The organism is Streptomyces sp. NPDC107575, assembly GCF_055657265.1.
In genome coordinates this window covers 339,317-394,872 of sequence record NZ_JBVKBG010000006.1, presented here as the reverse complement: position 1 = coordinate 394,872, position 55,556 = coordinate 339,317, and the positions used below count along the sequence as shown (strand labels likewise).

At 70.6% G+C, this 55,556-nt stretch carries 53 protein-coding genes and 3 tRNA genes (2 of these 56 running past the window's edge); 34 read left to right on the top strand and 22 right to left on the bottom strand.

The window, feature by feature from the left end; genetic code table 11:
* The 4 genes from gyrB to ACZ7L4_RS31255 all read left to right on the top strand — a co-directional run.
* On the top strand, positions 1-991 hold the final stretch of the coding sequence (gene gyrB / locus ACZ7L4_RS31270) for a DNA topoisomerase (ATP-hydrolyzing) subunit B (protein ID WP_472107872.1). Its footprint begins 1,058 nt before the window's first position; 991 of the gene's 2,049 nt are visible here — the last part of the coding sequence; its start codon lies off the left edge, out of view; the stop codon is at positions 989-991.
* A gap of 41 nt (positions 992-1,032) precedes the next feature.
* On the top strand, positions 1,033-3,657 hold the full coding sequence (gyrA, locus tag ACZ7L4_RS31265; protein ID WP_472107870.1) for a DNA gyrase subunit A: 2,625 nt from the start codon (positions 1,033-1,035) through the stop codon (positions 3,655-3,657).
* An 18-nt stretch (positions 3,658-3,675) separates the two neighbouring features.
* On the top strand, positions 3,676-4,365 hold the full coding sequence (locus tag ACZ7L4_RS31260; RefSeq protein WP_450816723.1) for a DUF3566 domain-containing protein: 690 nt from the start codon (positions 3,676-3,678) through the stop codon (positions 4,363-4,365).
* A gap of 131 nt (positions 4,366-4,496) precedes the next feature.
* Positions 4,497-4,570, top strand: a tRNA-Ile gene (locus tag ACZ7L4_RS31255).
* Positions 4,571-4,914: 344 nt separating this feature from the next.
* Here the strand turns inward: ACZ7L4_RS31255 and ACZ7L4_RS31250 are convergent.
* Entirely contained in the window at positions 4,915-5,253 is a 339-nt protein-coding gene (locus tag ACZ7L4_RS31250; protein WP_450816725.1) for a DUF6344 domain-containing protein, read from the bottom strand.
* 262 nt (positions 5,254-5,515) lie between these two features.
* Between ACZ7L4_RS31250 and ACZ7L4_RS31245 the strand changes: the two genes are divergently transcribed.
* Positions 5,516-5,644, top strand: coding sequence for a DLW-39 family protein (locus tag ACZ7L4_RS31245; protein ID WP_003999697.1), 129 nt, complete (start codon positions 5,516-5,518; stop codon positions 5,642-5,644).
* Positions 5,645-5,792: 148 nt separating this feature from the next.
* Complete coding sequence (locus tag ACZ7L4_RS31240) at positions 5,793-7,277, top strand: hypothetical protein (RefSeq protein WP_472107868.1); 1,485 nt, start codon at positions 5,793-5,795, stop codon at positions 7,275-7,277.
* A gap of 55 nt (positions 7,278-7,332) precedes the next feature.
* Here the strand turns inward: ACZ7L4_RS31240 and ACZ7L4_RS31235 are convergent, their stop codons facing one another.
* Both ACZ7L4_RS31235 and ACZ7L4_RS31230 read right to left on the bottom strand, forming a co-directional pair.
* Complete coding sequence (locus tag ACZ7L4_RS31235; RefSeq protein ID WP_472107866.1) at positions 7,333-8,964, bottom strand: serine/threonine-protein kinase; 1,632 nt, start codon at positions 8,962-8,964, stop codon at positions 7,333-7,335.
* Between the two features lie 54 nt (positions 8,965-9,018).
* Positions 9,019-9,567, bottom strand: a complete 549-nt coding sequence (locus ACZ7L4_RS31230; protein WP_399228908.1) for a helix-turn-helix domain-containing protein — start codon at positions 9,565-9,567, stop codon at positions 9,019-9,021.
* Positions 9,568-9,750: 183 nt separating this feature from the next.
* On the opposite strand from ACZ7L4_RS31230, the gene ACZ7L4_RS31225 reads away from it, so the two are divergent.
* A tRNA-Ala gene (locus tag ACZ7L4_RS31225) sits at positions 9,751-9,823 on the top strand.
* A 63-nt stretch (positions 9,824-9,886) separates the two neighbouring features.
* Here the strand turns inward: ACZ7L4_RS31225 and ACZ7L4_RS31220 are convergent.
* Positions 9,887-10,585, bottom strand: coding sequence for a DUF5324 family protein (locus tag ACZ7L4_RS31220; RefSeq protein WP_472108158.1), 699 nt, complete (start codon positions 10,583-10,585; stop codon positions 9,887-9,889).
* Between the two features lie 281 nt (positions 10,586-10,866).
* On the opposite strand from ACZ7L4_RS31220, the gene ACZ7L4_RS31215 reads away from it, so the two are divergent.
* Together ACZ7L4_RS31215 and ACZ7L4_RS31210 are read left to right on the top strand one after the other, a co-directional pair.
* Positions 10,867-11,394, top strand: a complete 528-nt coding sequence (locus tag ACZ7L4_RS31215; RefSeq protein ID WP_450816731.1) for a peptidylprolyl isomerase — start codon at positions 10,867-10,869, stop codon at positions 11,392-11,394.
* Between the two features lie 139 nt (positions 11,395-11,533).
* Positions 11,534-12,433 carry a rhomboid family intramembrane serine protease gene (locus tag ACZ7L4_RS31210; protein WP_472107864.1) on the top strand — a complete coding sequence of 300 codons (900 nt, stop codon included), beginning with the start codon at positions 11,534-11,536 and terminating at the stop codon, positions 12,431-12,433.
* Positions 12,434-12,731: 298 nt separating this feature from the next.
* Here the strand turns inward: ACZ7L4_RS31210 and crgA are convergent, their stop codons facing one another.
* On the bottom strand, positions 12,732-12,989 hold the full coding sequence (gene crgA / locus ACZ7L4_RS31205; protein WP_385759110.1) for a cell division protein CrgA: 258 nt from the start codon (positions 12,987-12,989) through the stop codon (positions 12,732-12,734).
* Positions 12,990-13,142: 153 nt separating this feature from the next.
* On the opposite strand from crgA, the gene ACZ7L4_RS31200 reads away from it, so the two are divergent.
* The 6 genes from ACZ7L4_RS31200 (at position 13,143) to ACZ7L4_RS31175 (ending at position 17,553) form a co-directional block, all read left to right on the top strand.
* Positions 13,143-13,910 carry a DUF881 domain-containing protein gene (locus ACZ7L4_RS31200; RefSeq protein ID WP_472107863.1) on the top strand — a complete coding sequence of 256 codons (768 nt, stop codon included), beginning with the start codon at positions 13,143-13,145 and terminating at the stop codon, positions 13,908-13,910.
* 30 nt (positions 13,911-13,940) lie between these two features.
* On the top strand, positions 13,941-14,636 hold the full coding sequence (locus tag ACZ7L4_RS31195) for a class E sortase (RefSeq protein WP_472107862.1): 696 nt from the start codon (positions 13,941-13,943) through the stop codon (positions 14,634-14,636).
* Between the two features lie 41 nt (positions 14,637-14,677).
* Positions 14,678-14,839 carry a hypothetical protein gene (locus ACZ7L4_RS31190; RefSeq protein ID WP_385759119.1) on the top strand — a complete coding sequence of 54 codons (162 nt, stop codon included), beginning with the start codon at positions 14,678-14,680 and terminating at the stop codon, positions 14,837-14,839.
* On the top strand, positions 14,836-15,483 hold the full coding sequence (locus ACZ7L4_RS31185; protein WP_472107860.1) for an aminodeoxychorismate/anthranilate synthase component II: 648 nt from the start codon (positions 14,836-14,838) through the stop codon (positions 15,481-15,483). The genes ACZ7L4_RS31190 and ACZ7L4_RS31185 overlap by 4 nt, the downstream gene beginning before the upstream one ends.
* Positions 15,480-16,748, top strand: a complete 1,269-nt coding sequence (locus tag ACZ7L4_RS31180; RefSeq protein ID WP_472107858.1) for a class E sortase — start codon at positions 15,480-15,482, stop codon at positions 16,746-16,748. Before ACZ7L4_RS31185 ends, ACZ7L4_RS31180 begins: the two co-directional genes overlap by 4 nt.
* A gap of 61 nt (positions 16,749-16,809) precedes the next feature.
* Entirely contained in the window at positions 16,810-17,553 is a 744-nt protein-coding gene (locus ACZ7L4_RS31175; protein WP_472107856.1) for a class E sortase, read from the top strand.
* Positions 17,554-17,590: 37 nt separating this feature from the next.
* Here the strand turns inward: ACZ7L4_RS31175 and ACZ7L4_RS31170 are convergent, their stop codons facing one another.
* The 7 genes from ACZ7L4_RS31170 to ACZ7L4_RS31140 form a co-directional block, all read right to left on the bottom strand.
* Positions 17,591-18,640: a restriction endonuclease gene (locus tag ACZ7L4_RS31170; RefSeq protein WP_472107854.1), complete on the bottom strand. Its 1,050-nt coding sequence runs from the start codon at positions 18,638-18,640 to the stop codon at positions 17,591-17,593.
* 198 nt (positions 18,641-18,838) lie between these two features.
* Positions 18,839-20,836, bottom strand: a complete 1,998-nt coding sequence (pknB, locus tag ACZ7L4_RS31165; protein ID WP_472107852.1) for a Stk1 family PASTA domain-containing Ser/Thr kinase — start codon at positions 20,834-20,836, stop codon at positions 18,839-18,841.
* A 199-nt stretch (positions 20,837-21,035) separates the two neighbouring features.
* Entirely contained in the window at positions 21,036-22,502 is a 1,467-nt protein-coding gene (locus ACZ7L4_RS31160) for a peptidoglycan D,D-transpeptidase FtsI family protein (RefSeq protein WP_472107850.1), read from the bottom strand.
* Positions 22,499-23,926: an FtsW/RodA/SpoVE family cell cycle protein gene (locus ACZ7L4_RS31155; RefSeq protein ID WP_472107848.1), complete on the bottom strand. Its 1,428-nt coding sequence runs from the start codon at positions 23,924-23,926 to the stop codon at positions 22,499-22,501. The genes ACZ7L4_RS31160 and ACZ7L4_RS31155 overlap by 4 nt, the downstream gene beginning before the upstream one ends.
* Before the next feature lie 25 nt (positions 23,927-23,951).
* Positions 23,952-25,472, bottom strand: a complete 1,521-nt coding sequence (locus ACZ7L4_RS31150; RefSeq protein WP_472107846.1) for a Stp1/IreP family PP2C-type Ser/Thr phosphatase — start codon at positions 25,470-25,472, stop codon at positions 23,952-23,954.
* 158 nt (positions 25,473-25,630) lie between these two features.
* On the bottom strand, positions 25,631-26,152 hold the full coding sequence (locus ACZ7L4_RS31145; protein ID WP_326022348.1) for an FHA domain-containing protein FhaB/FipA: 522 nt from the start codon (positions 26,150-26,152) through the stop codon (positions 25,631-25,633).
* Between the two features lie 10 nt (positions 26,153-26,162).
* Positions 26,163-27,020, bottom strand: a complete 858-nt coding sequence (locus ACZ7L4_RS31140; protein ID WP_472107844.1) for an FhaA domain-containing protein — start codon at positions 27,018-27,020, stop codon at positions 26,163-26,165.
* Positions 27,021-27,364: 344 nt separating this feature from the next.
* Here ACZ7L4_RS31140 and ACZ7L4_RS31135 point away from each other — a divergent pair.
* Positions 27,365-27,448 (top strand) — tRNA-Leu (locus ACZ7L4_RS31135).
* 174 nt (positions 27,449-27,622) lie between these two features.
* On the opposite strand, the gene ACZ7L4_RS31130 is transcribed toward ACZ7L4_RS31135, so the two are convergent.
* Positions 27,623-28,276, bottom strand: a complete 654-nt coding sequence (locus tag ACZ7L4_RS31130; protein WP_472107842.1) for an FMN-dependent NADH-azoreductase — start codon at positions 28,274-28,276, stop codon at positions 27,623-27,625.
* A gap of 149 nt (positions 28,277-28,425) precedes the next feature.
* Here ACZ7L4_RS31130 and ACZ7L4_RS31125 point away from each other — a divergent pair, with 149 nt between their 5' ends.
* The 4 genes from ACZ7L4_RS31125 (at position 28,426) to ACZ7L4_RS31110 (ending at position 31,839) form a co-directional block, all read left to right on the top strand.
* Positions 28,426-28,815 carry a winged helix-turn-helix transcriptional regulator gene (locus ACZ7L4_RS31125; RefSeq protein WP_472108156.1) on the top strand — a complete coding sequence of 130 codons (390 nt, stop codon included), beginning with the start codon at positions 28,426-28,428 and terminating at the stop codon, positions 28,813-28,815.
* Positions 28,816-29,015: 200 nt separating this feature from the next.
* Positions 29,016-30,473, top strand: a complete 1,458-nt coding sequence (locus ACZ7L4_RS31120) for a DUF2252 domain-containing protein (RefSeq protein ID WP_472107840.1) — start codon at positions 29,016-29,018, stop codon at positions 30,471-30,473.
* Positions 30,474-30,530: 57 nt separating this feature from the next.
* A complete protein-coding gene (locus tag ACZ7L4_RS31115; RefSeq protein WP_472107838.1) occupies positions 30,531-31,433 on the top strand; it encodes a hypothetical protein in 903 nt (300 codons plus the stop codon).
* Positions 31,434-31,509: 76 nt separating this feature from the next.
* The gene (locus tag ACZ7L4_RS31110; protein ID WP_399229109.1) at positions 31,510-31,839 is read left to right on the top strand and encodes a rhodanese-like domain-containing protein; all 330 of its coding nucleotides are present in this window, start codon (positions 31,510-31,512) and stop codon (positions 31,837-31,839) included.
* A gap of 88 nt (positions 31,840-31,927) precedes the next feature.
* On the opposite strand, the gene ACZ7L4_RS31105 is transcribed toward ACZ7L4_RS31110, so the two are convergent.
* From ACZ7L4_RS31105 to paaA, 6 genes are all read right to left on the bottom strand, one after another.
* The gene (locus ACZ7L4_RS31105; protein ID WP_472107836.1) at positions 31,928-33,088 is read right to left on the bottom strand and encodes an acyl-CoA dehydrogenase family protein; all 1,161 of its coding nucleotides are present in this window, start codon (positions 33,086-33,088) and stop codon (positions 31,928-31,930) included.
* Positions 33,089-33,230: 142 nt separating this feature from the next.
* Positions 33,231-34,331: a 1,2-phenylacetyl-CoA epoxidase subunit PaaE gene (paaE, locus tag ACZ7L4_RS31100; protein ID WP_472107835.1), complete on the bottom strand. Its 1,101-nt coding sequence runs from the start codon at positions 34,329-34,331 to the stop codon at positions 33,231-33,233.
* The gene (gene paaD, locus ACZ7L4_RS31095; RefSeq protein ID WP_472107834.1) at positions 34,331-34,927 is read right to left on the bottom strand and encodes a 1,2-phenylacetyl-CoA epoxidase subunit PaaD; all 597 of its coding nucleotides are present in this window, start codon (positions 34,925-34,927) and stop codon (positions 34,331-34,333) included. The genes paaE and paaD overlap by 1 nt, the downstream gene beginning before the upstream one ends.
* Positions 34,921-35,673, bottom strand: a complete 753-nt coding sequence (gene paaC / locus ACZ7L4_RS31090; protein WP_472107832.1) for a 1,2-phenylacetyl-CoA epoxidase subunit PaaC — start codon at positions 35,671-35,673, stop codon at positions 34,921-34,923. The genes paaD and paaC overlap by 7 nt, the downstream gene beginning before the upstream one ends.
* Positions 35,670-35,990, bottom strand: a complete 321-nt coding sequence (gene paaB, locus ACZ7L4_RS31085) for a 1,2-phenylacetyl-CoA epoxidase subunit PaaB (RefSeq protein WP_472107831.1) — start codon at positions 35,988-35,990, stop codon at positions 35,670-35,672. The genes paaC and paaB overlap by 4 nt, the downstream gene beginning before the upstream one ends.
* Positions 35,987-36,997, bottom strand: a complete 1,011-nt coding sequence (paaA, locus tag ACZ7L4_RS31080) for a 1,2-phenylacetyl-CoA epoxidase subunit PaaA (RefSeq protein WP_472107829.1) — start codon at positions 36,995-36,997, stop codon at positions 35,987-35,989. Before paaA ends, paaB begins: the two co-directional genes overlap by 4 nt.
* Positions 36,998-37,284: 287 nt before the next feature.
* Here paaA and ACZ7L4_RS31075 point away from each other — a divergent pair, with 287 nt between their 5' ends.
* Genes ACZ7L4_RS31075 through ACZ7L4_RS31065 form a run of 3 tightly spaced genes read left to right on the top strand, consistent with a single transcriptional unit; the run spans position 37,285 to position 40,194 of the window.
* The gene (locus ACZ7L4_RS31075; RefSeq protein WP_472107827.1) at positions 37,285-38,145 is read left to right on the top strand and encodes a DUF5819 family protein; all 861 of its coding nucleotides are present in this window, start codon (positions 37,285-37,287) and stop codon (positions 38,143-38,145) included.
* Between the two features lie 32 nt (positions 38,146-38,177).
* The gene (locus ACZ7L4_RS31070) at positions 38,178-39,356 is read left to right on the top strand and encodes an HTTM domain-containing protein (RefSeq protein ID WP_472107826.1); all 1,179 of its coding nucleotides are present in this window, start codon (positions 38,178-38,180) and stop codon (positions 39,354-39,356) included.
* A gap of 46 nt (positions 39,357-39,402) precedes the next feature.
* On the top strand, positions 39,403-40,194 hold the full coding sequence (locus ACZ7L4_RS31065; RefSeq protein WP_472108154.1) for a TrmH family RNA methyltransferase: 792 nt from the start codon (positions 39,403-39,405) through the stop codon (positions 40,192-40,194).
* A gap of 4 nt (positions 40,195-40,198) precedes the next feature.
* Here the strand turns inward: ACZ7L4_RS31065 and paaN are convergent, their stop codons facing one another.
* Entirely contained in the window at positions 40,199-41,911 is a 1,713-nt protein-coding gene (gene paaN, locus ACZ7L4_RS31060) for a phenylacetic acid degradation protein PaaN (RefSeq protein WP_472107824.1), read from the bottom strand.
* A gap of 240 nt (positions 41,912-42,151) precedes the next feature.
* On the opposite strand from paaN, the gene ACZ7L4_RS31055 reads away from it, so the two are divergent.
* Positions 42,152-43,660, top strand: a complete 1,509-nt coding sequence (locus ACZ7L4_RS31055; RefSeq protein WP_472107823.1) for a 3-hydroxyacyl-CoA dehydrogenase — start codon at positions 42,152-42,154, stop codon at positions 43,658-43,660.
* The gene (locus ACZ7L4_RS31050) at positions 43,657-44,265 is read left to right on the top strand and encodes a TetR/AcrR family transcriptional regulator (RefSeq protein ID WP_472107821.1); all 609 of its coding nucleotides are present in this window, start codon (positions 43,657-43,659) and stop codon (positions 44,263-44,265) included. Before ACZ7L4_RS31055 ends, ACZ7L4_RS31050 begins: the two co-directional genes overlap by 4 nt.
* A 16-nt stretch (positions 44,266-44,281) precedes the next feature.
* On the opposite strand, the gene ACZ7L4_RS31045 is transcribed toward ACZ7L4_RS31050, so the two are convergent.
* A complete protein-coding gene (locus tag ACZ7L4_RS31045) occupies positions 44,282-44,782 on the bottom strand; it encodes an Lrp/AsnC family transcriptional regulator (RefSeq protein WP_472107819.1) in 501 nt (166 codons plus the stop codon).
* A 174-nt stretch (positions 44,783-44,956) separates the two neighbouring features.
* Here ACZ7L4_RS31045 and pdhA point away from each other — a divergent pair, with 174 nt between their 5' ends.
* The 7 genes from pdhA to ACZ7L4_RS31010 all read left to right on the top strand — a co-directional run bounded on the left by pdhA (position 44,957) and on the right by ACZ7L4_RS31010 (position 53,239).
* Positions 44,957-46,099, top strand: a complete 1,143-nt coding sequence (pdhA, locus tag ACZ7L4_RS31040) for a pyruvate dehydrogenase (acetyl-transferring) E1 component subunit alpha (RefSeq protein ID WP_472107817.1) — start codon at positions 44,957-44,959, stop codon at positions 46,097-46,099.
* Entirely contained in the window at positions 46,096-47,106 is a 1,011-nt protein-coding gene (locus tag ACZ7L4_RS31035) for an alpha-ketoacid dehydrogenase subunit beta (RefSeq protein ID WP_472107815.1), read from the top strand. Before pdhA ends, ACZ7L4_RS31035 begins: the two co-directional genes overlap by 4 nt.
* 14 nt (positions 47,107-47,120) lie before the next feature.
* Complete coding sequence (locus tag ACZ7L4_RS31030) at positions 47,121-48,524, top strand: dihydrolipoamide acetyltransferase family protein (protein ID WP_472107814.1); 1,404 nt, start codon at positions 47,121-47,123, stop codon at positions 48,522-48,524.
* A gap of 81 nt (positions 48,525-48,605) precedes the next feature.
* Positions 48,606-49,517, top strand: a complete 912-nt coding sequence (locus tag ACZ7L4_RS31025; RefSeq protein WP_472107812.1) for a DUF6457 domain-containing protein — start codon at positions 48,606-48,608, stop codon at positions 49,515-49,517.
* Entirely contained in the window at positions 49,514-51,100 is a 1,587-nt protein-coding gene (locus ACZ7L4_RS31020) for a molybdopterin molybdotransferase MoeA (RefSeq protein ID WP_472107810.1), read from the top strand. Before ACZ7L4_RS31025 ends, ACZ7L4_RS31020 begins: the two co-directional genes overlap by 4 nt.
* Positions 51,097-52,194 carry a potassium channel family protein gene (locus ACZ7L4_RS31015; protein WP_450816783.1) on the top strand — a complete coding sequence of 366 codons (1,098 nt, stop codon included), beginning with the start codon at positions 51,097-51,099 and terminating at the stop codon, positions 52,192-52,194. The genes ACZ7L4_RS31020 and ACZ7L4_RS31015 overlap by 4 nt, the downstream gene beginning before the upstream one ends.
* A gap of 64 nt (positions 52,195-52,258) precedes the next feature.
* Positions 52,259-53,239, top strand: coding sequence for an NAD(P)H-quinone oxidoreductase (locus ACZ7L4_RS31010; RefSeq protein ID WP_472107808.1), 981 nt, complete (start codon positions 52,259-52,261; stop codon positions 53,237-53,239).
* Between the two features lie 10 nt (positions 53,240-53,249).
* Here the strand turns inward: ACZ7L4_RS31010 and ACZ7L4_RS31005 are convergent, their stop codons facing one another.
* Positions 53,250-53,639 (bottom strand): hypothetical protein, encoded by a 390-nt coding sequence (locus tag ACZ7L4_RS31005; protein ID WP_472107806.1) that lies wholly within the window; start codon positions 53,637-53,639, stop codon positions 53,250-53,252.
* A gap of 161 nt (positions 53,640-53,800) precedes the next feature.
* Here ACZ7L4_RS31005 and ACZ7L4_RS31000 point away from each other — a divergent pair, with 161 nt between their 5' ends.
* Positions 53,801-54,346, top strand: a complete 546-nt coding sequence (locus ACZ7L4_RS31000) for a bacterial proteasome activator family protein (RefSeq protein ID WP_326024017.1) — start codon at positions 53,801-53,803, stop codon at positions 54,344-54,346.
* Between the two features lie 320 nt (positions 54,347-54,666).
* A protein-coding gene (locus tag ACZ7L4_RS30995) for a protein kinase domain-containing protein (protein ID WP_472107804.1) crosses the window boundary here: on the top strand, positions 54,667-55,556 show its 5' portion. The gene runs 697 nt beyond the window's last position; 890 of the gene's 1,587 nt are visible here — the first part of the coding sequence; the start codon lies at positions 54,667-54,669; the stop codon falls past the right edge of the window.

The window sequence follows — 55,556 nt, the reverse complement described above, 5'->3', positions numbered from 1 at the left end:
CACGGGTGACGACATCCGCGAGGGTCTGACCGCGATCATCTCGATCAAGCTGAGCGAGCCGCAGTTCGAGGGCCAGACCAAGACCAAGCTGGGCAACACCGAGGCGAAGACCTTCGTCCAGAAGGTCGTCTACGAGCACCTCCAGGACTGGCTCGACCGCAACCCCGTCGAGGCCACGGACATCATCCGCAAGGCCATCCAGGCGGCCACCGCGCGCGTGGCGGCCCGTAAGGCCCGCGACCTGACCCGTCGCAAGGGCCTCCTGGAGACCGCGTCCCTGCCGGGCAAGCTCTCCGACTGCCAGTCGAACGACCCCACCAAGTGCGAGATCTTCATCGTCGAGGGTGACTCCGCCGGTGGCTCGGCCAAGTCCGGCCGTGACCCGATGTACCAGGCCATCCTGCCGATCCGAGGCAAGATCCTGAACGTCGAGAAGGCGCGCATCGACAAGATCCTGCACAACCAGGAGATCCAGGCGCTGATCTCGGCCTTCGGCACCGGAGTCCACGAGGACTTCGACATCGAGAAGCTCCGCTATCACAAGATCATCCTGATGGCGGACGCCGACGTCGACGGCCAGCACATCAACACCCTGCTGCTGACCTTCCTGTTCCGCTTCATGCGTCCGCTGGTCGAGGCCGGTCACGTCTTCCTGTCGCGCCCGCCGCTCTACAAGATCAAGTGGGGCCGTGACGACTTCGAGTACGCGTACTCGGACCGCGAGCGCGACGCCCTGATCGAGATGGGCAGGCAGGCCGGCAAGCGCATCAAGGACGACTCGGTCCAGCGCTTCAAGGGCCTCGGTGAGATGAACGCCGAGGAGCTGCGCGTCACGACCATGGACCAGGAGCACCGCGTGCTCGGCCAGGTCACCCTCGACGACGCCGCCCAGGCCGACGACCTGTTCTCGGTCCTCATGGGCGAGGACGTCGAGGCCCGGCGCTCGTTCATCCAGCGCAACGCCAAGGACGTCCGCTTCCTCGACATCTGAGTCGGTCTCAGCTGACCGCACAGAAAGGATCTTGACCAGCAATGGCCGACGAGAACACCCCCACGCCGCCCGAAGAGAACGAGGACGGCAGCGCCATCGCGATGCGGATCGAGCCCGTCGGGCTCGAGACGGAGATGCAGCGCTCCTACCTGGACTACGCGATGTCCGTCATCGTGTCCCGCGCGCTGCCCGACGTACGCGACGGCCTCAAGCCCGTCCACCGCCGCGTCCTGTACGCCATGTACGACGGCGGCTACCGGCCCGAGAAGGGCTTCTACAAGTGCGCCCGCGTCGTCGGCGACGTCATGGGCAACTACCACCCGCACGGCGACTCCTCGATCTACGACGCCCTGGTGCGACTCGCCCAGCCGTGGTCGATGCGCATGCCGCTGGTGGACTCCAACGGAAACTTCGGCTCCCCGGGCAACGACCCCGCGGCCGCCATGCGCTACACCGAGTGCAAGATGGCGCCGCTGTCCATGGAGATGGTCCGTGACATCGACGAGGAGACCGTCGACTTCACGGACAACTACGACGGCCGCTCCCAGGAGCCGACCGTCCTGCCGGCCCGCTTCCCGAACCTGCTGATCAACGGCTCGGCCGGCATCGCGGTCGGCATGGCGACCAACATCCCGCCGCACAACCTGCGCGAGGTCGCCGCCGGTGCCCAGTGGTGCCTGGAGAACCCGGAGGCCTCGCACGAGGAGCTCCTGGACGCCCTCATCGAGCGCATCAAGGGCCCGGACTTCCCGACCGGCGCCCTCGTGGTGGGCCGCAAGGGCATCGAGGAGGCGTACCGCACCGGTCGCGGCTCCATCACGATGCGCGCGGTCGTCGCGGTCGAGGAGATCCAGAACCGCCAGTGCCTGGTCGTCACCGAACTGCCCTACCAGGTCAACCCGGACAACCTCGCCCAGAAGATCGCCGACCTCGTGAAGGACGGCAAGGTCGGCGGCATCGCAGACGTCCGCGACGAGACGTCGTCCCGTACAGGCCAGCGCCTGGTCATCGTCCTGAAGCGGGACGCGGTCGCCAAGGTCGTCCTGAACAACCTGTACAAGCACACCGACCTGCAGACGAACTTCGGCGCCAACATGCTGGCGCTGGTCGACGGCGTGCCGCGCACGCTGTCCCTCGACGCGTTCATCCGGCACTGGGTGGCGCACCAGATCGAGGTCATCGTCCGCCGGACGAAGTTCCGTCTCCGCAAGGCCGAGGAGCGCGCCCACATCCTGCGCGGCCTCCTGAAGGCCCTGGACGCCATCGACGAGGTCATCGCGCTCATCCGGCGCAGTGAGACCGTCGACGTCGCGCGCGGGGGCCTCATGGAGCTCCTGGCGATCGACGAGATCCAGGCGAACGCCATCCTCGAGATGCAGCTGCGCCGACTGGCCGCCCTGGAGCGCCAGAAGATCGTCCAGGAGCACGACGAGCTCCAGCAGAAGATCAACGAGTACAACGCGATCCTGGCCTCGCCGCAGCGCCAGCGCGAGATCGTCAGCTCGGAGCTGCAGCAGATCGTCGACAAGTTCGGCGACGACCGCCGCACCAAGCTGGTGCCCTTCGAGGGCGACATGTCCATCGAGGACCTGATCGCCGAAGAGGACATCGTCGTCACCATCACGCGCGGTGGCTACGTCAAGCGCACCAAGACCGACGACTACCGCTCCCAGAAGCGCGGCGGCAAGGGCGTGCGCGGCACGAAGCTCAAGGAAGACGACATCGTCGACCACTTCTTCGTGTCGACGACGCACCACTGGCTGCTCTTCTTCACCAACAAGGGACGCGTCTACCGCGCGAAGGCGTACGAACTCCCGGACGCCGGGCGGGACGCGCGCGGTCAGCACGTCGCGAACCTGCTCGCCTTCCAGCCGGACGAGTCGATCGCCGAGATCCTCGCGATCCGCGACTACGAAGCGGTGCCCTACCTGGTGCTCGCCACCAAGGCGGGTCTCGTCAAGAAGACGCCTCTGAAGGACTACGACTCGCCGCGCTCCGGTGGCGTCATCGCCATCAACCTCCGCGAGGCCGCGGACGGTTCGGACGACGAGCTGATCGGCGCCGAGCTGGTCTCCGCCGAGGACGATCTGCTGCTCATCAGTAAGAAGGCGCAGTCCATCCGGTTCACCGCCACGGACGACGCACTGCGTCCCATGGGGCGTGCCACGTCCGGCGTCAAGGGCATGAGCTTCCGCGAGGGAGACGAACTGCTCTCGATGAATGTCGTGCGTGCCGGTACGTTCGTCTTCACCGCCACCGACGGTGGGTACGCGAAGCGGACCAACGTCGACGAGTACCGCGTCCAGGGTCGCGGTGGCCTCGGTATCAAGGCCGCCAGGATCGTGGAGGACCGCGGCGAGCTCGTCGGCGCCCTGGTGACCGAGGAGACCGACGAGATCCTCGCCATCACGCTGTCCGGCGGTGTGATTCGTACGCGAGTCAACGAGGTCAGGGAGACGGGCCGTGACACCATGGGCGTCCAACTGATCAACCTGGGCAAGCGCGATGCCGTCGTCGGCATCGCACGTAACGCCGAGGCCGGCCGTGAGGCGGAGGAAGTCGACGGCGACGTCCCGCAGGACGCGGACGGCGCCGAGACCGACGATTCCACCGCGGGTGAGACGGCCGTCGGAACGGACGAGGGCGGACAGTCCTCGGCCGAGTAGCGCGAGGAGTGAGTCATCGTGAGCGGAGCCACGGGCGCAGGCTCTACCGGGACATCCACCGGTACGGAAACCGAGAGCGGCCGTGGCTCCGCTCACGACGTCGATGACGTCAAAGGCTCAACCGACTCGACCGACTCGAACGAGTCTCATGGATCCCAGGGGGGAACTGTGACGGACACCCGAGGTCCGCAGACCCAGCAGTACGCGACCGGTGGCAGCGGTGCCCTGCCGGGCGAGCGGCCGCAGCAGCCGGCCCAGCCGTACCACCCGCCGCAGGCGTACCAGAACTCACCGGACGGGGCCCGCAGGCCGCGCACCGGGGCGCGCACCACCCCGCGTACGCGCAAGGCCCGTCTGCGCGTTGCCAAGGCGGACCCGTGGTCGGTGATGAAGGTCAGCTTCCTGCTGTCCATCGCGCTCGGCATCTGCACGATCATCGCGGCCGCCGTGCTGTGGATGGTCATGGACGCCATGGGGGTCTTCTCCACGGTCGGCGGCACGATCTCCGAGGCCACGGGCTCGAACGAGTCCAACGGCTTCGACCTGCAGTCGTTCCTGTCGCTGCCGCGCGTCCTGATGTTCACGACGGTCATCGCCGTCATCGACGTCGTGCTGGCGACGGCCCTGGCGACGCTCGGCGCGTTCATCTACAACCTCTCCGCGGGCTTCGTCGGCGGCGTCGAGCTCACGCTCGCCGAGGACGAGTGACCGTTCCCCCGGCTTTCTGAGGCCTGAAAGACCCGCTGGTGGGCGGGCCAGGACTATCGATTTTGGGACTGGCCCCCCAGTGCGCTAATCTTCAGGAGTCAGCGCGCGGGACACACACCGCAGAGCGCGGCGGGGCTATAGCTCAGTTGGTTAGAGCGCATCCCTGATAAGGATGAGGCCACAGGTTCAAATCCTGTTAGCCCCACATCACGAGGACCCTCAAGCGGAAACGCTTGGGGGTCTTCTGCTGTACGCGGGCGGGGCGTGGGCGGACATGCCGATGGGCCCGCGCAGCCGTAGGGGATGGCTGGGGCCTCGTTCGACAGTCCTGCTGTTCTGTTGTGTCTGGTGCGCGGTTCTGCCGTCTCCGGGCGTGGTTGTCCGCCCGGCTGTGCCGTCTTTGCTGCGGGATCTTCTGTACTGCGGGTTCTTCTGTACCGCTGTGCTGTCTGTACTGCTGTTCCGTCTGTACTGCTGTTCCGTCTGTGCCGCTGGTTCTTCTGCGTCCACGTCTTCTACGTCGCGGCTACGTCTGCTGCGTGGTGCGGGCTACAGCTGCGTGGTGAGGGTCTCGGCCGCGAGGTGGCTGTCGGCGTTGCGCTGCTCGGTGTCGGCCGGCGGGCGGTGGCGGACGCTCGGGGAGGAACCGTGGGCCTCGGCGCGGATGCGCTGCTTCATCGTCGGTGGCAGCGACCGCTTGAGCGACCAGTACGGGCGGGCCGCCGCGGGTGCGGGGGCGCTGACCGTCGCGCTCTCGCTCTGGGTCTTCTCCGTCTGCTGAGCCGGAGTGGCCGCGGTGGCCGGGGAGGTGAGTCCGAGCGCCGAGAACAGCGCGATGAATGCGGAGATGATGACGGTCCACACCGTCATGACCTTCTGCTTGGTCATGGCCCCTCATTTCAGGTTGGGCGATTTGCGTACTTTCCTCATGATGTGGATGGGGGCTCGCGAGTGGTGGACCGACGCTCGCGGGGCGTCGATATTCAGATGAACACCACTCGGATGGGCGCAAGGGGCCGTTTCTGCCGCAGTTTCTACTGCTGTCCTCAGGGGCCGAGTTGAGGTGGATCCAGGTCACCGATCGGTATCGATCGGTGTGTATAGTCGGGCGCCAGAAGTCCCCTACGTCAAGGAAAGACGAGGTCGCGCGGTGAAGAAGCTTCTCCTGGTCGCACTGGCCGCCATCGGCGGGCTCCTCGTGTACCGCCAGATCCAGGCGGATCGCGCCGAGCAGGATCTGTGGACGGAGGCGACTGACTCCGTGCCCACGGGTTCGTGAGTACTGACAACAGTCACTTCACAGGGCCCCGGTCGCAGCAGCGGCCGGGGCCCTGTGCTGTCCGGGGTGCCTTTACCCGTGCGATTGCGTGGCGGGAATCCGTCGCACGCCGGACACCGCGCGGAGTGGAACGGCAGGATGGCCGTCCATGGGGAGACTCCTGAGGCGGCTGAGGAAGGGGCGGCGCGGCCGGGGCCCGGCGCGGGGCGCTGCCGGGGCGGGCCTGTGCGCGGCCCTGGTGCTGGCGCTGCCGGGGGCGGCGTGGGCGGCGGGCAACGGAAATCCGTACGAATTCGCCGAGGGTGCCCAGAGCGTCCACGGGGCGCGCAGTGGTGCGACGGCGGCGCAGCTCAAGACCGGCGCGACCTACCGGAGTTCACTCGCGGCCGGGGACGGCGCCACCGCCTACTACCGCGTCGAGCTGGACGGGGCCGCCACCGCGTACGCCTCGGTCGTGGCCGTGCCGCCGCTGGGTTCGGGGGTGAAGGCGGCGGCCGCGGACGGCATCGCGGTGTCGCTGCGGGACAGCCAGGGGAATCAGTGCGATGCCGAACGCGCGACGTTCCGCTCGGCTTCCTCTCCGCGGCCGATCGCGGCGACGGTCGAGCGTCCCGTACGTCCCGGAGGACTGCGGTGCCAGTCGGCCGGGACGTACTACGTAGTCGTGGAGCGGACGGCGGCGGCCGGGTCGAGCGAACGGGACTGGGGGCTCGAACTGCGGGTGGCCACCGAGCCGGGCCTTGTGTCCGCCGCCCCGGGAGCGGGGGCGCGGTCCTGGCCTTCGGAGCCGGCGGAGCTGCCGTCGGGGGCGGGCGCGCGGCGCAGCGGGGGCACCGGGTTCAACGACGCGAGGGCGCTGACGTCCGGCGCCTGGAAGGACCGGATCGGGCCGGGGCAGAGCCACTTCTACCGGGTGCCGGTGGACTGGGGGCAACAGCTCGCCTTCGGCGTCGAGTTGGACGGTTCGACGGGCGTCGGAGGCCGGGGGACGGTCCCAGGGGCGCTCGACATGGAGCTGTACAACCCCGCGCGGGCGCCGGTGGCGACGAAGGGCGCGGAGTACTCGGGTGGCACGGTCTCGGCCGCCCTCGACCCGCTGCCGCCCGTCGCGTACGGGAACCGGCTGCTGTCGCGCGGCGACGAGGCGGCGACGGGGCTCGCCGGCTGGTACTGGCTCAAGGTCACGCTCAGCCCGGCGATGGCGGAGAAGGCCGGGTCCGGGGGCCTGGGGATGACGCTGCGGGTGGCCGTCGACGGGGAGGCGAAGCAGGCGCCCGACTATGTGCGGGATCCGGGGGAGTTCCAGGTGACGTCCGAGGACCTGGCGGCCGCCGAGCGGGGGGAAGGCGGGGCGGAATGGGACTTCGGGGCCGGTGAAGGGGGTGGCTCCAAGGCTGCTCCGGGGACGGGGTCAGGGCCGGATTCCGGGGCCGGAGCGGGTTCTGGAGCTGGTGCCGCGGCTGGGCGTGAGGAGGCTTCCGGAGGTGCGGCGGCTTCGTCCGCGGCGCCGCTGGGGGACGGCCTGATGACGGTGGTGGGTGTGGCCGGCATCGGGACCGGGAGCGCGTTGGTGCTGTGGCTGGGGGCGTGGCGGGTGCTCGCCGTGCGGAAGGTGCGGCGGGCACAGGGGTAGAGCGGGGGCTCGGCGGCGGTGGCCAGAGGCGAGCCACGGGCTGGCCAGGGCCGGATCAGGGGCGGGTCAACGCCCAGATGCCCACCGCGAAGCAGGCCAGAGCCAGGAGCAGCACCGGGATCGTCACCCTCGCGGGTGGTCCTGGCCGGGGCCGGGGAACTTCTGCGTCGTCGGATGCGTACAGAGAGTGACGGACCTGGGGAGGGTCGAGGGGCGAGGGGGCGGACGGGTGCGGGGCGAGAAGCGGTGGTTCGGGGGCCGGTTCCGGAGTGTGTTCCGGTGCGGGGGCAGGTACGGGTGCGGGGTCGGGCGTTGGCGTCGGTTCCGGGGGGAGAGGGGGCGGCGTGGGGCCGATCGGCGGCGGGGTGAGGCCGGTCGGGGGCGCCGGGGGCATCTCGGGCACTGGAGGCACCTGGGGCGCTGGGGGCGCGGGTGGAGCCGGAGGTGCCGAGGGCGCGGGGGACACGGTCCCTTCGGGGAACGCCAAGGAACCAAAGGAATCGGGGGACGCCGCTCCCTCGGGGAACGCCGATGGCTCGGGGAACGCCGAGGGCTCGGGCGGTTCCGAAGGGCGTGGCGGCAGCGGGGTGTTGGTGGGTGGTGGCGGAACCTGCGGGAGCTGCGGCGCCGCTGTGTGCGCCCCGAGCCCATGGCCCGCCGGGACCGATCCCTGATGGTCCGCCGAGACCGCACCTTGACCGCTCTGGCCCGCGCCGTGGGCCGGGGAGGCGGCGCCTCGCCCCGCCGTCGACTGCTCGTGCACCGGCGTCCCCGCACCGTTCACCGGCCGGGCCCGGCGCCCTCGTACCGCGGGGCCGCCGGGGCCGAAGCCCGGGGGGAGCGGGCCGAGTTGGTCGAAGACCTCGATCAGCTCGTCGTCGGGACCCGGATCCGGGAGGAGTTCGGCCGCGGCGAGGAGGGCCTTGCGGGCACCGGTCGCGGTGCGGAACCGCGTATCGGGGTCCGGCTGCAGCAGCCCGGCGAGGACGCCCCACAGCGGCCCCGGCACGCCCTGCGGCGCCCTCGGGGTGCCGTGTTCCTCGAAGTGTTCGATCAGGGCCTTGGAGTCGGGCATGGCGCCCTCCAGGAGATGGAGCGCGACGAGCCCCGTGGCGAACAGGTCCGCGGGGAAGTCGGGTTCCGCGCCCATCTCCTGCTCCGGCGCGAAGTACCCCGGAGTGCCCACCACGTAGTCCGCCTCCGTCAGGCGCGGCTCGCCCTTGCGCATCGCGATGCCGAAGTCGGACACGCGCAGATGCGGCAGCCCGGTCCCGGTGGCCTCGAGCAGGAGGTTGGCGGGCTTGATGTCGCGGTGCACCACGCCCTCGGCATGCACGGCGGTGAGCCCGGAGAGGAGCTGATCGAGGAGGACGCAGACGAACTGGGGCGGCAGCGGCCCGTAGTCCGCGACGAGATGGACGAGCGAGCCGCCGGCGACCAGGTCCATGGTGAACAGGACCTTGTCGTCGTCCGCGGCCCAGCTGGCCGGGGCCAGGACGTGCGGGTGGTCGATGCGCAGCGCCTGCTCCCGCACGAAGCGCAGCAGGGTGTGGGCGTCGGACTGCTGCAGAACCTTCGCCGCCACATAGCGGCGGCGCCGGTGGTCCCAGGCGCGCCAGACCGCGCCCACTCCCCCGCGGCCGATCGGATCGGCCAGTTCGTACCGGCCGGCGAAGACCTCACCCATGGTCGCGCGTCGCTCCCCTCCCGGCGCCGGACACGGTGCCGCGCCAGACCGGGGTCAGCTCTGGTGCGACTGGTAGTGGGCGACCGCGTCGGAGGTGCGCCCCGCGCCGTACACCCGGAGGAACTCTGCCAGCTCGGGGTGGCTGGGGGCGAGCGAGTCCGCCGCCTCGATGATGTCGCTCGCGGCCGAGACGGAACGCAGCAGCGACTGGATCTCACGCACGACGCGCTTCACCGTCGGCGCGCCCGAACTGTTCGACGCCTGCCCGGTGTTGCTGAGCACCGACCCGCCCTGCGACTTCTTGATCTCGTCCATCCGCTCGGTGGCCTCGGCCGCGCTGACGCTGCCGTCGGCGACCTGACCCGCGAGCGACTGGAGCAGCTGCACGCGCTGCACCACGGCAGGGTTGCCGATCTTCGCGCGCTGACCGCTCATGAGCTGCGACAGCATGGGGGCGGAAAGCCCGAGCACTCCCGCGAGGCGGGCCTGGTTGAGCCCGAGGTCCTCGATCAGCCGACGGAAGAGCGCCCCCAGCGGCTCCCCGTACCAGTTCCGCTGGAGCTCCCTGGCTCTTGCGGTGGCTTCCTGCTGTGCGGCGTCCATTGCGTCTCCCCATCGCTTCCCCAAGTACGGTCCTTCGCTGCCGCGAAGCACGTGGGGCATCTTACGGAGAGTGGTCGCCCGCCGGGACCCCCAATCTTTTTGCAGGATTCAGGGGGTGACCCGGTACTCTGGTCTGCGGTGCCGAACCGGAACGTGAAACTTCCGGTGGGACGCATCGTTTTCGGGGCCTTAGCTCAGTTGGTAGAGCGCTGTCTTTGCATGGCAGATGTCAGGGGTTCGACTCCCCTAGGCTCCACAGCAGAAAGCCCCTCCGCCCAGGTTCTCCCTGGTCGGAGGGGCTTTCGCCGTATGCGGGACCTCAGCGCTCGTCCTCCACGGACGTGTCCGCCTCGGCCTGCTTCGCCTGCACCTCGGGGTCGAGGATGTCCCGGCCGCTGCCGTCGACGGAGGTCAGCGGCGCGCTGTCGGGAACCTCGGTGGCGGCCGGCGGCTCCACCAGCCAGTCCGGGTTGGCCTGCTTGTCCCACCACTTCCACGCGGCGAACGCGCCGCCCGCGAGGATGCCGAGGACGACGAGACGCTTGGCGACACGGCCGGAGCGGGCCCGACGCTCGTGCTTGCGCACCAGCTTGCGGATCTCCTTCGGCGAGACGTCGCCGCGCAGCCCGGAATAGGCGGCGCTGCCGCGGGCAGCGGCCTCCTTGCGTACCGGCTCGGACGCGGCGACCGCCTGCTCGATACGCGGCTTCGAATACGCCGCTGCCTGGCGCGCGGCCTCGCGGGTGCGGGCCGCCGCGTCGTGCGCGGCCTGGTCGAGCTTCGGCGGGACATGCGTCCGGGCCTGTTCGAGGCGCGGAGCGAGATGCGCGTCGTACTGGGCACGCGCCTGGTGCGCGGCCTGCGAAACCTTGGGCCCGAGCGCGACGCGCGCCTCTTGCGCGTACGTCGTGGCACGGTCCCTCGCCGACTCGGCGTAGGGCGCCACCACTTCCGCGGCGTGCAGGACGCTGTCCTTCGCCGAGCCGGTCGCGGCACGCACGCTGTCGATGCGGGTCACGGGATCCTCCTCCTCGGTGGCGTACAGGTTTTTCACCTTTCCACCCTTTCGCGGATCATGCCTGCCGGGAGCGTCAATGCGGTGGTAAGGCTTGGTACGGCTTGATAAAGGGACTTGGCGACGACAATGCCACGGATCGTGGCGGGGCGCGCCTCTTCGACTGCGAGTAGACCGGATTTCGGCTGCTGAAACCCCCGCACAACCCTGACAAGTCCGTCCGGGGCCACCGAGAGTGCGCCGTGCGAGGATCGGGGAGCACAAATGTCAACGGAAGGCAGATCGTGGCCGAGCAGCTGTACGCCACTCTCAAGACCAACCAGGGCGACATCGAGGTCCGGCTGCTGCCGAACCACACCCCCAAGACGGTCAAGAACTTCGTGGAGCTCGCCAAGGGCGAGCGTGAATGGACCAACCCGGAGACCGGGGAGAAGTCCACGGCGCCCCTCTACGACGGCACGATCTTCCACCGCGTCATCGGCGGCTTCATGATCCAGGGCGGCGACCCGCTGGGCAACGGCACGGGCGGCCCCGGCTACCAGTTCGAGGACGAGTTCCACCCCGACCTGGCCTTCACCAAGCCGTACCTGCTGGCGATGGCCAACGCGGGCCCCGGCACGAACGGTTCGCAGTTCTTCATCACCGTCTCGCCCACCGCCTGGCTGACCCGCAAGCACACCATCTTCGGTGAGGTCGTCGACGAGGCAAGCCAGAAGATCGTCGACGCCATCGCCGGTACGCAGACCAACCCGCGCACCGACCGCCCGGTCAACGACGTGGTCATTGAGACCGTCTCCGTAGAGACCCGGTAGTCCCGCAGGGAACCTTTTCGCCCCGCTCGTCCGTCGCCTGTTCATAGGCACGGGGAGCGGGGCGGTGCGTTGCGCGGCCGCGCGACGACGACGTACGCACACCCGACCGCTCGACCAGAGACCCGAGGGGACGACCGCCATGGATCAGGCGCCCGGCAGCCCGCAGGAACCGAAGGACACACAGGGCCTGCCCGGCTGCTACCGGCACCCGGACCGCCCGACCGGCATCAGCTGCACCCGCTGCGAGCGGCCCATCTGCCCCGAATGCATGGTCAGCGCGTCCGTCGGATTCCAGTGCCCGGAGTGCGTGCGCAGCGGCTCGGGCACCGGGCACGCGCCGAGCGCGAACCGACCGAGGACCATGGCCGGCGGCGCGATCACCTCGGACCCACGCCTGGTCACCAAGGTGCTGCTCGGGATCTGTGTGGCCGTGTTCGTGGTGCAGATGACGGTCGGCGACCGGTTCACCGAGCGCTTCGAGATGCTCGGCCTCGCCTGGGTGCCCGACCTCGGCGGCCTCGAAGGCGTCGCGGAGGGCCAGTGGTACCGGCTGCTCACCGCGATGTTCCTGCACGGCTCCTATGTCCACATCGCCTTCAACATGCTCAGCCTGTGGTGGATCGGCGGCCCGCTGGAAGCGGCACTCGGCCGTGCCCGCTACATCGCGCTGTACCTGGTCTCGGGCCTGGCCGGCAGCGCGCTGACCTATCTGCTCGAGGCGCAGTACCAGCCCTCGCTGGGCGCCTCCGGAGCGATCTTCGGTCTGTTCGGTGCGACGGCGGTCCTGATGCGGCGGCTCAACTACGACCTGCGGCCGGTCATCGCGCTGCTCGTGATCAACCTGATCTTCACGTTCAGCCCGGGCTTCAACATCGCCTGGCAGGCGCACATCGGCGGTCTCGTCGCCGGTCTGATCGTCGGCTACGCGATGGTCCACGCCCCGCGAGAGCGCCGCTCGCTCGTGCAGTACGGGACCTGTGCGCTGGTTCTGCTCGCCGTGTTGATCACCGTCGTCGTCAGGACCGCGCAGCTCACCTGAGCCCGGTTGTCCACGGATGATGACCGAGGTTGTCCACAGCGTGTGGCGGATCTTGTGCATCCTGTGGGGAACAGCTGTGCCCCTTGTCATCAACCTGGGTTTGACCAGCAGGGACAAGGGGCGAACAGGTGGTCGAGCGAGGTTGGACCGGTCACACCGGCGTCAACGCTCGGTGGGTTATCCACAGATCATGCGACCTTTTCCACGGCTGTGGAAAATCAATCGAAGTCTGTGGATAACTCAGTGGATAGCTCAGGGCAGAGCTAGTTCCACGGCTGCGCCGCAGCTGCTTCCGCGGCTACTTCCACTGAGTGGAGACGCCGAAGCCGCCGGCGATGAAGCCGAAGCCCACGACGATGTTCCAGTTCCCGAGCGCCTTGATCGGCAGCGTGCCGTCGGCCACGTAGAAGACGACGATCCAGACGAGCCCGATGAGGAACAGCGCCAGCATCACCGGCGCCACCCAGCCGCGGTTGGTCAGCTTGATATTGGCTGCCTGCTTCGACGCCGTCGGCGGCGTGTAGTCGGCCTTCTTGCGGATACGTGACTTCGGCACGAGGGTCTCTCCTGTCGATGCGCTGCGTGGCCGCGCAGAGTACGTGGGCTGGCTCCGGAGCAGCGTACAAGGGGAAGTTGTGGGGATTCCCCGTGCTCCTCCGGGCGTCCGTTAGCGTAGTGCTTCCGTGGCGTCGAAGGAGATAAGGGTACGTTGAGCAATTCCGTCGACTCTGCCAAGAGTTCCGCTCGTGGGCGCCTGCGGCCCGTGCGGTTGCTCACCGTCGGCGTTTTCGCGCTCGCCGGCCTCATCTTTTTCACCAGTTTCAATACGGCCAAGGGCACCAATATCCGGACGGACGGGTCCCTGCTGAAGCTCTCCGACCTCATTCAGGAGCGCAGCCGCAAGAACAAGGACCTGGAAGCGGTCAACGGCGGGGTCCGCGGCGACGTCGAGCGTCTCGCCGAGCGCGACAACGGCTCCACGAAGGCCGACGACGAGAAGCTGTCCGGCCTGGAGAAGGCGTCCGGGACGAAGAAGCTGAAGGGTGAGGCGATCTCCGTCACACTCGACGACGCCCCGCCGAACGCCGCCCCCAAGCTCCCCGGCTACCCCGACCCGCAGCCCAACGACCTGGTCATCCACCAGCAGGACCTGCAGGCCGTGGTGAACGCCCTGTGGCACGGCGGCGCCAAGGGCATCAAGGTCATGGACCAGCGCCTGATCTCCACGTCGGCCGTCCGTTGCGTCGGCAACACCCTGATCCTCCAGGGCCGGGTCTACTCGCCCCCGTACAAGATCACCGCGGTCGGGGACCCGGAGAAGCTGAAGCAGGCGGTGGCGGCCTCGCCGGAGATCCAGAACTACATGCTGTACGTCAACGCGTACGGGCTCGGCTGGAAAGTCGAGGACGACGGGCCGATGACTCTTCCCGGTTACTCGGGCACAGTGGATCTCCACTACGCGAAGCCCGTGAACTAGCCATGGAGTAGCCGCCGTACTGGGGGGCCTGTGTCGGTACGTGTCGCCATCAGGACATTCAGCGAAGTCTGCATCACCGTCGGCGCCTTGATCGTGCTGTTCGTCGCCTACGTGTTGTTCTGGACGGGTGTGAAGGCCGACAGTGCGATGGGCGGTCAGATCGACGACCTCCAGGAGCAGTGGGCGAAGCGGCCGGTGGCCAGTGCGGCGCCCGAGGGCGGAACCAGTGCGGCGCCGCCGAAGCAGGGTCCGTACAAGGACGGCAAGCCCTTCGGCGTGATGTACATCCCGCGGCTTGGTTTCACGTGGAACAAGCCGGTTCTCCAGAACACGAAGGTCGACACCCTCAAGAAGGGTCTCGGGCACTACGCGGGCACGGCTCAGCTCGGGGAGAAGGGGAACTTCGCGGTTGCCGGGCATCGGCGCACGTACGGCGACCCGTTCAAGGACTTCCCCAAGCTCAGGCCCGGTGACCCGGTGGTGCTCACCGACGGGACGACCTGGTTCACGTACGTCATCGACACCAAGCCGTACAAGACGTTGCCCAGCGACGTCGGAGTGATCGATGCGGTGCCGCGCAAGTCCGGTTATGAGGAGCCCGGGCGCTATCTGACGCTGACGACCTGTGAGCCGGAGTGGGGCCACAGTCACCGGCTGATCGTCTGGGCGCATCTCGATGCCACTCAGCCTGTGGAGGCAGGCAAACCGAAAGCGCTGCGCCGTTAGTCTGGTGCCGTAATCGCAGAACGGTGGAAGGGGAGCCCGGCATGTACGGCTGGATCTGGCGGCATCTGCCGGGGAACACCTGGGTGAGGGCGGGGATCTCGGTCCTGCTGGTCCTGGCGGTCGTGTACGTCCTCTTCCAGTACATCTTCCCCTGGGCCGAGCCGCTGCTGCCCTTCAACGATGTGACGGTGAACGGCCAGTGAGCACCAGCAAGACCCGCATTCTCGTCGTCGACAACTACGACAGCTTCGTCTTCAACCTCGTCCAGTACCTGTACCAGCTGGGTGCCGAGTGCGAGGTCGTGCGCAACGACGAGGTGACGACCTCGCACGCGCAGGACGGCTTCGACGGCGTGCTGCTCAGTCCGGGCCCGGGCGCCCCCGAACAGGCCGGTGTCTGCATCGAGATGGTGCGGCACTGTGCGGCGACCGGCGTGCCCGTCTTCGGCGTCTGCCTCGGCATGCAGTCGATGCAGGTGGCGTACGGCGGCGTCGTGGACCGGGCCCCCGAGCTGCTGCACGGCAAGACCTCGCTGGTGCGGCACGAGGGCAAGGGGGTCTTCGCGGGCCTTCCCGACCCGTTCACGGCCACCCGCTACCACTCGCTGGCCGCGGAGCCCGGCACCGTCCCGGAGGAGCTGGAGGTCACGGCGCGCACCGAGGACGGCATCGTCATGGGCCTGCGCCACCGTGAACTGCCGGTCGAGGGCGTGCAGTTCCACCCCGAGTCGGTGCTCACCGAGCACGGGCATCTGATGCTCGCCAACTGGCTCGTCGAGTGCGGGGACACGGGCGCCGTGGCCAGATCGGCCGGGCTCGCGCCGGTCGTGGGCAGGGCCTCGGCGTGACCGCGTTGCGCCCCGAGCAGGACGGCGAGGCCGGCGGGTTCGAGGATGCCGTGCGCCGCCTCGACGACCCGCTGAACGACCCGTTGCCGGGGCAGCACCCGTCGCCGTGGTTCCGGCCGTCGGGAGCGCAGGAGCAGGAGCAGGAGTCGCAGCCGGAGCCTCAGCGGGAGCAGCCGCGGGCCGAGGAGCCGAAGCGCCGCATCGAGCCGGAGCCCGAGTGGTACGACCCGCAGGGCTACGCCCAGGACTGGTACGGCGGCGCTCAGCGGCAGACCCCGGAACCGGCGCCGGTGGCGCCCGTAGCCCCCGTGGCCGCGGGGCACACCCCTGAGCCCGCCCACGTCCCCGTACAGGAAGAGCCGGAGCCCGAGCCGGTGCGGGACGACGAGACCGTCGCCCTGCGCACCGCGGACACCCGGCGAATAGTCGAGACGCCGCCGGTGACCGGTGGCCGGGCCGCCCGCAGGAAGGCCGCCAAGCGGGGCGGCGGACGGCACTCGGCCGCGACCGCCACCGAGCAGGAGCCGGAGACGGGAGCGGACGGCAAACCGCTGACCCGGGTCGAGGCGCGGGCCGCGGCGCGTGCCGCCAAGCCGGGCGCCGGGGTGATCGCGAGCCGGGCGGTCGGCGAAGTCTTCATCAGCATCGGGGTGTTGATGCTGCTGTTCGTCACCTACCAGCTGTGGTGGTCGAACATAAGGGCCCACGACATCGCCGGCAGTGCCCGGCACAGCCTCGAGGACGACTGGGCCAACGGAAAGCGCAAGCCCGGCGCGTTCGAGCCGGGGCAGGGCTTCGCGATTCTCTACATCCCGAAGCTGGACGTCGTGGTGCCGATCGCCGAGGGCATCAGCAAGCCGAAGGTCCTCGACAAGGGCATGGTCGGGCACTACGACAAGGACAGCATTCCGACCGCGATGCCGGACGCGAAGCAGGGGAACTTCGCGGTGGCCGGGCACCGCAATACGCACGGCGAGCCGTTCCGGTTCATCAACCGTCTCGAACCGGGTGACCCGATCGTGGTCGAGACGCAGGACAAGTACTACGTGTACAAGATGGCGAGCATCCTCCCGCAGACGATGCCGTCGAACACGGCCGTGCTGAACCCGATCCCGGCGGACTCCGGGTTCACCAAGCCGGGCCGGTACATCACTCTGACGACGTGCACTCCGGAATTCACCAGTACGTATCGAATGATCGTCTGGGGCAAGATGGTCGAGGAGCGTCCGCGGAGCAAGGGCAAGCCGGACGCGCTCGTCGAATAACCGGGGACCACCGGGCACCAGGCATCGGGCAGTACGGCGCACAGAGACGGGGCATGACGCAGTGGCAGCGACGACCGACCATGGGGAAGAAGCCGCACCGAAGGACCCCGCGCCCGCGCCCTCACCCCGGCGCGGCAAGATCGCGACCGCCGTCAGTGTCTTCGGTGAACTGCTCATCACCGCGGGTGTGATCCTGGGTCTTTTCGTCGCCTATTCACTGTGGTGGACGAACGTCGTCGCGGATCGTGCGGCGGGCAAGCAGGGCGACAAGATCCGCGACCAGTGGAAGGGCAACAGTGGCCCCGGCGCGCTGGACACCAAGAACGGCATCGGCTTCCTGCACGTGCCCGCGATGAGCGGCGGCGAGGTGCTGGTGGAGAAGGGCACCGACACCAAGATCCTCAACGACGGTGTCGCCGGCTACTACACGGACCCCGTGAAGGCGGCGCTGCCGACGAACGGGAAGAACGGCAACTTCTCGCTGGCCGCGCACCGGGACGGGCACGGCGCCAAGTTCCACAACATCGACAAGATCGAGAAGGGCGACCCGATCGTCTTCGAGACGAAGGACGACTGGTACGTCTACAAGGTCTACGACATCCTTCCGGAGACCTCGAAGTACAACGTGGACGTCCTCGACAAGGTGCCCGAGGAGTCGGGGAAGAAGAAGCCCGGCAAGTACATCACCCTGACGACCTGCACGCCGGTCTACACGTCCACGTACCGCTACGTGGTGTGGGGCGAGCTGGAGCGGGTCGACAAGGTGGACGCGGACCGGACGCCGCCGAAGGAACTGCGGGAGTGACAGGGCGCCACTCCCGTTAAGGGCTGGGCCGGCGAGATCACTTCAGGATGGTGAGTGGAGCTCCTGTGCTCCATTCCTCCAGCAGGCCGCGGGGTACGACCGTGACGCCGGTCTCTGCGGCGATGTCGACTGCCTCTGTGGTGAAGCGGCAGGTGGCCACGAAGAGCGAGATGTCGGAGACGCGAAGGACCTTGGCGCCGCCGAGGAACTTCTGCATGTCTGCGCTGGTGATCGAGAGGTAGGGGGCGAACCTCTTGCACTGGACGGCGACACGGCGGCCGTCAGAAGTGACGGCGGTGACGTCGACGCCGCGGTCTCCGCGGCCGCCTCGGACGACGACATCGGTGCAGCCGTCGCGGCGGAGCAGGGTGGCGACGTGGTCCTCGAACTCCGAGCCGTTCATTGCGTCCATGGCCGCCATGGTGACGGTGCGGGTGCTGCTCGCCGCGGATGCCTCCAGCCGCTGGAGGCGGGCCTGGTGGCGGCGGATCCGGCGCTCCACGTGCTGGATGCCCGCGCGGAGGTCGATCAGTTCCCGGCGGTGTTCGCCGGAGGTTTCGATCAGGGCGTTGAACATGGGGACGACGGTCTTGCTGAGGGTGTCGGCGATGCGCTGGTCGATGCGTGCGTCGAGCGCGTCGATGCCTGCCGCGTCCGGGGTGCTGACTGGGTGGGTGCGTGCCAGGTATTCCATGTCGAGGAGGTAGGTGCGGACTTGGCGGGCGACGTCGCTGTCGCGCAGGAGCATGGCGACGTTGAGGACGGCTCGGCGGGAGTAGAGGGCCAAGCCGGATCGGGGTTGTGGATAAGTGCCGGGATAGGAACTCAAATTGAGTTGCTTAAATTCGCGCAGGTCAGCGCCTCGCAGTACGCGTAGGCCGTTGGACGTGAGTTCCTGTCGGTGGCGGCTGAGCAGGTTGTTGATGACGGTCTCCGCCACCTCGAAGTATGCCGCGACCATCGCCGTCGTCACATGCAAGCCGTCCGGCAGCAGCGACAGGGCCTTGACCTTGTCGAGTACATCCGTGCGGTCGAGGACGCTGTGACGCAGGGACTTGGATTCCAGCAGGGCCGATTCGTTGATCACCTCAAGTGTCCTTTCGTTCCGGGGAGTTCGGACACTCCGCCGCACCTCGATCAACGAATCGGGACATATGAAGATACGGTCGATATTCGCAACCGTGTGTGGTTGTTCCTCCGGATTGCCGCACATGCCGAACGGCCGGAGCCCCGGCCCCCTCGCGTGGAGGGGGCCGGGGCTCCGGCCGTAAGCGGTGGCGGGGCGTCAGCCGCCGAGGTTGCCGCCGAAGATGCCGCCGTTGTCGTTACCGCCGTTGCCGTTTCCGCCGCCGCCGACCGTGGTCAGGGTGACCGTGGTGTTGGCGGGGTCGGACGCGGTGTTGGCCGCCGGGTCCTGGGTGATGACCCGGGCCTCGTCGCTCTGGTCGGCGCCGTCGGCGAACTGGACGTTCTTGAAGCCGGCGTCGTTCAGGATCTTCTTGGCGTCCTTGACCGTCTGGCCGACCACGTTCGGGACCGGGGTCTGCGCGCCCTCCTTGGCGACCTTCAGCGTGACGGTGGAGCCGGGCTCCGCCTGGCTGTCGGCCGGGAGGCTCTGGGCGAAGACCTTGCCGGGCTCGGCCGCGGTGCTCTCCTCCTCGGTGCAGGTCGCCTTGAGGTTGCTGTCCTTGAGCTGCTGGGTGGCCTCGTCGCAGGAGAGGTTGCCGCCGGCCACGTTCGGGACGGTGACGAGCGCCTTCTTCTTCGCGACGGTCAGGGTGATCTCGGTGCCCTTCTCGACCTTGCCGCTCGAGGGGTCCTGCTTGGTCACCGTGCCGGGCGTCCGCTCGGACTCCTCGGTCGTCCGGGTGATGTTCTCGAAGCCCTTGTCCTTCAGCTCGGAGCGGGCCTCGTCGTAGGAGAGGCCCGTGACGTCCGGGATGGAGACCTTGGGCGCGCCCGTCGAGACGGACACCGTGACCGTGTCGTTCTTCTCGACCGTGGTGCCGGACTCCGGGGTCTGCGAGCAGATCTGCCCCTTGGGGTAGTCCTCGCAGGGGCCCGACTTGCTGGAGTCCAGCTTGAGGTCGCGGTTCTCGGCCATCTTCTCGGCCTCGCCGACCGTCTTGCCGACGAAGTTCGGGGCCTTGAACGACTCGTTGCCGACGCTCCCGCTGCCGAAGATCTCCCGGCCGATCAGGATGGCGCCGACGAGCACCAGGATGCCCGCGAGGACGAGGAGGATCGTCGACGTGCGGTTCTTGCCCTGGCGGCGCCGGTCGGCCCGCTCGTCGTAGCCGAAGCCGCCGTCGTCCGGGTTGGTCGGAGGCAGCATCGACGTCTGGCCCGCGCCGTTCTGCGGGCGCAGCATCGCGGTCTGCTGGTCGTCGGGGTGGCCGCCGCCGTAGCCGACCGCGCCCATGGCGGCGGTCGCGGCGACCGGCTGGCCGTCGAGGCAGGCCTCGATGTCGGCGCGCATCTCGTCGGCCGACTGGTAGCGGTAGTCGGGGTCCTTGGTCAGCGCCTTGAGGACGATGGCGTCCATCTCGGGCGTGATCTCGGAGTCGAAGACCGACGGGGCCTGGGCCTCCTCGCGGACGTGCTGGTACGCGACCGCGACCGGGGAGTCGCCGACGAACGGCGGCCGCACGGTGAGGAGCTCGTACAGCAGGCAGCCCGTCGAGTACAGGTCGGAGCGCGCGTCGACCTGCTCGCCCTTGGCCTGCTCAGGCGAGAGGTACTGCGCGGTGCCGATGACGGCGGCGGTCTGCGTCATCGTCATGCCGGCGTCGCCCATCGCGCGGGCGATGCCGAAGTCCATGACCTTCACCTGGCCGGTGCGGGTCAGCATGACGTTGGCCGGCTTGATGTCGCGGTGCACGATGCCCGCGCGGTGCGAGTACTCGAGGGCCTGGAGGATGCCGACGGTCATCTCCATGGCGCGCTCCGGCAGCAGCTTGCGGCCGGAGTGCAGCAGCTCTCTGAGCGTGGATCCGTCGACGTACTCCATCACGATGTACGGGATGGAGACCTGGTCGACGTAGTCCTCGCCCGTGTCGTACACCGCCACGATCGCGGGATGGTTGAGCGAGGCGGCCGACTGGGCCTCCCGGCGGAACCGGGCCTGGAACGACGGATCGCGCGCGAGGTCCACCCGCAGCGTCTTCACCGCCACGGTGCGACCGAGCCGGGTGTCATGGGCGAGATAGACCTCCGCCATGCCACCACGGCCGAGCACCTGGCCCAGCTCGTACCGGCCGCCGAGGCGACGCGGCTCTTCCATTACCTACCAGCCCTCTCCGTCGGTCCCGACCGTCCCGTTCGGGTCGGGCGGTGTGCTGTCCGGGCCATACGGTACCCGGCCTGCCCAGCGTGACCTGGTCGCCACCGTGACCCGTGACAGGACCGGTATCGCCACGTGCATCTATGTGAACAACGAGTGACCGGGCTCACAAGGCGCGGTGAAACCGGGTTCCCTCGACTCACTTCTTGCTGTCCACGACCGCCTTCATCACGTCTCGCGCGATCGGGGCGGCGAGGCCGCCACCGGAGATGTCGTCGCGGTTGGCGCTGCCGTCCTCGACCACCACGGCCACGGCCACCGGCGAACCGGAGGTGGTCTTGGCGTAGGAGACGAACCAGGCGTAAGGCTTCTCACTGTTGTCGACGCCGTGCTGGGCGGTACCGGTCTTGCCGCCGACGGTGACGCCGGGGATCTTGGCGTTGGAGCCGGTGCCGCCCGGGTCGTTGACGACCGTCTCCATCATCGACTGGAGCTGCTGCGCGTTCTCCTCGGAGAGCGGCCGGCTCATCTCCTTGGGGTCCGTCTTCTCGATGGTGTCGAGGTTCGGTGCCTTCAGCTCGTCCACCATGTACGGCTCCATGAGCTTGCCGTCGTTGGCGATCGCGGAGGCGACCATGGCCATCTGGAGCGGGGTCGTGGCGGTGTTGAACTGGCCGATCGAGGAGAGCGCGGTCTCCGACTTGTTCATGTCGTCGGAGAACACCGACTTGTTCGAGCGGACCGGGGTGTACTGCTCCTTGTTGAAGCCGAACTTCTCGGCCTCCTCGAGCATCGATTCGTTGCCGAGGTCCGAGCCGATCTTGCCGAAGACGGTGTTGCAGGAGACCTTCAGCGCGTTGCGCAGCGTCGCGTTCTCACACGGGATGTTGCCCTCGTTCTTCAACGGGGTCGTGGTGCCCGGCATGATCCACGGCAGCGGGGTGTCGGTCTTCTGGTCCGGCTGGTACTTGCCGCTCTCCAGCGCGGCCGCGGCCGTCACCAGCTTGAACGTCGAACCCGGCGGGTACGTCTCGCGCAGCGCGCGGTTCAGGAGCGGCTTGTCCTTGTCCTTGTCGAGCCGCTGGAACGTCTTGCCGTCGTCGGTGGAGTTCCCGGCGAAGGACGACGGGTCGTACGACGGCGTGGAGGCGAGCGCGAGGATCTTGCCGGTGGACGGCTCGATGGCGGCGACGGCGCCCTTGCCGCGGTTCTTCAGGCCGTCGTAGGCGGCCTTCTGCGCGTCGGCGTTGAGGGTGGTGACGACGTTGCCGCCCTCCTTCTGCTTGCCCGTGATCATGTCGAGGGTGTTGCGGAAGAAGAGGCGGTCGTCGTTGCCGCTGAGGATGCCGTCCTCGAGGTTCTCGATCTGGCTGGCGCCGACGACCTGCGAGGCGTAACCGGTGACGGGCGACCACATGGGCCCGTCCTTCCAGGTGCGCTTGTACTTGAGGTCGGTGCCGGTCGTCGCCTTGGAACCGGTGATCGACTTGCCGTCGACGATGATGTCGCCGCGCGGCGTCGAGTACCGCTCGATGGCGACGCGCCGGTTCTCCTTGTCGGAGGCGAGCGAGTCGGCCTTCACGTACTGGAGCCAGTTGTCCCGGATCAGGAGGCCGAGGACCAGGAGTCCGCAGAAGATCGCGATGCGGCGCAGGGGCTTGTTCACGGTCGGACCACCTGGGTCATCTCGGCGTCGGGACTGGGCGTGGGGCTCGGGGCGGGCCGCCGCGCGGTGTCGCTGATCCGGATCAGGATGCCGATGAGCGCCCAGTTGGCGATGACGGAGGAACCGCCGTACGCGAGGAAGGGCATCGTCATACCGGTCAGCGGGATGAGGCCCATGACACCGCCCGCGACGACGAAGACCTGCAGTGCGAAGGCGCCGGACAGGCCGACGGCGAGCAGCTTGCCGAAGGGGTCGCGGGCCGCGAGCGCGGTGCGCACGCCGCGCTCCACGATGAGTGCGTAGAGCAGCAGGATCGCCATCAGGCCGGCGAGGCCCAGTTCCTCGCCGAAGGTGGCGAGGACGAAGTCGGAGTTCGCGGCGAAGCGGATCAGCTCGGAGTGGCCCTGGCCCCAGCCGGTGCCGAGGGTGCCGCCGGAGCCGAAGGCCCACAGCGCCTGCATCGCCTGCTCGGAGTGGCCGGGCACGCCCTGCCGGCTGAGCATGTACTCCTTCATCGGGTCGAGCCAGGCGTCGACGCGCTGCTGGATGTGCGGCTCGAACGTGGCCACGCCGACGGCGCCGACCGCGGACATCATCAGACCGAAGACGATCCAGCTGGTCCGCTCGGTGGCGACGTACAGCATGATGACGAACATTCCGAAGAACAGCAGCGACGTACCGAGGTCGGTCTCGAAGATCAGGATGAGGATCGAGATCGCCCAGACGACGAGGATCGGTCCGAGGTCGCGGCCGCGCGGCAGGTACAGGCCCATGAAGCGGCGCGAGGCCAGCGCGAGGGCGTCCCGCTTCACCATCAGATAGCCGGCGAAGAAGATCGCGAGAACGATCTTCGCGAACTCGCCGGGCTGGATGGAGAAGCCGCCGACGTGGATCCAGATCTTGGCGCCGTAGATGTTCTGGCCGAGGCCCGGAACCAGCGGGAGCAGCAGCAGGACGACGGCGCCGAGCATGGAGATGTAGGTGTAGCGCTGCAGGGCGCGGTGGTCCTTGAGGAAGATCAGGACCACGATGAACAGCGCGATGCCCATGGCGGTGTACATCAGCTGCTTGGGTGCGGCGCTGCCTGCCTGGTCGATCGACTGCAGCAGCTTCGACTGGTCGAGCCGCCAGATGACCACCAGGCCGAGCCCGTTGAGCAGCGTGGCCAGGGGCAGCATCAGGGGGTCCGAGTACGCCGCGAACTTCCGTACGACGATGTGGGCGACGCCCGCGAGCAGGCCGAGGCCGAGCCCGTAGCCGAGCAGGCCGGCGGGGACCTCGCCGTCGAGGGCGAGGCCGACATTGGCGTACGCGAACACCGGGATGATCACGGCGAACACAAGGAGTGCCAGCTCGGTGTTGCGCCGGCTGGGTGCTCCGATCGCTCCAATGGTCGACGTATGGGTCGTGGAGTTACTACTCATGGCGTGCTGAGGCCCCCAACGGCTTCTACTGCTGTGCGCACGCCTTGGCCAGCTGCTGCTCTTCCTCGGAAAGAGTGGGGCCAGGGGTGGGCGTGGGAGAGGTCTTGGACTTGCCGGACGAGGACGGGTTCGGCGTGGGTGTGGCGGGTTCCGAGCGGTACGAGGCCTTGGACGCCGTACCTCCTGTGGTGGTTCCGCCCGCTTCGCCCTCGCCGGTCTTCGCGTTCTTCTCGTTCTCGGCCTTGTCCCGTGCGGCCTGCTTCTCGCATGCGGTGGCCTGCGCGGACAGTTCCTGGATCTTGTCCTGTGCGGCGGCCAGGTCGCCTTCCGCGATGGTCGCGTCGACCTGCTTGCGCTGGTACGGCGGCAGGTACTTGAGCTGGATCTCCGGGTGGTCCTTGTCCACCTTGGACAGGCTCACCCAGGCGAGATCCTGGCTGATGCCGCGGTACAGCGCCACGTGCTCCTCGTTGGTGCCGACGTAGTACTGCGTCTGCGTCCAGCGGTAGCCGCCGTAGAGCCCGCCGCCGATGACGGCCAGCGCGAGCACCGTGTACAGGGATCTCTTGAGCCACTTGCGGCGCGGCCGCGGCTTGACGAAGTCCTCGTCCGAGTAGGAGAAGCCCTCCACGGCGCCGCTGTCGGGCGGGCCGAACTCGCCGCCACCGCCGGCGGATCCGCCGGGGGCCTGGCGGCCGAGTCCGGCGGCGCGGCCCGCGGGCGTCTCCATCGCGCTGCCCTCGTGCAGCGCCTGCTGGTTCTCGGCGACCGCGCCGACGATCACGGGCGCGTCCGAGAGGTGACCGGCGAGGGTGTCCCCGCTGTCGATGTCGAGGACGTCCGCGACGATCACGGTGATGTTGTCGGGGCCGCCGCCGCGCAGTGCCAGCTGGATCAGGTCCTGGACCGTCTCCTGCGGGCCCTGGTAGCTGGCGAGCGTCTCCTCCATCGTCTGGTGGGAGACGACGCCGGACAGGCCGTCGGAGCAGATCAGATACCGGTCGCCGGCCCGGACCTCACGGATGGAGAGGTCGGGCTCGACGTGGTCGCCGCTGCCGAGCGCGCGCATGAGGAGCGAGCGCTGCGGGTGCGTGGTGGCTTCCTCTTCGGTGATGCGGCCCTCGTCGACGAGGCGCTGCACCCACGTGTGGTCCTGGGTGATCTGCGTGAGCACGCCGTCGCGCAGCAGGTACGCGCGCGAGTCGCCGACGTGGACGAGGCCGAGTCGCTGGCCCGTCCACAGCAGTGCGGTCAGGGTGGTCCCCATGCCCTCGAGCTGGGGGTCCTCCTCGACCATCATCCGGAGCTGGTCGTTGGCCCGCTGCACGGCGGTGCCGAGCGAGGTCAGGATGTCCGAACCGGGCACGTCGTCGTCGAGCGCGACGATGGTGGAGATCACCTCGGACGAGGCGACCTCACCGGCGGCCTGGCCGCCCATGCCGTCGGCGATCGCGAGCAGCCGGGGGCCGGCGTAGCCGGAGTCCTCGTTGCCCTCGCGGATCATGCCTTTGTGTGATCCGGCGGCGAAGCGCAGTGACAGACTCATGCGCACCTGCCCAGCTGGCTCAGACTCCGGGTACAGCCGGTCGTGTCGAACCACACTGCCCACCCTCCGGTCGGGAGCGCGCCGGGGGCCGGGGCAGCAAGGGCCCGGGCATCCGCGTCGGCCCGCTCGCTCCGCTCGCGCTCATTCATGACGTAGCACTACTTCCGCAGCTCGATGACGGTCTTGCCGATGCGGATCGGCGCGCCCAGCGGGATCGGCTGGGGCGTCGTGAGGCGGGTCCGGTCGAGATACGTGCCGTTGGTGGACCCGAGGTCCTCGACGATCCACTGACCGTCCCGGTCCGGGTAGATCCTGGCATGACGGCTCGACGCGTAGTCGTCGTCGAGCACGATCGTGCTGTCGTGCGCACGGCCGAGCGTGATCGTCTGCCCCTGCAGCGCCACCGTCGTACCGGTGAGCGTGCCTTCGGAGACGACCAGCTTGGTGGGGGCGCCGCGGCGCTGGCGGCCACCGCCCCCCTGCTGCTGTTGCCGCTGCTGCGGAGGCGCGGCGGCCTGTCGTGCGGCCTGCTGCGAGCGCCCGCTCTCACGGCGCGAGCCGCGTGCGGTGACGCGCGTACCGAACAGGTCGCTGCGGATGACCTGGACGGCCACGATCACGAACAGCCACAGAACGGCCAGGAAACCCAGCCGCATGACCGTCAGGGTCAGCTCTGACATTGCCCCCGCTTCACCCTTCGGCTTGCCGGTAAACGATGGTGGTTTGGCCCACGACGATCCGCGAGCCGTCGCGGAGCGTAGCGCGGGTGGTGTGCTGCCCGTCCACCACGATGCCGTTGGTGGATCCGAGATCCTGGATCGTCGAGGGCGTTCCGGTCCGGATCTCGCAGTGCCGGCGCGATACGCCGGGGTCGTCGATCCGCACGTCGGCCTCGGTGGACCGGCCGAGCACGAGGGTGGCGCGGGAGATCTGGTGGCGTGTGCCATTGATCTCGATCCAGTGGCGCACACGGGCACCGGGCAGCGGGCCCGCGTCGGGCTGCTGTCCCTGCGCCGCGGGCGCCGACTGCGGGGCCTGTGCCGGACGGCCCGGAGGGGCCGAGGGCATCGGCGGGGCCGCGGTGGGCTGCGGGTATCCGTAGCCACCGGGCGCCTGGTTCGGCCGGGCGGCCGGGGCGGGGCGCTGCTGTTGCTGGGGCCTGTCCTGGCTGGTGGAGGACGCGAGGGTGCGGCTGCGTACCCGGTACAGACCCGTGTCCAGGTCGTCCGCCTTCTCCAGGTGCACCTTGATGGGGCCCATGAAGCTGTAGCGCTGCTGCTTCGCGTAGTCGCGCACCATGCCGGACAGCTCGTCACCGAGCTGGCCCGAGTAGGGGCTCAGCCGCTCGTAGTCGGGCGCGCTGAGCTCCACGATGAAGTCGTTGGGGACGACGGTCCGGTCGCGGTTCCAGATCGTGGCGTTGTTGTCGCACTCGCGCTGCAGCGCGCCTGCGATCTCGACGGGCTGCACCTCGGACTTGAAGACCTTGGCGAAGGTGCCGTTGACCAGCCCCTCCAGGCGCTGTTCAAACTTCTTCAGGACTCCCATGGGGCACCTCCTCCTTCTTTGCCGTCCTGCCTACTTGGTACTGCTTACTGATCGTATCCACGCGTCGGGAAATCGGCTGGTTCCCCCTGTCCGCCTGCTCGATGAGTGTCGACGCTCACAGCCCCTCTACCGGGCCCCTTGTCTGGGGATCGTAGAGGTGGCCTCCAGACAGTGTCCCGTACGCGGCTGTGGACCGTGGGCGATCCGGACCCCGGGTGCCCTCCGGGTGCCCGCCCGGGGCCCACCAGAACGGATGTGAATCCACCCTCCGCAGCGTGCTAATGTTTTGTTCGTCGGAAGGCGCCGGGCCCACAAGGGCAAGGGGGCCGGAAGACACACCCAATGCGCGGGTGGCGGAATAGGCAGACGCGCTGGATTCAGGTTCCAGTGCCCGAAAGGGCGTGGGGGTTCAACTCCCCCCTCGCGCACAGCGAAAAGCCCCGCAGGTCTTCGGATCTGCGGGGCTTTTGCGTTGCCCGCCGTGGGCGGGTGCGCATGCTCACAGGGCCCCGCGACCGGTCGGTCGCGGGGCCCTGTGGGTTATGTCACGTCAGGCGTCACCACGCGCGCGTGGTGACGTCCGCACGACTACGCGCGCGTGCTCAGGCGGCGAAGCGGGAGGCGAGGGCCTTGCCCTTCTCCTGGGCGTCCGCGAGGGCCTTGTCGCGGGAGGCCTCGAAGAGCGGGACGAGCTCGGCCATCGCCGGGTTCTGCGGGGCCATGGTCAGCTCCGGGACGATGAAGTCCAGGTCGAGGCCGAGGCCGTCGCGCAGGGTCGCGCCCAGGAAGTTCTGCACGTACTCGAAGCCCTCGCGCGGGGTGCCCGGCGCGTAGGAGCCGCCGCGGCTGGCGACGACGGTGACCGGGGTGCCCTTGGCGGACTGGGTCTCGGGGCCCGAGGTGCGGCCCATCAGGATCACGTTGTCCAGCCACGCCTTCAGCGTGGAGGGGATCGAGAAGTTGTACATCGGGGCGCCGATCAGGATGGCGTCCGCCTGCTCCAGCTCCTCGATGAGCTTGATGCGCTCGGCGAAGACGGCGGCCTGCTCCGGCGTGTGGGCGTCGGCGGGGACGAAGCCGGCCAGGTGGGCGTCGGCGGTGATGTGCGGCACCGGGGAGGCGGCCAGGTCGCGGTAGACGACGGTGCCCTCCGGGTGCTGCTCCTGCCAGGCCTTGCGGAAGGCGTCCGTGACGGCGCGGGACGCGGAGGCCTGGCCGTCGAAGACGGAGGAGTCGATGTGGAGCAGGGTGGCCATGGTTCTCTCCCGTGAGGGTTGAGGGCGCCCCGCGAGGATTGAGGGCGCGGTAATTGAGTATGTAACTAGTAATAGCACAGGGGCTTACTTTTTTTCATCCCCATACGAGAACGCAGTACCCTGGAGGCATGGTGGGCAGCGGGGAAGACATGAGCGAGGCGTGCGCGGGAGGCGCCGTGACCCACGAACCCCAGAGGTGTTCGACGGTCGACATCGGCATGACGCGCGTCTTCGGACTGCTGGGCAAGCGCTGGACGGGGCTGATCGTGTCCGTCCTGATGGGCGGCCCGAGACACTTCGCGGACCTGCGCAGGGCCATCCCCGGCATCAGCGAACGCATGCTCTCCGACCGGCTGACCGAGCTCGGCGCGGCCGGGCTCGTCGTGCGGCAGGTCGACGAGGGGCCGCCGCTGCGCGTCTCGTACCGGCTCTCGGCGGCGGGCGCCGCGCTGCAGCCCGCGCTGCGGGAGCTGGGGGACTGGGCCGGGAAGTACCTGGGGGCCGAGGGCGGGACGTGCCCGGAGGAGTTCCGTAAATAGGGGCGTCGTGGCCGGCTGCGGTGGGCCTGGTGTCCAGCTGCGGTGGGCCCGTGGAGTGAGCGAGTTGTGCACGTGCTGAGGGTTTTCCACAGGCCCTGACGGGTTTTCCGGACCGGCGGTACGGTCGTGACCGATTACACGCGACGTGCGGGGGCGGCCCCGTGCGCGACGTTCGTACGGGACGGGGGAGGCGGTCGGTCATGGGCGGATCGGATCACGTGGCGGTGCCGCGGCAGGGCGGGGCGGCGGAGGCCGGGAAGGCCGGGGCGCGGCGGTTGCCGCGGGTGCCGGGATTCGCGGCGGTCGCCGGGGAATCGGGCGGCTCGCCCAAGGCGGAGGGCAAGGCGCTGCGCGGGAAGGTGCCGCGCAGCGCGCACCGGGACTTCGCGGCTGACCCGGGCCGGCCGGACGGGCCGACCGCCGTCGAGGAGTCCAGCCGAGGCCGGATCCCGGAGCTCACGCCGATACGGGTGGGCCGCATGGCCGCCACCCCCTTCGCGTTCCTGCGCGGCTCCGCGGGGCTCATGGCGTACGACCTCGCGCGCACGCCCGTGACCGGTATCGGCGCCCAGATCTGCGGTGACGCGCACGCGGCCAACTTCGGCCTGTACGCGGACGCGCGCGGCGGCCTCGTCATCGACCTGAACGACTTCGACGAGACGGTGCACGGCCCCTGGGAGTGGGACCTGAAGCGGCTCGCCACCTCGCTCGTGCTCGCGGGCCGGGAGGCGGGCGCCGACGAGGACACCTGCGAGGAAGCGGCGCACGACGCCGTCGGCGCCTACCGGCGCACCATGCGGCTCCTCGCGAAGCTCCTCACCCTGGAGGCGTGGAACGCGATCGCGGACGAGGAGCTCGTCTCCCACGCCAACGCCCGCGATCTGCTCGGCACCCTGGAGCGGGTCTCCGAGAAGGCCAGCAGGAACACCAGCGGACGGTTCGCTGCCAAGTCCACGGTCGCCGTCGAGGGCGGCGGGCGGCGCTTCGTGGACGCGCCACCGGTGCTGCGCTCGGTGCCCGACGGGGAGGCCGCGGCGGTCGCGGGCGCGCTGGGCCCGTATCTGGACACCCTGTCCGCGGACCGGCTGCCGCTGCTCGGGCGGTACGCGATCCACGACGTGGCCTTCCGCGTCGTCGGCACGGGCAGCGTCGGCACCCGCTCCTATGTGGTGCTGCTCCTCGACCACCGGGGCGAGCCGCTCGTGCTGCAGGTGAAGGAGGCGCGGGCCTCGGCGCTGCTGCCGCATCTGGCGGCGGCCGGGTTCGCGGCGGAGCCCGTCGAGCACGAGGGCCGGCGGGTGGTGCTCGGGCAGAAGCGGATGCAGGTCGTCAGCGACATCCTGCTCGGCTGGACCACGGTCGACGAACGGCCGTTCCAGGTGCGGCAGTTCAGGAACCGCAAGGGCAGCGTCGACCCGGCCGCCCTCGCCGCCGACCAGATCGACGACTATGCGCGGATGACCGGCGCCCTGCTCGCGCGCGCCCACGCGCACAGCGCGGACCCGCGGCTCGTGGCCGGTTACTGCGGCAAGAACGAGGAGCTGGACGAGGCGGTGGCCGCGTTCGCCGTCGCCTACGCGGACCGGACGGAGGCGGACCACGGGGAGCTGGTGCGGGCCGTGCGCGAGGGGCGGGTGGCGGCCGAGGCGGGCGTCTGAGGAGGGGGTCGCAGCGGCCGTTCCGGCGCGGTCAACACCGTGCCCTACGCTGGTCGTGTGACGACCCCGGAGACCGACGATGTGGCAGGGCAGCCGGAGGAGCAACCTCGGGAGCGCCTCAAGGACCGCCTGAAGGAGCGCCTCAACGAGCGGGCCGAACAGCGCGGCGCGGAGCAGGCCGCGGAGCGGCCCGAGGAGCGCCTCGAGCGGGCCGTGCGCGCTGCCGAGCAGGCGTTGATCGAGTTCGAGATCGCCGTGGAGACCTTCCGGGTCGAGGTGGAGAACTTCTCGCGGCTGCACCACCAGAAGCTCGGGCCGATGTACACGCGGCTCGACGAGCTGGAGGCGTTGATCGCGGAGGCGCTGGCGGCCCGCAGCGGTGACCCCGAGGACCGCCGCAAGGCCGACGAGGCGCGGGCGCGGGTGCTGCCCATGCCCGGCGTCGAGGAGCTGTTCCACGGGTGGATGGACGGGGACGGTCTTTTCCCCGAGGCCAGCGCGATGCTGACCGATCAGCCGGTGCGGCCGCCGCAGCGGGTGCGGCCCAGCGAGGAGGCCCGCAAGCTCTACCGCGAGCTGGCCCGCAAGGCGCACCCGGACCTGGCGCAGGACGACCGGGAGCGGGAGCGGCGCGACGAGTTCATCTCCCGGGTGAACGCGGCGTACGGCCGGGGTGACGCGGCGTTGCTGCGCGAGCTGGCCGAGGAGTGGGACAAGGGTCCGGCGCCGGCCGAGCAGCAGCCGACCGAGAGCGAGGAGCTGTACGCCCGCCTCGAGTGGCTGGCGCAGCGCAAGGAGCTGCTCACGGCGGTGGCGCAGGAGCTGGAGGAGAGCGCGATCGGCTCGATGCTGCGGATGGCTCCCGACGACCCGGACACCCTGCTCGACGAGATCGCCGAGAAGCTGCTCGCGCAGGTCGCCGAGCAGGAGGCCGAGCTGGAGCGGCTGACCGCTTCCTGACCGCTTCCTGAGGCCGCTGGTGCCGGGGCCCGGGGACCGAGGGGGTAGCGTCGGGGGCATGGTTTTCGGTTCTGGTGTGCCCACGGTCGCTGTCGACGAGCTCAAGGAAGAGGACTTCCTCCTCGACGTCCGTGAGGACGACGAGTGGCAGGCGGGTCACGCGGCGGGTGCGCTGCACATCCCGATGAGCGAATTCGTCGCCCGCTACGGCGAGTTGACCGAGGCGGCGCCGCAGGACGGCCGGGTCAACGTGATCTGCCGCTCCGGCGGGCGCTCCGCCCAGGTGACGATGTATCTGGCGCAGCAGGGCGTCGACGCGGCGAACGTCGACGGCGGCATGCAGGCCTGGGAAGCGGCCGGCCGCCCCGTCGTGGACGACAACGGGCAGCCGGGCGCCGTGGCCTGAGAACTGGTCTTCGGGGCTCACATCCCGGACCCGGAGAGTCGATCTCCGGGGCTCACTCCCCGGACCCGGAGAGCCGGTCTCCGGGGGATCAACCCAAGGGGTGTGCCGCCAGGAGGTCGCCGAGGGCTTCCTCGTGGGCGGCGGCCGGGCCGAGCGAGAGCTCCAGGTGCTTGGCCCACGCGTGATAGCGGTGCAGCGGGTAGTCCGTGTCCGCGCCGAAGCCGCCGTGCAGGTGCTGGGCCGTCTGCACGACGCGTCGTACGCCGTCGGCCGCCCAGGTCTTGGCGACCGCCACGTCCCCCGCGACGGGCAGCGGGCCGCTCGCTCCGCTGCTGATGCGCCAGGCCGCCTGCCACAGGGTGGCCTCCATGGCGCGCAGGTCGATATAGCGGTCGGCGGCCTGCACGGCCACGGCCTGGAACGTGGCGATGGGGTACCCGAACTGCTCCCGCTTGCCCGCGTAGTCACTCGTCATCTTGAGGACGCCCTCGCCGAGGCCGAGCGCGAGCGCGCAGGTGCCGGTGGCGAGCAGATCGTGCAGGCGGGACCAGGCCGTGGCGTCCTCGATGAGGTGCCGCGCCTCGACGCGCACGCCGTCCAGACGGAGCTCGGCCTGGCGCTCGCCGGTCGTCGATATCTGCTCGGCGAACGTGAGCCCCGGTACCGGTACGTCGCAGGACGGTCCGGGGAGCACCGCGAGCACCGCTTCGCCCTCGCCGGTGTGGGCCGGGACGAGGACCCGGTCGGCGCCGAAGGCCCAGGGCACGGCCGTCTGCACGCCGTCGAGCACCCAGGTGCCAGCGCCCGCGTCGGCCTCCTTGCGTGCGGTGACGGCCAGTTCGGCCGGGTCGTGTCCGGTGCGGCCCGCGGAGGCGACGGTCAGCACGAGCTCTCCGTGCGCGGCGCCGGGGAGGATCTCCTGCCGCAACTCGGCTCCGCCGCAGGCCTGTACGACCGTCGACGCCGCGCTGTGTTCGAGCAGCGGGATCCGGGCGAGGACCTTCGCCGATTCGCGCAGCACCAGGCAGAGCGCGATGGCGTCGAGCCCCGCTCCGCCGTGTTCCGGACCGATCAGCAGGCTGAGCAGGTCGGCGTCGGCGGCCTTCGCCCACAGCGCCCGGTCGAGGTCCTCGGCGACCGCGCCCGAGGTGAGCGAGGGGCTGGGCACACCGTCCGGCGCGACCGGACCGAACACCGCTCGGGCCGCCTCTACGGCCGCCTGCTGCTCCTCGGAGAAGGTGAAGTCCACTGGCCTTTCCTCCCGTTGCTGCCGTTCCTGCCGTACCGCGCCGCGATCTGACGGGTCGTCAAGATAGAACAGGTTCTACGAGAAGGGAACAGCGGGCCCCCGGCATTCGGCGGGCTCAGCGGCCTTGGCCGCGTCGGCGGGCTCAGCGGTCGAAGTCCAGTTCCACCTTCTCCGTGGTCGGATGCGACTGGCAGGCCAGCACATAGCCCGCCTCCGTCTCCTCGGCCTCCAGCGCGAAGTTCCGGTCCATGCGGATCGAACCCGAGACCAGGAACGCGCGGCAGGTCCCGCAGACGCCGCCCTTGCAGGCGTACGGCGCGTCCGGACGGTTGCGCAGCACCGTCTCCAGGAGCGACTCGCCGTCCTGCACGGGCCAGCTGCCGGAGCGGCCGTCGAGCTGAGCGGTCACCGTGCTGTGCGCGGGCGTGGGCGTCGGCGCGGCCTTCCGGTCCCGGGTCGAGGGGCCGTCGTCGACGTGGAATATCTCCTCGTGGACGCGCTCGCGCCGCACCCCGAGGGCGCGCAGTGCCCGCTCGGCGCCCTGCACGAGCCCGTACGGTCCGCACAGGTACCAGCCCGCAACCCGCTCCACCGGAAGCAGCGCGGGAAGCAGCGCCGCGAGCCGCTCCTGGTCGAGCCGACCGGACGCCAGGCCCGCCTGCTGATCCTCCCGGGAGAGCACGGTGACCAGCTGGAACCGGTCCGGGTACCGGTCCTTCAGGTCGGCCACCTCCTCCAGGAACATCGTCGACGCCGTGGTCCTGTCGCTGCGTATCAGGCAGAACCGCGCCTGCGGCGCCCGCTCCAGGAGGGTGCCGGCGATGGACAGGACCGGCGTGATGCCGCTGCCGCCGACCACCGCGGCGTAGTGCGCGGAGGCGGTGTCGGGCGTGGGGTCGAGGGTGAAGCGGCCGGCCGGGGTCATCACCTCCAGCTCGTCCCCGACGGCGATCTCCTTGTGCGCGTACGTGGAGAACGCGCCGTCGTCGACCAGGCGCACACCGACCCGGAGGCTGCTCGGTGCCTCCTGGGCGGGGGCGGTCGAGCAGATCGAGTACGTGCGCCGGATCTCCGCTCCGTCCACGGTGCGGCGCAGCGCGAGGTGCTGTCCGGGTGTGAAGCGGTAGGCCTCGCGCAGCTCCGGCGGCACGGCGAGGGTCAGCGCCACGGAGTCGTCGGTGAGCCGGTCGACCGCCGCGACGCGGAGCCGGTGGAAGCGGGCCCGTCCCCCTTCGTTCGCCATCACAGCTCCTTGAAGTGGTCGAAGGGTTCGCGGCAGGACAGGCAGCGGCGCAGCGCCTTGCAGGCGGTGGAGGAGAACCGGCTCAGCAGCTCCGTCTCCGTCGACCCGCAGTGCGGGCAGGCGATCGGCTCGGCGTCGGGTGGCAATGTGGCTGCGGTGTGCCGCGTCGGGCCGAGGGACACGGCGACCGGGCCCGCGGGTTCGCGCGTCGTCCGCGGCGGCGCTATGCCGAACTCCCGCAGCTTGCGGCGGCCTTCGGGCGTGATGTCGTCCGTCGACCAGGCCGGGGTGAGGACCGGGCGGACGGTGACCTCGGCGATGCCGTGCTCGTGCAGCACCCGCTCGATGTCGGCCGACATGGTCTCGATCGCTGGGCACCCCGTGTACGTCGGGCTCAGTTCGACCTCCACGCGGCCGGGCCCGCGGGTGTGCACGGCGCGCAGCACGCCCAGCTCCTCCAGGTTCAGAACGGGCAGCTCGGGGTCGGGCACGGACCCGGCGAGGCTGCGCAGCTCGGCCTCGAGCGGGGTCTCCCGCTCGGCCCGGTCCTGCCGGTCGTCCTGCCGGTCCTGGTGGGCGCGCGCCGTGGTCACCATGACGCCCCCGGGTGGCTGCGGTGCAGATGCTGCATCTCGGCGAGCATCCGGCCGAAGGACTCGGTGTGCACGCCCTGCCGGCCGGCTCCGGCGCTCCAGGCGCCGAGCTGCGGGCCCTCGGGCACGGTCAGCGTCGCCGCCGACAGCGTGTCCTCGATGCTCGCGGTCCAGGCCGCCCGCAGCTTCTCCGCGTCGACGTCCAGGCCGGTGACCGGCTGGAACAGCTCGCCGGTGTACCGCCACAGCGCGTCGACCGCGCGCTGCATCCGCGCGTGGCTCTCCTCCGTGCCGTCGCCGAGGCGCAGCGTCCACTGCCGGGCGTGGTCCTGGTGGTAGGCGACTTCCTTGACCGCCTTGGCGGCCAGGGGAGCGAACTCGGAGCCCGCCCCGGCCAGTTCGGCGTAGAGGAGCTGCTGGTAGGTCGAGAAGTAGAGCTGCCGGGCGATGGTGTGGGCGAAGTCCCCGTTGGGCTGCTCGACCAACTGGACGTTGCGGAAGGCGCGCTCCTCGCGCAGGTACGCCAGCTCGTCCTCGTCGCCCACGAGGCTCAGCAGCACGCGGGCCTGGCCGAGCAGGTCGAGCGCGATGTTCGCGAGGGCGACCTCCTCTTCGAGGACCGGTGCGTGGCCCGCCCACTCCCCCAGGCGGTGCGAGAGCACCAGGGCGTCGTCGCCGAGGGCCAGGGCGGCGGCCGCGGTGTCCGTTGTCCCGCGAGCGGGAGCTTGCGTCGTGTCGGGCTGCGTCACAGGTGCTTCACCCCTTCCGGGATCTCGTAGAACGTCGGGTGCCGGTAGGGCTTGTCGGCGGCGGGCTCGAAGAACGGGTCCTTCTCGTCCGGCGAGGAGGCGGTGATCGCGGCGGACGGCACGACCCACAGGGAGACGCCCTCGCCGCGGCGGGTGTAGAGGTCCCGCGCGTTGCGCAGGGCCAGCTCCGCGTCCGGGGCGTGCAGGCTGCCCGCGTGTGTGTGGGAGAGGCCGCGGCGGGAGCGCACGAAGACCTCCCACAGGGGCCAGTCCGCGGTGCCGGAGGCGCCGGTGGCGCTGCTCGGGGTGTCGCTCATGCCGCCCTGCCTTCTCGCGTCGTGGTGGAGTGCTTGGCCGCGTGGGCCGCGGCGGCCTCGCGCACCCACGCGCCCTCTTCGTGGGCCCGCCTGCGCTGGGTGATGCGCTGTTCGTTGCACGGGCCGTTGCCCTTGAGGACCGCCTTGAACTCCGACCAGTCGATCGGTCCGAAGTCGTGCTGTCCGCGCTCCTCGTTCCACTTCAGCTCCGCGTCGGGGAGCGTGAGCCCGAGGGATTCGGCCTGGGGGACGCAGATGTCCACGAAGCGCTGGCGCAGCTCGTCGTTCGAGTGGCGCTTGATCTTCCACTCCATCGACTGGGCCGAGTGCGCCGACTCGTCGTCGGGCGGGCCGAACATCATCAGGGAGGGCCACCACCAGCGGTCCACGGCGTCCTGGGCCATCGCGTGCTGGGCCTCGGTGCCACGGCTGAGCGCGAGCAGCAGCTCGTATCCCTGGCGCTGGTGGAAGGACTCCTCCTTGCAGACCCGCACCATCGCCCGCGCGTACGGACCGTACGAGCAGCGGCAGAGCGGCACCTGGTTGGTGATCGCCGCGCCGTCCACGAGCCAGCCGATCGCTCCCACGTCGGCCCAGGTCAGCGTCGGGTAGTTGAAGATCGAGGAGTACTTCTGGCGGCCGCTGTGCAGCTTGTCGAGCAGCTCGTCGCGGCCGGTGCCGAGGGTTTCCGCCGCGCTGTAGAGGTAGAGGCCGTGCCCCGCCTCGTCCTGGACCTTCGCCATCAGGATCGCCTTGCGGCGCAGCGAAGGGGCGCGCGTGATCCAGTTCGCCTCCGGCTGCATGCCGATGATCTCGGAGTGGGCGTGCTGGGCGATCTGGCGCACGAGCGTCGCGCGGTAGGCGTCGGGCATCCAGTCGCGCGGCTCGATGCGCTCGTCCGCCGCCACCGCCGCGTCGAACACGGCTTGGAACGCGGCGTCGCCCGGCTCGGCGGTGCCGTCCGCCCGTGCTTCGGCTGCGCGGTGGTGCGGGGTTGCTGTCGCCATGCCCGGTCCCCCTCGACCTTGGGTGCCCGACCTCGGGCGGGGGCTTCGCGCTCCCGACCGATCGTTCGGTTCGTCGGATTCAATGGTGGGTCTCGGCGCCGTAAGGTGTCAACCCTGTGCGGTCGGCCTGTGGATAACCTCGGACGTCTGTGCCGTGCGGGCGCTCCCCAGTACGGTTCCGGTGCGTCGTCTCGCGCGGCGACGGCTCGGAACCGGTTCGTCGCGGGGGCGCCGAGCGGCGGACGGACCAGGCGCCGGCAGGACCGGATCGGGATCGGGGAGTACCGATGGAGACAGAAGCAGGCGCCGCGGACGAGGGCGCCCGGCTCACGACGGAGCCGACGGCTCCGCCGCGACCCCGTCTGTCAGAGCCGTCGGAGGCCGGGGCCGAGTCGCGGGAAGCGGGAGTGACGGCGCCGCCCGGGCGGCGCGGGCTCGCGGCGCTCTCCCCCGGCCATCAGCTGACCGCCGTCCTCGCCCTCATCGGCGTCGCGCTCGTCACCGGCGTGCACATCCTCATGGTGTTCCTGCACGTCGCGCCGTCGAACACGCTCAGCAAGCAGCACGGCGGCCTGGTCAGCGCCTGGGTCTACCCGGAGTTCGAGCAGAACTGGAAGCTGTTCGCGCCCAACCCGCTGCAGCAGAACATCGCGGTGGAGGCCCGCGCCGAGGTGCGGACGCCCGACGGCGAGCTGCGCGCGACCCGCTGGTACGGACTGTCCGCGCAGGACGGCGCCGCCATCGACGGGAACCTGCTGCCCAGCCACACACAGCAGAACGAGCTGCGCCGCGCCTGGGACATCTACACGGGCACGCACGACGCGCAGAACCGGCCCAACGGACTGCGCGGCACCCTGTCCGAGCAGTACCTGCGCCGCATCCTCGTGCTGCGCCTCGACCGGCTCGGTGCGGCAGGCAAGGGCGAGACCGTCGAGCGCGTCCAGATCCGCTCGAAGACGACCAGTGTCGCGCCCCCGAAGTGGAGTGACGAGAAGGTGAACCAGAAGCCGGTGTACCGGCAGGTGCCGTGGTGGACGGTCACCTCCAGCGACGCGCCGCTCGACAGCGGCACGCGCGTGCGGGTGCAGTCTTCGACGGACTCCTCGACGGACCCGTCGTCGGACTCTTCGACGGGCGGTGACCGATGAGCGGCGCACCTTCCGTGGGGCGGATCGACCGCATGCAGCAGAGGCTGGGCGACGGTCTCCAGTGGATCACCGCGTCCGCGCTCGCCCCGTATCAGAGCGCCGTGATCCGCATCGGGTTCTCCGCGACCTGGCTGCTCTTCCTGCTGCGCGAGTTCCCGCACCGCCAGGAGATGTACGGCCCCGACGGGCCGTGGAGCTGGGGCATGGCGCAGCAGCTCACCGCGGACAACCACGCGTTCAGCGCGCTCATGTGGTCCGACGGCCAGGGCTGGTTCGAGCTGGTCTACATAGGGGCGATCGTGTCGTCCGCGCTGCTGATGCTGGGCTGGCGCACCCGCACCATGTCGGTCGTCTTCATGATCGGTGTGCTGTCCCTGCAGAACCGCAGCGTGTTCATCGGTGACGGCGGCGACAACGTCATCCACCTCATGTCGATCTACCTCGTCTTCACGCGGTGCGGTCAGGTCTGGTCGCTGGACGCCCGCAGGGCGCGCCGAGGGGCCGACGATCGGTTCGGCATCGTGCTGTGGTGGGTCATGGGGCTCGTCCTCGCCGCGATGACGTTCACCGGGAAGGTCGGCGGCGGGTGGCTGCTGTTCTTCTGGGGCATGTGGGCGGCCCAGGCGCTGTGGTGGTTCGTGAACCGCCGCGACCCGCAGGGCGATTCGCGTCTCCTGTGCGACGTCGTCGCCAACCTGATGCACAACGCCGGACTGCTCGTGGTGATGGTCGAGGCGTGCCTGATCTACGCGACGGCGGGCTGGTACAAGATCCAGGGGAGTCGCTGGCAGGACGGCACCGCGGTCTACTACCCGCTCCACCTGGACTACTTCTCGCCCTGGCCCGCCCTGGGCGATCTGCTGACCACCTTCGGCCCGATGGTGCTGCTCGTGACGTACGGGACCGTGGCCGTGCAGGTCGCCTTCCCGTTCACCGTCTTCAACCGGCGCCTCAAGAACGTCCTGCTGGTGTTCATGATGCTGGAGCACGCGGTCATCGCCGTCGTGCTGGGGCTGCCCTTCTTCTCGCTCGCGATGATCGCCGCGGACGCGGTGTTCCTGCCGACGTCCTTCTTGGTGCGCGTCGGCGGTTGGGTGGCACGCGCGCGTAGTCGCGTTTTCTCCGCTACGAAGGCGCCGGCCGCGACCGGCCCGCTGGTGGAGCGCGACGGCGAGAAGGTGGCGGCGGAGCAGCCGGCCGTGCGCACGTAGGCTTCCTGCCGTGAACGGGACGAGTACGGCGGACGGCGCGGGCGGCATGCGGGACGAGCGGCCCGAGGGCCCACAGGGCGCGGGGACCGCCGAGGACTCGCTGCGCGTCTGGCGGCGGCTCGCGGACTCCGCGGTGCTGCTCGACGGGTTCCACGCCCTCAAGCACGCCGTACGCTTCGGCGCCGACGTCCCTGTCGCGCTCGCCGTCGACCGGACGGCCGCGCTCGCCCTGGCGGAGGAGCTCGCCCCCGATGTCGTAGGCGACCTGGCACGGCTCCTCGTGGAGGTTCCGGGCGAGGTGCTGCGCGGGCTCGTGCCGCGGCTGCACCCCACCGGGGTCGCCGCGCTCGCCGGGCGTCCCGCGCGGGCCGACCAGCTGGCCGCCCTCGGGCGCCGGGCGCGCACCACACCGGTCGTCGTGCTCGACAACCCGCGCAACCTCGGCAACGCGGGCGCCGTGATCCGCCTGGCCGCCGGCTACGGCGCCACCGGGGTCGTCACCACCGGCGACCTCGACCCCTGGCACCCCACCGTCGTACGAGGCGGGGCAGGGCTGCACTTCGCGACCGCCGTCGAGCGGCTCGCGGTCGAGGAGCTGCCTAGCGGGCCGCTGTACGCGCTCGACCCCGAAGGCGCGGACATCCGCGGGCTGAAGCTGCCCGACGACGCCCTGCTGGCCTTCGGGTCCGAGCGCAGCGGCCTCTCCGCCGAACTGCGCGCGCGTGCCGACCAGTTGGTGTCGCTGCCGATGCGGCCCCAGGTCTCCAGCTACAACCTGGCCACCAGCGTCGGCATGACGCTCTTCCACTGGAGCGCGCACAGCACGAACGCGCCTTAGCGCCTCAGGCGGCCTCCCGGCGCACCTCCACCACCCGGAAGCGGTTCGCCACGAAGGCGCCGTCGCACAGCGCCGCGTTCGCCGCGGGGTTGCCGCCCGAGCCGTGGAAGTCGGAGAACGCCGCCGTCTGGTTCACGTACACCCCGCCCGTCAGGTTGAGCGAGAGCTGCGCGCACTCCTCCAGGCAGACGTCCTCGACGGCCTGCGCCACCTCTTCGGAGGTGGTGTACGCGCCGACCGTCATGGCGCCCTTCTCGCGCACCGTGCGCCGCAGGAGGTCCACCGCGTCACCGGTCGAGTCGACGGAGACCGCGAAGGAGACCGGGCCGAAGCACTCGCTCATGTAGGCGGCCTCCGCGTCGGCCCCCTCCCAGAATTTCCGCGCGCCGTCCAGCTTCACGATCACCGGCGTACGGACGACGGCGTCCGGGAAGTCCGGGTTGCTGATCTCCCTGGAGGGCAGGGCGACTTCACCGATGCCGGGGGCCGCGTCGAGGCGGGCCTTCACGTCCGGGTTGACCAGCGCGCCCAGCAGCCCGTTCGCCCGGGCGTCGTCGCCGAGCAGGCCGCCGACCGACTTCGCGAGGTCGGCCACCACCTCGTCGTACGCCTTCGGGCCCTCGTCCGTGCCGATGCCCTCGCGCGGCACCAGGAGGTTCTGCGGCGTGGTGCACATCTGACCGCTGTACAGGGACAGCGAGAACGCCAGGTTCGCCAGCATGCCCTTGTAGTTGTCCGTCGAGTCGATGACGACGGTGTTGACGCCGGCCTTCTCCGTGTAGACCTGCGCCTGCCGCGCGTTCGTCTCCAGCCAGTCGCCGAAGGCCGTGGACCCCGTGTAGTCGATGATCCTGACCTCGGGGCGTACGGCCAGGGTCTTGGCGATGCCCTCCCCGGGCCGCTCGGCCGCCAGCGCCACCAGGTTCGGGTCGAAGCCCGCCTCGGCGAGGACCTCGCGGGCCACCTGCACGGTGAGCGCGAGGGGCAGCACCGCGCGCGGGTGCGGCTTCACCAGGACCGGGTTGCCGGTGGCCAGGGAGGCGAACAGGCCCGGATACCCGTTCCACGTCGGGAACGTGTTGCAGCCGATCAGCAGCGAGACGCCGCGCGCCACCGGCGTGAACTCCTTGTTCAGGACCAGGGGATCGCGCTTGCCCTGGGGCTTGGACCACTCCGCCGCGTCCGGGGTCCGCACCTGCTCCACGTACGCGTACGCCACCGCCTCCAGGCCGCGGTCCTGCGCGTGCGGGCCGCCCGCCTGGAACGCCATCATGAAGGCCTGGCCGCTGGTGTGCATGACCGCGTGCGCGAACTCGTGCGTCCGCGCGCTGATCCGGGCCAGGATCTCCAGGCACGTCACCGCGCGTGCCTCGGCGCCCGCCTCGCGCCACGCGCGCATGCCCGCGCGCATGGCCGGAAGCAGCACGTCGATGTCGGCGTGCGGGTACGTGACACCCAACTCGATGCCGTACGGCGAGACTTCACCGCCCACGAAATCGTCCGTCCCGGGCTGGCCGAGGTCGAGGCGGGTGCCGAGCAGCGCGTCGAAGGCGGCCTTGCCCTCGGGCATGCTCAGGCTCCCGCTCTCCCCGTACGCCTTGGGGTGCTCCGGGTGCGGGGACCAGTACGCGCGCGTACGGATCGATTCCAGCGCCTGGTCGAGCGTCGGCCGGTGCTTGGCGATCAGGTCGTGCGCGGTGAGTTCGGCGGCGGCCATGGGGGACCAACTCCTCCTGGGCTGCGGCTCCTCGTCGAGCCGGCGAGCTGGGCGGGTCTGGACGGATCTGTGCAGGCTGGGCTGGGCAGGAACGAACCAACAGAGTTAGAGTAACCGAACGATCGGTCGGGACAAGGGGGTGCGGAAAAGCTGTGGAAAAGCCGCAGAAAAAGCCGGTGGGAATCAGCCGCCCGAGCCCCCGGGCCCCCGGGCCGGAGCAGGTGCGGGAGGATCACGTGCATGACAGCACATGACCGCCTCGTCGGCGTGGTGGGCACCGGCACCATGGGGCAGGGCATCGCCCAGGTCGCCCTCGTCGCCGGGCATCCCGTCCGGCTGTACGACGCCGTACCGGGACGGGCGAGGAGCGCCGCCGAGGCGATCGCCGCGCGCCTGGACCGGCTCGTCGAGAAGGGCCGCATGGACGCCGGGGAGCGGGCGGCCGCGGTCGACCGGCTCGAACCCGCGCAGACCGTCGGCGAGTTGGCGCCCGCGACGCTCGTCGTCGAGGCCGTCGTGGAGCGGCTCGACGTCAAGCAGGAGCTGTTCCGCGAGCTGGAGGACGTCGTCGCGGAGGACTGTCTGCTCGCGACCAACACCTCCTCCCTGTCCGTGACGGCGATCGGCGGGGCGCTGCGCAGGCCCGGCCGCTTCGTGGGGCTGCACTTCTTCAACCCGGCGCCCCTGATGCCGCTGGTGGAGGTCGTCTCCGGCGCCGCCACCGACGTCACCGCGGCCACGCGCGCGTACGAGACCGCCCGCGCTTGGGGCAAGACCCCGGTCGCCTGCGCGGACACCCCGGGTTTCCTGGTCAACCGGATCGCGCGGCCCTTCTACGCCGAGGCGTTCGCGGTCTACGAGGAGCAGGGCGCCGACCCCGCGACCATTGACGCCGTGCTGCGCGAGAGCGGCGGCTTCAGGATGGGGCCCTTCGAGCTCACCGACCTGATCGGGCAGGACGTCAACGAGGCCGTGACGCGCTCCGTGTGGGAGGGCTTCTTCCAGGACGCGAAGTTCCGGCCCTCACTGGCCCAGCGCCGCCTGGTGGAGGCCGGCCGCCTGGGCCGCAAGTCGGGCCGCGGCTGGTACGCGTACGGGGAGGACGCCGAGCGTCCCGAACCGAACACCGCGGGTCCTGCCGGGCCGCCCGCGCGCGTGACCGTCGAGGGCGATCTGGAGTCCGCGGGCGAGCTGATCCCGATGATGCGCGAGGCGGGCATCGAGGTCGTCCGGGAGGACGAGGACAAGGGCACGCGCATCGTGCTGCCCAGTGGCGGCCAGCTCGTCCAGGCGGACGGACAGACGTCCGTCGAGTTCCGCGACGTCGTCTACTTCGACCTCGCCTTCGACTACCGCAAGGCCACCCGGATCGCCCTGGCCACCTGCCAGGAAGGCAATCCGCGCACCCTGGGAGAGGCCGTCGGTCTGTTCCAGGCGCTCGGCAAGGAGGTCAGCGTCATCGGCGACGTGCCCGGCATGATTGTGGCCCGCACCGTGGCGCGGATCGTCGACCTGGCGCACGACGCCCTCGCGCGCGGGGTGGCCACCGAGGGCGACATCGACACCGCGATGCGCCTGGGCGTCAACTACCCGATGGGGCCCCTGGAGTGGGATCGCAGGCTCGGCCGGGGCTGGGCCTGCGGGCTGCTCGAGGAACTGCACGAACGCGACCCCTCGGGGCGGCACGCGCCGAGCCTGGCCCTCTTCCGGCACTCGTACACCCCCAAGAAGTGGGAGGGCTCCGCATGACCACCGCACGACGGGACACGGGTGCGCGCCGTGACACCTACACGCCCGACAGCCTGCTCGCGGTCGCGGTCACCGTCTTCAACGAGCGCGGCTACGACGGCACGTCCATGGAGCACCTCTCCAAGGCGGCCGGCATCTCCAAGTCGTCGATCTACCACCATGTGGCGGGCAAGGAGGAGCTGCTGCGCCGGGCCGTGAGCCGCGCGCTCGACGGCCTCTTCGCGATCCTCGACGAGCAGCCCGCGCGCGAAGGACGCGCCATCGCGCGCCTGGAGCACGTCACGCGGCGCATGGTCGAGGTGCTCACCGGCGAACTGCCCTACGTGACGCTCCTGTTGCGGGTGCGCGGCAACACCGACACCGAGCGGTGGGCGATGGAGCGGCGCAGGGAGTTCGACCACCAGGTGGCCCAGCTGCTCAGGGCGGCCGCGGCCGACGGGGACGTGCGCGGCGACATCGAGGTGCGGCTCGCCACCCGGCTCGTCTTCGGGATGATCAACTCGCTGGTGGAGTGGTACCGGCCGGACGGCGGAGGGCTCGGCGACCGGGAAGTGGCCGACGCGGTCGTCGAGTTGGTCTTCCAGGGGCTGCGCAAGGCCGCCTGAACCGCCGCCGCAGAGGCTACGAGTCCGGCTCCAGGTCCTCCTCCTCGAAGACCAGCAGCGTGCGCGTGCTGAGCACCTCGGGGATGGACTGGAGCTTGGTGAGGACCAGTTCGCGCAGGGCCCTGTTGTCCTCCGTGTGCACCAGGATCAGGACGTCGAAATCTCCGCTGACCAGCGCGATGTGCGAGGCCTCCGGGAGTCGGCGCAGCTGCTCGCGCACGGTCCGCCAGGTGTTCTGGACGATCTTGAGCGTGATGTAGGCGGAGGCGCCCTGGCCCGCCCGCTCGTGGTTGACGCGGGCGCCGAAACCGCGGATGACGCGGTCCTCGATGAGGCGGTTGATGCGCGCGTAGGCGTTCGCCCGGGACACGTGGACCTGCTCGGCCACGGAGCGTATCGACGCGCGCCCGTCCTTCAGGAGCAGCTGGAGGATGTCACGGTCGATGTCGTCCAGCGGGCGGGCCGCGGGGTCGGGCACCGGGCCCCCGGAGCCCTCGGCCATTTGTTCAGATGCCATCCGCCCCCGCCTCCTTACCATGGACGTACTGCATTCATCTCAGGCTGTGGAGAACCGATTGTCCACAGCCTGGAGGTGCCTGTAGCCAAAATGTGCCGTCGACCGAACAATCGGTAGGTGAGGCGCATCACATCCGACGCGCCGTCCGAGCCGCTCCCACGAGGAGGTGTCGTCATGACGGTCATGGACCAGCGGGCCGCGCGCGAGGGCAGGCCCGTCCCGCCGCCCGCCTGGCAGCCCCGCACGGATCCCGCGCCGCTGCTGCCCGATGCCGAGCCCCACCGGGTCCTGGGCACCGACGCGGCCGCCCGCGTCGACCCCGAGCTGCTGCGCCGCCTGTACGCGGAGGTGGTGCGCGGCCGCAGGTACAACACGCAGGCGACCGCGCTGACCAAGCAGGGCCGCCTCGCCGTGTATCCCTCGACGACCGGCCAGGAGGCCGCGGAGGTCGCCGCGGCGCTCGTCCTCGAGGAGCGGGACTGGCTGTTTCCCAGCTACCGCGACACCCTCGCCGCCGTCGCCCGCGGCCTCGACCCCGTACAGGCCCTGACCCTGCTGCGCGGCGACTGGCACACCGGGTACGACCCGCGCGAGCACCGCATCGCGCCGTTGTGCACCCCGCTCGCGACACAGCTCCCGCACGCCGTGGGCCTCGCACATGCCGCGCAACTCAAGGGCGACGACGTGGTGGCGCTCGCCATGGTCGGCGACGGCGGCACCAGCGAGGGCGACTTCCACGAGGCGCTGAACTTCGCCGCCGTGTGGCAGGCCCCGGTCGTCTTCCTCGTGCAGAACAACGGGTTCGCGATCTCCGTGCCGCTGGCCAAGCAGACCGCGGCGCCGTCCCTGGCCCACAAGGCCGTCGGGTACGGGATGCCGGGCCGCCTGGTCGACGGGAACGACGCGGCCGCCCTGCACGAGGTGCTCGGTGACGCGGTCTCCCGCGCGCGCGGGGGCGGCGGTCCGACGCTTGTCGAGGCCGTGACCTACCGGATGGACGCGCACACGAACGCCGACGACGCGACCCGGTACCGCAGCGAGGCCGAGGTCGAGATGTGGCGCGCGCACGATCCGGTCCTGCTCCTGGAGCGGGAGCTGACCGGCCGCGGGCTCATCGACGAGGCCGGTATCCAGGCCGTGCGCGACAGCGCGGAGGAACAGGCGGCCGCGCTGCGCGAGCGCATGAACCAGGACCCGGCGCTCGACCCGATGGACCTGTTCGGCGACGTGTACGCCGAGCGGACCCCTCAACTGAGAGAGCAGGCGGCGCTGTTGCGGGCCGAGTTGGACGCAGAGGCGGAAGGGGGCCAGGCATGACCACTGTGGCCCGGCCACCGAAGACCAGGCCCGCCACCATGGCGCAGGCCCTCGGCCGCGCGCTGCGCGACTCCATGGCCGAGGACCCGTCCGTGCACGTCATGGGCGAGGACGTGGGCACCCTGGGCGGTGTCTTCCGGATCACCGACGGGCTCGCGAAGGAGTTCGGCGAGGACCGCTGTACGGACACCCCGCTCGCCGAGGCGGGCATCCTCGGCTCCGCCGTGGGCATGGCGATGTACGGGCTGCGGCCCGTCGTGGAGATGCAGTTCGACGCGTTCGCGTACCCCGCCTTCGAGCAGCTGATCTCGCACGTCGCGCGGATGCGCAACCGCACGCGTGGCGCCATGCCGCTGCCCATCACCGTGCGGGTGCCGTACGGCGGCGGGATCGGCGGCGTCGAGCACCACAGCGACTCGTCCGAGGCGTACTACATGGCGACGCCGGGCCTCACCGTCGTCATGCCGGCCACGGTCGCGGACGCGTACGGGCTGCTCCGGCAGTCCATCGCCTCCGACGACCCGGTCGTCTTCCTGGAGCCCAAGCGCCTTTACTGGACGAAGGATTCGTGGAACCCGGAGGCTCCGGAAGACGTTCTTCCGATAGGCACGGCAGTGGTCCGGCGTCCCGGCACCAGTGCCACGCTGCTCACGTACGGGCCGTCCGTCCCCGTCTGCCTGGAGGCGGCCGAGGCGGCCCGAGGGGAGGGGTGGGATCTTGAAGTGGTCGACCTGCGCTCGCTGGTGCCGTTCGACGACGCGACGGTCACCGAGTCCGTCCGGCGCACGGGACGCGCGGTCGTCGTGCACGAGTCGGGCGGCTTCGGCGGGCCCGGCGGGGAGATCGCCGCGCGCGTGACGGAGCGCTGCTTCCACCATTTGGAGGCTCCGGTGCTGCGGGTGGCCGGTTTCGACATTCCGTATCCGCCGCCCATGCTGGAGCGGCACCATCTGCCCGGAGTGGACCGGGTGCTGGACGCGGTGGCGCGGCTGCAATGGGATCAGTGAGGGACGGTGGGGTAATGGCGCAGGTGCTCGAGTTCAAGCTGCCCGACCTCGGGGAGGGTCTCACCGAGGCGGAGATCGTCCAGTGGCTGGTGGGGGTCGGCGACGTCGTCGCCGTCGACCAGCCGGTCGTCGAGGTCGAGACCGCCAAGGCGATGGTCGAGGTGCCGTGCCCGTACGGGGGTGTGGTCACGGCCCGCTTCGGTGACGAGGGCAGTGAACTGCCGGTCGGGGCGCCGCTCTTGATGGTGGCCGTGGGCGCGCGGTCGCCTTCGGACGTGCCGCTGTCGGACGTCCCCGCGCCGTCGTCGGCGACCGCGGAGCAGGAGCCCGCGAAGACGCGTCAGGAGGCCCGCCAGGCGGCTCCTGAGAAGGCGCAGGCGGCTCCGAAGGCGGAGAAGGCGGAAGGCTCGGGGAACGTGCTGGTGGGCTACGGGACCACCGCCGCGCCGACCCGGCGCAGGCGCGTGCGGCCCGCGCCGCTGGACAGCGTGCCCGCCGCACCGGAGAGCGCCCCGCGCGCCCAGGGCCCCGTCCCCGTGATCTCCCCGCTCGTCCGTAAGCTCGCCCGCGACCGCGGCGTGGACCTCAGAGAGCTGACCGGGTCCGGGCCGGACGGGCTCATCCTCAGGGGAGACGTGGAGAAGGCGGCGAACGCCGCCGCCGAGGCCCCCGCCGCCCCCGCGCCGACCACCGAGACCACCCCTGCCCCCGCCCGGCAGGAGCACCGGACCCCCTTGCGCGGCATTCGCGGCGCCGTGGCCGACAAGCTGTCCCGCAGCCGGCGCGAGATACCCGACGCGACCTGCTGGGTGGACGCCGACGCCACGGAACTCATGCACGCGCGCGTGGCGATGAATTCCGCGACCGGCCCCTCCGCGGGTCCCAAGATCTCCGTGCTCGCGCTCCTCGCCCGCATCTGCACCGCGGCCCTGGCCCGCTACCCGGAGCTGAACGCCACGGTCGACACCGAGCGGCGCGAGATCGTCCGTCTCGACGAGGTGCACCTCGGCTTCGCCGCGCAGACCGAGCGGGGCCTGGTCGTGCCCGTCGTCCGGGACGCCCACACGCGCGGCGCCGAATCGCTGAGCGCCGAGTTCGCCCGGCTCACCGAGGCCGCGCGGACCGGCACGCTGTCCCCCTCGCAGCTCACCGGCGGCACCTTCACGCTCAACAACTACGGGGTGTTCGGCGTCGACGGCTCCACGCCGATCATCAACCACCCCGAGGCGGCCATGCTCGGTGTCGGCCGCATAGCCGCCAAGCCCTGGGTGCACGAGGGGGAGTTGGCCGTCCGTCAGGTCGTCCAGCTCTCGCTCACCTTCGACCACCGGGTGTGCGACGGCGGCACGGCGGGCGGCTTCCTGCGCTACGTCGCGGACTGCGTCGAGAACCCGGCGGTGCTGCTGCGCACGCTGTGACCGGTGCGCCACGCGCGGCGGGTGGCATTGATCGCCCGCCCGCCTGGTGGCATTGATCGCCCGTACGCCCATACTCGGGGGATGAACGCGTACGACGCCATCGTCCTCGCCGGGGGCGGCGCGCGGCGCCTCGGTGGCGCGGACAAGCCCGGAGTGCGGGTCGGCGGCCGCGCGCTGCTCGACCGGGTCCTGCACGCGTGCGCCGGGGCCCGCGCCACCGTGGTGGTCGCCGAGCCGCGCGGCACCGACCGCCCCGTCGTCTGGGCCCGCGAGGAACCGCCCGGCGGTGGCCCGCTCGCCGCGCTGGAGGCGGGAGTTCGGGTCCTGGACACCGCGCGGGGCCCCGCGGCGGAGAGCGTGCTCGTGCTCTCCGCCGATCTGCCGTTCCTGGGGGAGCCGACCGTACGACGGCTCCTCGACGCCCTGGAGGGCGACGCGGCCGACGGCGCCCTGCTCCATGACGGCGCCCTGCTCACCGACGCCGACGGCCGCGACCAGCCGCTCGTCGGCGCCTACCGGTACGCGGCGCTGAGCCGGGTACTCGGCGAACTCAAGGCCGAACACGGTGACCTCGGCGGACTGCCGCTGCGTCTGCTCACCCGTAACCTCGGCCTCACCCGCATCACCGACCCCGTCGCGTCGTTCGACTGCGACACCTGGGACGACATCGCCGCCGCCCGGTCACGCATCAGGGAGCATGGACGAGTGCTTGACGAATGGATCACCGCAGCCAAGAACGAACTGGGCATCGACCTGGACGTCGACACGGGCGTCCTGCTCGACCTCGCCCGTGACGCCGCGCACGGCGTCGCGCGCCCCGCGGCGCCGCTGACGACGTTCCTCGTCGGATACGCGGCGGCGCAGGCGGGAGGCGGCCCCGAAGCCGTGGCGTCCGCCGCCGCGAAGGCGGCCGAGCTCGCGAACCGCTGGGCGCAGGAGGCCGATTCCTCGCAGGGGACCGAGCCGGGCGCCGCCTCGCCGGACGCGGGATGAGCGCCCCCAACGGGCGGTCGGCGCAGGCCGCCCCGGCGGGCGTCGACCCGATGGACGTGGACGTGGACGAGGCGCTCGCCCTGGCGAACGACAACCGTCCCGCCGGCGATCGTCCGGGCGACAACCGCCCCGGCGGCGACCGGGCAGACACCCGGGCCGACACCCGGACCGGCGGCCGACACCCCGACCCGGCCGCCCCGAACGCCTCGGAGGCGCCGCACACCCCCACGGCCCCGGGCATCTCCACTCCGCCGCCCCGCCCCGGCCCCCGCCACTCCGCGACCTCCTGGCCCGCCGCCCGCCGCACCGCCGCGCGGGCCGAGCGCGGCCCCCGCGGAGCGACCGGCGTCCCCCTGGACCAGGCGCTCGGCCTGGTCCTCGCCGCACCGCTGACCGCCCTGACGGACCTGCCCTCCTTCGACACCTCGGCGATGGACGGCTGGGTCGTCGCGGGCCCGGGCCCCTGGACCGTGGGCGGCGAAGGGCTGCTCGCAGGACACGAGCCGCCCGCCCCGCTGGCCGACGGCGAGGCCGTCGCGATCGCGACCGGCGCCCGCGTACCCCCGGACACCACGGCCGTCATCCGCAGCGAGCACGGCCACATCGACACGGGCGGCCAGCTGCACCCGCTGCGCGAGGTCGCCCACGGCCAGGACATCCGCCCGCGCGGCCAGGAGTGCCGCAGCGGCGACCTGCTGTTGCCCGCGGGCGCCCTCGTCACCCCGGCTGTCCTCGGCCTCGCCGCCGCCGCGGGCTACGACACCCTGACCGTCGTCCCGCGGCCGACGGTCGAAGTCCTGATCCTCGGCGACGAGTTGCTCACCGAGGGCCTCCCCCGCGAGGGCCTCATCCGGGACGCGCTCGGCCCGATGCTCCCGCACTGGCTGCGCGCGCTCGGAGTCGAGGTGACCGCCGTACGCAGGCTCGGCGACGACGCCAAGGCGCTGCTCAAGGCGGTGCGCGAGGCCAGTGTCGACCTGGTCGTGACCACCGGCGGCACCGCGTCCGGGCCCGTCGACCACGTGCACCCCACCCTGCGCGCCCTCGACGCCGAACTGCTCGTCGACGGGGTCGCCGTCCGCCCCGGCCACCCGATGCTGCTCGCCCGCCTCAAGGAGGGGCAGCACCTGGTCGGCCTCCCCGGCAACCCCCTCGCGGCCGTCTCCGGCCTGCTCACGCTCGCCGAGCCGCTGCTGCGGGTGCTCTCGGGCCGCGCGCAGGACCAGACGCACACCTCCGCACAGCGCCAAGCGCACGACGGACGCGGGCAGTTGGACGGGGGCCGCGCCGCGGACGCGTACACCGCCCCCCTGCACGCGGCCGCTCCCGGCCACCCCCACGACACCCGCCTGATCCCCATCGTGCTGCGTCAGGACGACGGCAGCGGGCACGAGTGGGCGGTGCCCCTGCACTACAACGGTCCGGCCATGCTGCGCGGCATCGCAGCCGCCGATGGCCTCGCCGTCATCCCGCCCGGCGGCGCCAAGGAAGGCCAGGAGGTGGAGATCCTCGACCTGCCGTGGTCGTGGAACCCCGGCCTGCCCGGTCTCAACCCGGCGGGAAACGAAGGGTGTTTCACGTGAAACTGGCCGGCGATGACGCCATCGCACGCCAAGAGGAAGAGCGGACCGCGACCTACCGGGTGAAACTCCCCCGGCGGGTCGTCGAGCGTCCGATCCTCCAAGTGGCCCGGCGCGTGCTGATAGCGCTCACCGTGCTCGTCGTCACCGCGCTCATCGTGTGGATCGACAGCGACGGCTACAACGACAACTCCGACGGCCGGGTCGACCTGCTCGACTCGTTCTACTACGCGACCGTCACGCTCTCGACCACGGGATACGGCGACATCACGCCGGTCAGTGACGCGGCGCGGCTCACCAATATCTTCGTCATCACGCCGCTGCGTGTGCTCTTCCTGATCATCCTGGTCGGCACCACGCTCGAAGTCCTCACCGAGCGGACGCGGGAGGAATGGCGCCTGAAACGCTGGAGGTCCACCTTGCGTGACCACACTGTCGTCGTCGGCTTCGGAACCAAGGGCCGCAGCGCCGTGGAGACCGTCTGCGCGAGCGGACTGAAGCCCGAGCAGGTCGTCGTGGTCGACCCCAGCCCCAAGGTCGTCGAGAGCGCCAACGCCCATGGCTACGCGGGCGTGACGGGCGATGCCACGCGCAGCTCGGTCCTCCTGCAGGCCGAGGTGCAGCGGGCGCGGAAGATCATCATCGCGACGCAGCGCGACGACACGGCGGTCCTGGTGACGCTCACCGCGCGGCAGCTGAACCGCGGGGCGAAGATCGTCGCCGCGGTCCGCGAGGAGGAGAACGCGCCGCTGCTGCGCCAGTCCGGCGCTGACGCCGTCATCACCAGCGCCAGCGCGGCGGGCCGGCTGCTCGGCCTGTCGGTGCTCAGCCCGCACGCGGGCATGGTCATGGAGGACCTCATCCAGAAGGGCTCGGGCCTCGATCTGGTCGAGCGCCCGGTCACCAAGGCCGAGGTCGGCCTGCAGCCGAAGGAGACGGAGGACCTGGTCGTCAGCGTCGTCCGGGGGCACCGCGTACTCGGCTACGACGACTCGGCCGTCGGCTCGCTCAAGCTGACGGACCGGCTCATCACGATCACCCGTGTCACGCCCAACACCCAGCTGGCTCCGGACATGAAGCCGACGCCCCGCAGCTGAGGGCCTGCCACGCGGTCGCTCCGCCACCTCCCCGCGACTGATCCACGGGAGTAGCCTCGCGGCCATGCATGCGATCACGATCCCGGAACCCGGCGGACCCGAGGCGCTCGTCTGGACGGAGGTCCCCGACCCCGTACCCGGTGAGGGCGAGGTCCTGGTCGAGGTGGTCTCCAGCGCCGTCAACCGCGCCGATCTGCTCCAGCGGCAGGGCTTCTACAACCCGCCGCCCGGCACCTCCCCCTATCCCGGCCTGGAGTGCGCCGGCCGGATCGTCGAACTCGGCTCCGGCGTCTCCGGCTGGTCGGTCGGCGACGAGGTGTGCGGGCTGCTCGTGGGCGGCGGCTACGCCGAGAAGGTCGCCGTCCCCGCGGGGCAGCTCCTCCCGGTGCCGCAGGGCCTCGATCTGGCCACGGCCGCCGCGCTGCCCGAGGTGACCTGCACCGTCTGGTCCAACGTCTTCATGATCGCCCACCTGCGGCCCGGCGAGACCTTCCTCGTGCACGGCGGCTCCAGCGGCATCGGCACCATGGCGATCCAGCTGGCGAAGGCGGTCGGCGCGAAGGTCGCGGTCACGGCCGGCACCAAGGAGAAGCTCGACTTCTGTGCGGAGCTCGGCGCCGACATCCTGATCAACTACCGCGAGCAGGACTTCGTGGAGGAGATCAAGAACGCCACGGACGGGGCGGGCGCCGACGTCATCCTCGACAACATGGGCGCCAAGTACCTGAACCGCAATGTCGACGCCCTCGCCACCAGCGGCCGGCTCGCCATCATCGGCATGCAGGGCGGCGTGAAGGGCGAGCTGAACATCGCCACGCTGCTCGGCAAGCGCGGCGCCATCACCGCGACCACGCTGCGGGCCCGCCCGCTGGCCGAGAAGGCGTCGGTCGTCGCGGCCGTGCGCGAGCACGTGTGGCCGCTGGTCGAGGGCGGCCATGTGCGCCCGATCGTGGACCGCACGCTGCCGATGAGCGACGCCGCGCAGGGCCACCGGGTCCTGGAGGAGTCGGGTCACATCGGCAAGGTCCTGCTCACCAACGCGTAGCCGGTACGCGTCACCGGCGCAGCCGCAGCGCCAGGGACCCGAGGCCGAGCCCGGTGAGCAGCAGCCCCGCTCCCAGGGGCAGCACGTTCACCAGGGGCCCGGCCCCGGGCTCGCCCACGGCCTGCCGTTCGGGGGCGGTCCGCTCGGGGCGCGGCTCGTGGGACACGGCCGGCGGGGGCTCGGTGGGGGCCGGTGGCAGCACGGCCCCGGTGGTGTCCGGCACGGGCAGCTCGCGCCCCGGCGGCGTCTTGCCCACGCCGGCACGGCTGCCCGCGAGGGACCCGTGCGGCGAGGGCTCGGCGGCGTACGACAGGGCGGCCGACGCCGCCGGAACCACCGGCACCGCCAGGAAGAGCGGCACCGAGCAGAGAAGCCCGGCCACCCACCGAAGCCGCCCCATCCCCAGCCCCTTCCGCTCCCGGTTCGTCCAGATGCTTGTGCCAAGCCTCACATAGCGGGATAAAACGGGCACGCCGGATTTCGCCCCCGCCCGGCATGGTGGATCAGCTCCGAACGGGGGCACCACCGAGATGTGACAGCGACGTACGAGAGAATGGCGGCATGGAGATGCCGAGGAACGAACAGTCGCCGGAGAACCCGCAGGTCCTGGTCGTGGGCCAGGACGGCATGGCGCTTGGCGGCGGTGGCGGCGACGAGTCCCGCGAGATCCCGGTGACCGACATGGTGGAACAGCCCGCCAAGGTGATGCGCATCGGCAGCATGATCAAGCAGCTGCTCGAAGAAGTGCGTGCGGCTCCCCTGGACGAAGCGAGCCGGCAGCGCCTCAAGGAGATCCACTCCAGCTCGGTCAAGGAGCTGGAGGACGGTCTCGCCCCCGAACTCGTCGAGGAACTGGAGCGGCTCTCCCTGCCCTTCACGGAGGAGGCGACCCCGAGCGACGCCGAGCTGCGCATCGCGCAGGCCCAGCTGGTGGGCTGGCTCGAGGGCCTCTTCCACGGGATCCAGACGACGCTGTTCGCCCAGCAGATGGCGGCCCGCGCCCAGCTCGAGCAGATGCGCCGGGCCCTGCCGCCCGGCGTCGGCGGCGGCGAGGAAGAGGGCGAGGACCCGCGCGCGGGCGGCCGCTCCGGCGGTCCGTACCTCTAGTCAACAGGCAGCTCAGCAACCACACACGTAGGGGCCCGTCACAGGACGGGCCCCTACGTGTGCGTGAACTTGGACACCGCGCGGCAGGCGCCGATCGCCCCAAGTGATCACGAAATCGCCATCGGGTGCCTACAAATATGCTGCTCACGATTTGCAAGGCCTGCACGGCAACGGGTTGGATGTCCGGTCCATCTCGGAACGGCGACATGGCCGATGCCTGTAGCGTGGCCCGACGGAGTCGGTATTTCGCAACCGCGCGTACTCCGATGTATGGATCCGGCAGCCCAGATGAGCATGGACAGAAACGACGGCGAGGACTGATGGCACAGCAGCAGCGCGCTCAGGGCCCGTCCGACCCCGAGGCGACTGGCGGCGGTATGTCAGATGCGCCGGAGATGTGGGGTAACGGCGGGCTCGTCGGGGATGGGCGGTATCGCCTCACCGGGAGACTCGGCCGGGGTGGCATGGCGGAGGTGTTCGCCGCAGAGGACGTACGCCTCGGGCGCACGGTCGCCGTCAAGCTGCTCCGCTCCGATCTGGCCGAGGACCCGGTGTCCAAGGCCCGCTTCACCCGCGAGGCACAGTCCGTCGCGGGCCTCAACCACCACGCGGTCGTGGCGGTCTACGACTCCGGCGAGGACGTCGTCGCCGGGAGCACCGTCCCGTACATCGTCATGGAGCTGGTCGAGGGCCGCACCATCCGCGACCTCCTGCTCAGCGCGGAGGCCCCGGGTGCCGAGCAGGCCCTGATCATCGTCTCGGGTGTCCTGGAAGCGCTCGCCTACTCGCACCAGCACGGCATCGTGCACCGCGACATCAAGCCCGCGAACGTGATCATCACCAACACCGGCGCGGTCAAGGTGATGGACTTCGGCATCGCGCGCGCCCTGCACGGCGCCCAGTCGACCATGACGCAGACCGGCATGGTCATGGGCACCCCCCAGTACCTCTCGCCCGAGCAGGCCCTCGGCAAGGCCGTCGACCACCGCTCGGACCTGTACGCCGTCGGCTGCCTGCTCTACGAACTCCTCGCGCTGCGCCCGCCGTTCACCGGTGAGACCCCGCTGTCCGTCGTCTACCAGCACGTCCAGGACACCCCCGTGCTGCCCTCCGAGGTCCTGGACGAGGTACCGCCGGAGCTCAACGGCCTTGTCATGCGCTCGCTGGCCAAGGACCCGGACGACCGGTTCCAGACGGCCGAGGAGATGCG

Excerpts from the sequence above, each read along its gene's own strand:
- gyrA (WP_472107870.1), top strand. The coding sequence starts at position 1,033 with ATGGCCGACGAGAACACCCCCACGCCGCCCGAAGAGAACGAGGACGGC.
- ACZ7L4_RS31250 (WP_450816725.1), bottom strand. The coding sequence starts at position 5,253 with ATGACCAAGCAGAAGGTCATGACGGTGTGGACCGTCATCATCTCCGCA.
- ACZ7L4_RS31240 (WP_472107868.1), top strand. The coding sequence starts at position 5,793 with ATGGGGAGACTCCTGAGGCGGCTGAGGAAGGGGCGGCGCGGCCGGGGC.
- ACZ7L4_RS31235 (WP_472107866.1), bottom strand. The coding sequence starts at position 8,964 with ATGGGTGAGGTCTTCGCCGGCCGGTACGAACTGGCCGATCCGATCGGC.
- ACZ7L4_RS31230 (WP_399228908.1), bottom strand. The coding sequence starts at position 9,567 with ATGGACGCCGCACAGCAGGAAGCCACCGCAAGAGCCAGGGAGCTCCAG.
- ACZ7L4_RS31210 (WP_472107864.1), top strand. The coding sequence starts at position 11,534 with ATGGATCAGGCGCCCGGCAGCCCGCAGGAACCGAAGGACACACAGGGC.
- ACZ7L4_RS31190 (WP_385759119.1), top strand. The coding sequence starts at position 14,678 with ATGTACGGCTGGATCTGGCGGCATCTGCCGGGGAACACCTGGGTGAGG.
- pknB (WP_472107852.1), bottom strand. The coding sequence starts at position 20,836 with ATGGAAGAGCCGCGTCGCCTCGGCGGCCGGTACGAGCTGGGCCAGGTG.
- ACZ7L4_RS31155 (WP_472107848.1), bottom strand. The coding sequence starts at position 23,926 with ATGAGTAGTAACTCCACGACCCATACGTCGACCATTGGAGCGATCGGA.
- ACZ7L4_RS31150 (WP_472107846.1), bottom strand. The coding sequence starts at position 25,472 with ATGAGTCTGTCACTGCGCTTCGCCGCCGGATCACACAAAGGCATGATC.
- ACZ7L4_RS31145 (WP_326022348.1), bottom strand. The coding sequence starts at position 26,152 with ATGTCAGAGCTGACCCTGACGGTCATGCGGCTGGGTTTCCTGGCCGTT.
- ACZ7L4_RS31140 (WP_472107844.1), bottom strand. The coding sequence starts at position 27,020 with ATGGGAGTCCTGAAGAAGTTTGAACAGCGCCTGGAGGGGCTGGTCAAC.
- ACZ7L4_RS31130 (WP_472107842.1), bottom strand. The coding sequence starts at position 28,276 with ATGGCCACCCTGCTCCACATCGACTCCTCCGTCTTCGACGGCCAGGCC.
- ACZ7L4_RS31125 (WP_472108156.1), top strand. The coding sequence starts at position 28,426 with ATGAGCGAGGCGTGCGCGGGAGGCGCCGTGACCCACGAACCCCAGAGG.
- ACZ7L4_RS31120 (WP_472107840.1), top strand. The coding sequence starts at position 29,016 with ATGGGCGGATCGGATCACGTGGCGGTGCCGCGGCAGGGCGGGGCGGCG.
- paaE (WP_472107835.1), bottom strand. The coding sequence starts at position 34,331 with ATGGCGAACGAAGGGGGACGGGCCCGCTTCCACCGGCTCCGCGTCGCG.
- paaD (WP_472107834.1), bottom strand. The coding sequence starts at position 34,927 with ATGGTGACCACGGCGCGCGCCCACCAGGACCGGCAGGACGACCGGCAG.
- paaB (WP_472107831.1), bottom strand. The coding sequence starts at position 35,990 with ATGAGCGACACCCCGAGCAGCGCCACCGGCGCCTCCGGCACCGCGGAC.
- paaA (WP_472107829.1), bottom strand. The coding sequence starts at position 36,997 with ATGGCGACAGCAACCCCGCACCACCGCGCAGCCGAAGCACGGGCGGAC.
- ACZ7L4_RS31075 (WP_472107827.1), top strand. The coding sequence starts at position 37,285 with ATGGAGACAGAAGCAGGCGCCGCGGACGAGGGCGCCCGGCTCACGACG.
- ACZ7L4_RS31070 (WP_472107826.1), top strand. The coding sequence starts at position 38,178 with ATGCAGCAGAGGCTGGGCGACGGTCTCCAGTGGATCACCGCGTCCGCG.
- ACZ7L4_RS31065 (WP_472108154.1), top strand. The coding sequence starts at position 39,403 with ATGCGGGACGAGCGGCCCGAGGGCCCACAGGGCGCGGGGACCGCCGAG.
- paaN (WP_472107824.1), bottom strand. The coding sequence starts at position 41,911 with ATGGCCGCCGCCGAACTCACCGCGCACGACCTGATCGCCAAGCACCGG.
- ACZ7L4_RS31055 (WP_472107823.1), top strand. The coding sequence starts at position 42,152 with ATGACAGCACATGACCGCCTCGTCGGCGTGGTGGGCACCGGCACCATG.
- ACZ7L4_RS31050 (WP_472107821.1), top strand. The coding sequence starts at position 43,657 with ATGACCACCGCACGACGGGACACGGGTGCGCGCCGTGACACCTACACG.
- ACZ7L4_RS31045 (WP_472107819.1), bottom strand. The coding sequence starts at position 44,782 with ATGGCATCTGAACAAATGGCCGAGGGCTCCGGGGGCCCGGTGCCCGAC.
- pdhA (WP_472107817.1), top strand. The coding sequence starts at position 44,957 with ATGACGGTCATGGACCAGCGGGCCGCGCGCGAGGGCAGGCCCGTCCCG.
- ACZ7L4_RS31035 (WP_472107815.1), top strand. The coding sequence starts at position 46,096 with ATGACCACTGTGGCCCGGCCACCGAAGACCAGGCCCGCCACCATGGCG.
- ACZ7L4_RS31030 (WP_472107814.1), top strand. The coding sequence starts at position 47,121 with ATGGCGCAGGTGCTCGAGTTCAAGCTGCCCGACCTCGGGGAGGGTCTC.
- ACZ7L4_RS31025 (WP_472107812.1), top strand. The coding sequence starts at position 48,606 with ATGAACGCGTACGACGCCATCGTCCTCGCCGGGGGCGGCGCGCGGCGC.
- ACZ7L4_RS31020 (WP_472107810.1), top strand. The coding sequence starts at position 49,514 with ATGAGCGCCCCCAACGGGCGGTCGGCGCAGGCCGCCCCGGCGGGCGTC.
- ACZ7L4_RS31010 (WP_472107808.1), top strand. The coding sequence starts at position 52,259 with ATGCATGCGATCACGATCCCGGAACCCGGCGGACCCGAGGCGCTCGTC.
- ACZ7L4_RS31005 (WP_472107806.1), bottom strand. The coding sequence starts at position 53,639 with ATGGGGCGGCTTCGGTGGGTGGCCGGGCTTCTCTGCTCGGTGCCGCTC.
- ACZ7L4_RS31000 (WP_326024017.1), top strand. The coding sequence starts at position 53,801 with ATGGAGATGCCGAGGAACGAACAGTCGCCGGAGAACCCGCAGGTCCTG.